Consider the following 57431-nt stretch of genomic DNA (forward strand, 5'->3'; position numbering starts at 1 on the left):
TCGGGAAGTAGCTCAGCTTGGTAGAGCACCTGGTTTGGGACCAGGGGGTCGCAGGTTCGAATCCTGTCTTCCCGATTAGATACTTTTATGTATCTTAAATCGCGGTGTAGCTCAGCTGGCTAGAGCGTCCGGTTCATACCCGGGAGGTCGGGGGTTCGATCCCCTCTGCCGCGATTAGGTCTTGGACCTTTAGCTCAGTTGGTTAGAGCAGACGGCTCATAACCGTCCGGTCGTAGGTTCGAGTCCTACAAGGTCCATCCGAACGCTGTTTGGTGGGCGTTGAGGTTTATTGACTTATATGTTACAATTACTTTGTTGTTTTTGGAGGATTACCCAAGTCTGGCTGAAGGGAACGGTCTTGAAAACCGTCAGGCGAGTCAAATCGCGCGAGAGTTCGAATCTCTCATCCTCCTTTATATTATCGCGGGATAGAGCAGTCTGGTAGCTCGTCGGGCTCATAACCCGGAGGTCGTTGGTTCAAATCCAGCTCCCGCAATTTTGGTTCGTTGGTCTAGTTGGTTCAGGACGCCTGCCTGTCACGCAGGAGATCACGAGTTCGAGTCTCGTACGAACCGCTTAAATGGCTCGGTAGCTCAGTTGGTAGAGCAACGGATTGAAGCTCCGTGTGTCGGCAGTTCGATTCTGTCCCGCGCCACTTAATTTAATATTTTTTATGCGGGTGTAGTTTAGTGGTAAAACCGTAGCCTTCCAAGCTACTGTCGCGAGTCCGATTCTCGTCACCCGCTTTTATTTGTTTTATTTGGGTCTATAGCTCAGTCGGTTTAGAGCGCACGCCTGATAAGCGTGAGGTCGATGGTTCGAGTCCACCTAGACCCATTGGAGAAGTACTCAAGTGGCTGAAGAGGCGCCCCTGCTAAGGGTGTAGGTCGCGCAAGCGGCGCGAGAGTTCGAATCTCTCCTTCTCCGTTTATTATGACCCGTTGGTCAAGTGGTTTAAGACACTGCCCTTTCACGGCAGTAACATGGGTTCGAATCCCGTACGGGTCATCATTATTTTTACTATATAATTATCGCGGGATAGAGCAGTCTGGTAGCTCGTCGGGCTCATAACCCGGAGGTCGTTGGTTCAAATCCAGCTCCCGCAATTTTGGTTCGTTGGTCTAGTTGGTTCAGGACGCCTGCCTGTCACGCAGGAGATCACGAGTTCGAGTCTCGTACGAACCGTATCATTATCATATAAAAAAAGAGATGAATTGATTCATCTCTTTTTTTATATCTATTAATTGTTTGTCGGTGCAACCCGTTGATAACTGGCTGAGCGGTAATCAATGTTAGGATCGTTTTTAAATTTAGAAACAATACTTTCAGGACGATTAGCCCAATCATTGTATGCGTATGCTCCACGCCATAAAGTGAGAATAATACGCTTAGTATGATCCTTTGAATCTGACATATAATACCCCGAAAACATTCCGCTTGGTAATTCAGGACTGCTCATGAAGGTGTTCATGTTTGCATCTAAAACTTTACGTTGGTCATCTGATGGTGAAAGTTCTACATAATTAATGAAATAACTCCAGTTGTCTTCGCCAACGTGTGAAAGGACGTCATAAGTGATGGGACTTTTGAAAATTGATTCCTTTCCACTGTAATCCAGGAGCTGGAGGCCTGAATCATTATTGTTGGTAGAGAATAGTGCTAAATCCCTTTCAGGATTACTTTTCATTATGTGCACTAATACATTCTTCGTGCCAAATGTTACAGAAATTTGTCTTATCATATTATTAACTTCCTTTTGATGTAAATTGCTTCATAATTAGTTTAGAATAAATCCTAATGAGTTAAAAGGAAAATGTCCTAATTTTTGGAAATGGGGGATAAAAATGAAACTTACGGTTTTAGGTGATTATGGTGGTTATCCTTATGATGGAATTGGTACTAGTGGATATTTAGTTACTAGCGGTAACTTTAATTTGTTAGTTGACTGTGGGAGCGGAATAATGCTCTCATTAGAGAAGGTCTTAGAACCACTAAAATTAAATGCAGTTATCTTGTCACATTATCATGCAGATCACATCGCAGATGTTGGGGTGTTACAGTACTATTGGCAGTTACATGATAAACGTTATGACACCGATGTTTTGCCAATTTACGGAAACACAGCTGATCAGATTCATTACAACCAGTTAGATTGGCCCAATTCGACTGAAAAAGAACCCTTTAGTGTCGATAGTGAACTTGAAGTAGGACCATTTACAGTCACATTTTTAAAGACAATCCATCCCGTGCCAGCCTTTGCAATGAAGATTGTTGAGCGATCATCTGGAAAAGTATTGAGTTACACAGCTGATACACGTTATTTTGATGGTCTGATTAATTTTGTTCAGAACTCTGATATGTTAATATCAGATACGAATTTCTTTGAGGATGTGGATGGTGAATTGTGGCATATGACTTCTAAACAGTCGGGTCACTTAGCTCGATTGTCAGATAGTAAGAACCTGTTAATAAGTCATCTCCCTCAAAGTGGTAGTCACGTAAAATTGTTACAGCAAGCACAACAAGCCGCTGGTAAAAAGGTTAATGTTGAATTGCCTAAAATAAGAAAGGCAATTAGGATTTAGGAGGCGATTCATTTTATGAAATTCCATCGTGTTAACAAAGATACAATCCGTGTACTGATTAACAAAGAAGACTTAAAAAAGCATGGAATTGGGATGCTTGATCTTTTAGGAAATCGAGAAAAATGTGAACAATTTTTCTATAGCATTCTTGATGAAGCTGACGTTGAAAAAGACTTTACGGATACAGATACGGTTTTGTTTCAAATTCTTCCTAGCCAAGATGGATTAGAGTTATTTATTAGTAAAGATAAGAATATTTCAAATCAAATTGGTGATAATGGTGGGATGTTACCTCCATTAAATGAAAATAGGAAGCAACGAACCAGAAAAAACGTTAATGATATTCGCAAGATGTATGATATCTTTGATAAAAAGACTGGTAAACGACTAATTCCAATCAAATTCAATTCATTTGATGATTTAATTGGTCTTGCCAATAAATGGAAAGAAGTTACTCCCCGCCATTCAGTAGAATTAAAAACTGATTTGTATCAATATCAAAATTCGTATATTATTATGTTTAGATACTATTTGAATGGTCAATACGATAGTGAGGGTAATTCTAATCTTGATGACCTTAATCATATGATTAATGATGAAATGGGAATTGTTTATGAGTATGGGAAAATTGCACCACTGACTGAAGATAAATTAAAGAAGTATGGTAAGCAAATTACGGTTGGTGATGCACTTGAAACAATTGCATATTATTTTAAGTAAAAAGATTCGCATTTAGCGAATCTTTTTTCGTATATTGCGAAGGGTCTTTTTTATGTTAATGGCTTTAGAAAATGGAAAGCTAATTATGGCACGAGATGCCAAAAGGAATCATAAATATTATTGCTGTGATTGTGGTGAATTGGTGGTTTTGAAAAAAGGTATTAATAAAATTCCACATTTTGCTCATCAAGCAAATTCGAAGTGTAAAACGGGAGCCGGTGAATCTTATGCGCATACACTTGGCAAAGACATCATATTAAACTCGTTACCATGTGATGCTGATGTAGAGGTATATTTACCAGCTTTAAAACAACGAGCGGATATTCTTTTGAGTAATATGGCAATTGAGTATCAATGCAGTCCTATTAGCTTTCAACAGTTGAGTAAGCGGGTAGCTGGTTACCATTCAATTGGTCTGGAATCTTCTTGGATCTTGGGAATGAAATATTATAAAAAGAAGGTTTCGAGTCCTTCGGTACTTCAATTCATTAGATATCATAAAAACACGGGGTACTATCTTGTTTATATGAATTCTTTTAGATCACGATATTTTATCCGCTACCAAATTCATCAAGTTGATGGGGTCTATCGTTACCGAGAGAAGTCATTTAAATGCTGGTATTCAATGTTTGAATTTTTTAACAAAAAGCAATCTGATAAATTAAAGCAGCCCAATTTAATCAAAGTATGTAAACAAATTGAGAAGAAAGTTCGCTATCGTGATCAGGGGATGATGGCATTACAGGAATACTGTTACCTAAATGGAAAGACGGTGACTGGATGTCCACTTATTTGTCATCATTATCGGATGTTGCCTCCAGTTTTTGGTCACCAGTGGTTGACTTGGGAAATAATTTTCATCTGTGAACTAAAAAAGTGGGTTGGTAAAAGTATTTTTCAATTTATGGATAAAGTATATCAAGAAAGCCATTTTGCTGATCCAAATGATCAATTTGTTTTTCTAACCAGTGTTGAAAATGTAAGGAAGGCTTATATCCAAAGATTTGTGGCTTGTTTGATTCATAATAAGCTGTTGGTGATTGATGATGGAAAGATTGAACGAGTTGAAGAATTTACATGGTATAGAGATGTTTATGCTAAGATAAGCATGATTAAGAAACGTTCATGAAATGGAGATTGTAAAATGTCAAAGATAAATGATTTGCCAAATCGAAACGAGGTTCCAAAAGAATTAACTTGGGATTTGACTACTGTGTATAAGGATCATGCGGAGTTTGAACGAGCATATAGTGAAGTTAATGATTTAGTTGGAAGAGTTAGTCAATTAAAAGGGCAACTTGGCTTAAATAGTGAATCGCTTTTAAGTGTAATTAGGCAAGTATTGGACTTGAATCGAAAATATGAAAAATTATATGTTTATGCTCAGTCAGCTAGTGATGTTGATACTACTAATAATAACCTTCAAAGTGACATGGACCGGGTTAATAAATTAGGAAGCAAAGTTGGTCAGGCACAGTCTTGGTTTGAACCCGAAATCATTTCCTTAGGGTCTGAAAGCATCGAACAGTTTATTAGGGAAAATCCAAAGTTGGAAGAATATCGAAGATTTTTTGATAAGATTTTAGTTAATCAGGATCATGTTTTACCTGAGGACCAAGAAAAGTTGATGGCTAGGGCTTCAACAATTTTTGAGGCACCCGAAAAGACATTTGGAATCTTAGATAGTTCTGACCTTAAATTTCCTCAGGTGGATGATGGGTCGGGTAAAAAAGTACGACTTTCTAACGGTATTTATAGTTTACTTCTAGAGTCGCAAAAGCCAGAAGTGAGAAAAAATGCTTTTAGGGCTTTTTATTCCACCTTTGATCAATTTCAGAACACGCTTGCTTCAACTTTGTCAGCAGAGGTATCTGTTCATAACTTTGAAGCACAGACGAGAAAATATGATTCAGCAAGACAAATGGCAATGAGTGAAAATGAGATTCCTGAAACTGTCTATACAACCTTAGTAAAAAGTGTTCATGAACACCTACCGTTATTTCATCGGTACGTTGCGCTTAGAAAAAAAGCTTTAAATGTTTCTGAATTACACATGTATGATATGTACGTGCCATTAAGTGGAAAACCAAGTCTTAAGTATTCCTTTGGTCGAGCCAAGGATGAAGCTTTAAAAGCACTAAGTGTTTACGGTCCTGACTACGTTAAACATGTTAAAGAAGAATTTAATAACCGCTGGATTGATGTAGTTGAAAATAAAGGGAAACGTACAGGAGCATACTCATCTGGGATGTATGATACGAATCCATTTGTTTTGCTTAATTGGCAAGATAATCTTGATAATTTATACACTTTGGTGCACGAGACAGGACATAGTATGCACAGTTACTATACTTCTCATAACCAACCATACCAGTACGGCGATTATTCAATCTTCGTGGCCGAAATTGCGTCAACTACTAACGAAAATATCTTGACTGATTACTTACTTAAAAATAATTCTGATCCAGAAGTCCGCAAATACGTCCTTAATTCTTATTTAGATGGGGTAAAGGGAACGATTTTTCGGCAAACTCAGTTTGCTGAATTTGAAGGGTTTATCCATCAATCAGAACAAGAAGGAAAGTCGTTAACTGCGGACTTTATGAACAAATATTACTTTAATTTGAACCAAGAATATTATGGAAAAGACGTTGTTTCTGATCCTGAGATTCGACTTGAATGGTCCAGAATTCCTCATTTTTACTATGATTTCTACGTTTATCAATACGCAACTGGTTTTGCGGCTGCTTCCGCATTAGCGGATCGAGTTATGAGTGGAGATCCTAAAAAGATTGATTCGTATCTGAACTATTTAAAATCAGGAAGTAGTAAGGATCCTATTACTATTATGAAAGCAGCTGGAGTTGATATGACTAAACCGGATTATTTAAATCAAGCCTTTGATAAGTTTGAAAGACGCTTAGATGAACTGGAAAAAATGCTTTAAAACTACTGTGAGCACAATGTTTGAAATATTATGTGAGAGGAATATGCTGTACTTGTAATTAATTGAGGAGGGGTGTTTGCATGACAGCTAGAGATGAAACATTTACTTTAAATAATGGGATTAAGATTCCCAAGATTTTTTTTGGAACCTATGAAATTCCAGCTAGAGAGACGGAAAAGAGTGTCGATCAAGCATTAAAGGATGGTTATCCTGGGATCGATACTGCGCGTGATTACGGCAACGAACGTGAAGTTGGAAATGCAATCAAGAACAGTGATGTTAACCGTGATGATATTTTTCTAACCACTAAGATTGAAAGCCCAGAATCTTACGATGAAGCAACTAAAATGATTGATGAAGCATTAGAAAAATTACAAACTGACTACATTGATTTAATGTTGTATCATTGGCCTGCAGGTGATTTAGCGGAAACTTACAGAGCAATGGAAGATGCCGTTAAGGCTGGTAAACTAAAGAGCATCGGTTTGTCCAACTTTTATGGTGATGATCTCAGTACCATTTTGAAGAGTGCAACCATTAAACCAGTTGTCGATCAAGTTGAGACTAACGTATTTCGTCAACAAAAAGACTTTTTGCCAGTTGCTAAAAAAGATGATTTGCGACTGGAAGCTTGGTCACCATTTGCACGAGGTCGTAATGGATTCTTTACCAATGAAACGTTGGGAAAGATTGCTCAAGCTCACGATAAGACCATTGGTCAGGTGGGCCTTCGCTTCTTAATTCAAAATGGAATTATTGTTTTACCACGATCCACTAAACCAGATCGGATTAAGAGTAATTTGGATATTTTCAATTTTGAGTTAACACCCGATGAAATGAAAGAAATTAATAAGCTAGATACTGAAAAGAGCCAGTTTGGTTGGCTTTAGTAATAAAAAAGTGGTCTCGCACTATTAGGTGCGAGACCACTTTTTTTATTCTAGAGAACCCTTAGATTATTTGTTTGTTTAATTTTACCATCAAGTTCTCGTGATTCCTTTTGAATTATGTGATTACAAATATCAAATAACTCTTGGTAGTCAACTTTATCAATTAGTAAACCGTTGTCTGAAGAATCACAGTCGAATATTACTAGATTACCATGATTTGAGATATTCATTTCTGAAATCATTTGTTGATCAGATTGAAAGGTGCTCTCAGTTAATTTTGAACGACGGTCTTCTTTAAACATTTCCAAGTCTAGATTAGCTTTTTGGGCAATGTCGTAAACTAAGCTATCGCAGTAAGTCATGTTTCTTTTTAGAATGTCGTGCTGTAGTGCAAATAAAAAGGTTCGACCCTTTTTTGCTCCTTGAAATAGTGCTGCTTTATAATCAAGGATTAGTTTATATGGAAGAAGTTGTGAGTGAGCTTCCTTATTACCAGATATAACGCTAAGGTTCATGATCGGAATGATTCGAAATGATGTCTTACAGGGTAATTGCTTTGATAAACGATCAATAGTTTGTTCAGATTCAGCACAATCACTGCAAGTTGGGTCTACAAATAAATATAGTTCAATCATAACTTTTTCCTTTCCTAGTTTGTTATCTTTCTCTTCTATAACGACGCACTTACTAGATTATCATTTTTTTATAAAAATTCAATAAATTTGTTTTAGTACTCTTATTATACTGGGATGATAATTAAGTGTGGTATTATGTTTCTGGAACAATATGACAGACTGGAGATTGTTGTTTTATGGTGAAGAATTGGGATGACTTTTTATTTCCATATCAAGAAGCTTCAAATGAATTAAAATTAAAATTACGTGGGATTCGCTCAGAGTACTTAGAACGTGGTGAACGCTCACCAATTGAGTTTGTTACTAGTAGAATTAAGCCAATCGATAGTATCAAGGAAAAGATGCAGCGACGTCACATTGAAGAATCACGTTTGTCTGAAGACATGGAAGATATTTGTGGGTTGCGCATTATGTGTGAATTTCTTGATGATATTTACACGGTAGTAGACATTCTTAGAAAACGAAATGACATTAATATTTTAGAAGAACGGGATTACGTTAATAATGAGAAAGCCAGTGGCTACCGTTCATACCACATTGTATTTAGTTATCCCTTGCAGTTAGTCGATGGGCAAAGGGATATTCTGGCTGAAATTCAAATTAGAACTTTAGCAATGAACTTTTGGGCTACCATTGAACATTCTTTAAATTATAAGCATCCTGATGTTTTTCCTCCTGAAGTTCATAAGAGGTTACAGGGGGCATCGGAAACCGCTTATAAGTTGGATGAAGAAATGTTAGAGATTAAACAAGAGTTAGATCGAGATCTTAAGGATCAAAACGATAAACACGAATCGAGGGACCAAAAATGAAAATTGCAATTTATAGTAACGATGGTGAGACCTCGAGTCGAATTGCGTCGGAATTATCAAAAGAGATTGAAAATGCAAAAGATTTAGAAATTGATGAACTTAATCCTGAAATTGTAATTTCCGTTGGTGGAGACGGTACGTTACTTTCTGCTTTTCATCATTACGATGATTTGACTGACAAAATTAGGTTCGTTGGAATTCACACGGGTCATTTGGGATTTTATACTGACTGGCGTGATACTGAAGTGACCCAGTTGGTTGAAAGTTTGAAGCATGATAATGGTCAAAGTGTTAGCTATCCCTTATTAGATATCGAAGTAGATTATGCTGATGGGGGACAGCCAGATTATATGATTGCCCTTAATGAAGCGACGTTTAAAAAATTGTTTGGAACGATGGTGGCCAAAGTCTTCATCAAGGGAGAACTTTTTGAAAACTTTCGTGGCGATGGATTATGTATTTCAACTCCCACTGGATCCACCGCATACAATAAATCAGTAGGGGGAGCAATTATTTCGCCTAAGTTCAATTCAATTCAAGTGGCTGAGATGGCTTCAATTAATAACCGGGTTTTTCGAACGATTGGTTCACCGATCATTATTCCACCAACTGAATCCATTACGATTGTGCCGGAAGTATCGCTCCATAACGTTCTAACATACGACCAGTTATTAATTAAAGATCGTCCAATTAAGTCCATTAAATTCAAAATTTCCAAACGAAGAATTTATTTTGCCAAATATCGTCACACTCATTTTTGGCAGCGGGTAAGTAATTCATTCATTGGGGAAACCCTTGACGATGATTAGCTTTGATTGGATTTATGATGAATATAAACCCATGAAAGTCAGAACGTTTGTGATGAAAAATGGGGTTACCAGATCGCTACTTAAAAGTATTCGTTATCATGGTGGTCACTTGATGGTGAATAGTAGGGATGTTTATACTAGTTTTGAATTATCACGTGGTGATCGAGTTAAGGTTATTTTGCCACCTGAAGAACAAAATGATTTTTTGCAGGTTTCAAATTTACCGATTAAGATTTTATTTGAAAATGATAATTTTTTGGTAATTGATAAGCCGGTCGGAGTTGCTTCAGTTCCTTCACATATTTATCCTAATGACACAATTTTAAATCGTGTTTTAGGTTATTATGTTCGTAATGATTATCCAAGTAAGAAGGTTCACATCGTTAATCGTCTTGATCGTGATACGAGTGGTCCGGTTATTTTTGCTAAGAATCATTTAGCTCATTCGGTACTTGATAAGCAACTGAAAGACCGACAGGTAAAAAAATATTATGTTGCCGTTGTGTTAGGTGAACTTAACATCAAGCACGGGCAGATTGTGCTCCCAATTGGTAGAAAACCAGGATCATTTATCGAACGAGAAGTCAGAAATGACGGCAAATATTGTCGAACTGAATTTTGGACATTAAAGGTTAATAATGGAATGTCATTGGTCAAAATTAGGTTGCATACGGGGCGAACACATCAAATCCGGGTTCATTTTGCAAGAATTGGCTATCCGCTTGTGGGAGACTGGCTATATAATCCTCACGAACACAGCAATAAACGGCAAAAATTACATTGTTATCAAACAATTTTTTTTGATCCGTTTGAAAAAAAAGACATCAAAGTCGAATCCCAAATTCCCAGTGATTTTAAAGAGTTATTGAATTAAGATTTATTGGTTTTTATAATATTTGGTTAGCTAAAACGTATAATTCTAGGACACTGGTGTCCTAGAATTATATTTTTTCATGAGTTAAAGATGAGCCAAAATAAATAATTAAGTAAATTGGGGTAGACATTTTTAAGATTTCACTTTAGAATAATTACTATTAATATTGTTTATATTTTTATTAATTTTTGATCGTTAGATGTTATACTTAATTATGATATTACAGTTTTTAAAAGGAGAGATAATTGATGAAGAAGCTCATTAAGAAGCACAACCAAGTGGCTCTTAGTACTGGAGAAACTAAACGCCGTAACAAATTGGTGAAAACCAAAAAGGGCTGGATGAAAGTAGCTATGGGTACGGTCTTTGCCAGTGCGGCATTGTTCACGTTTAACTTAAATAGTTCAGTAAATGCTGATAAGGTAAGTACTGTCCCAGTTTCTGAAAGTGAACCGGCTTCAAATGTTCAACCAAAGAAGGAAATTGTTCAAGAACAACCAACAGTTGCAAACACTAATCAAACCCAAAACGATAGTGGTTCAACCCAAGTGGAAAACACTAATAAGACTGCCACACAGTTACAACAAGCAGGATCAGTAAATGGTGAGACAAATACAGAAGTTAAGAATTCTTCTGAAACAAATGTACATACACCAACATTACAATCAAGTGATTCTAAACAATCTCAGAACGAAAATGAAGTTACTACTGATAATCAACAACCAACTAAGACTGATCAGTCAGCTCAAACTAACTCATTAAATGATAGTAATGCTGTTTCAAAATCGACTGAGACTAATAGTGTCAAGGATCAGAATGACTCTAATGAACAGCAACAATCACCAAAAGTTTCAGAGACTAGTGATCAACAGCAAGTAACAAAAGCTGATGCCAGTCAACAATCAGCACAGAATTCTGAAGTTGCTCTCAAGGCAGCTGATAATGCTGAAAACGAGAACAAAGTTTCTGAAAATAATAATGAGCATCAACAGAATGCAGATCAAAATCAAAACGTTAACTTAAAGGCTGACGTTGCCACTCCAGATAAGCAGATTGGTCCTGGTTATTATGATTCAAGCGTTGAAAACAACGTAAATCAAAACGTGCAACGCCCATCACAATATACTAATTTTAATGTTTCAAATAACACTAATTTTGCCAGTTATACTCAGGACTTTATCAATAAGGTGACTCCTGGTGCAATTGCTGGATGGAAGAAATATGGTGTTTTACCATCAATTTCAATCGCTCAGGCCATCATTGAAAGTGGTTGGGGGAGATCTGGATTAGCCGTTAAGGGTAACAATTTATTTGGAATCAAAGGTTCTTATAACGGTCAATCAATCTACTTTCCAACTCAAGAATACATCAATGGACACTGGGTTACTGTTCAAGCAGCCTTTAGATTATACCCAAGCTGGGCTGCAAGCATTGAAGACCATGGTGCTTTCTTAAGAGACAACCCACGTTACAGCAACTTACTTGGCGTAAGAGATTACGTGAGTGTAGCCTATGCTTTACAAAATGATGGATATGCGACTGATCCTAGTTATGCTCAGACACTTATTAACTGTGTCCGTAACTATAATTTAACTAGCATCGATCAAATCGCCTTTCAAGATGAAGGTAATCCACTACCAGCTCCTGATGTTAAGCCAGCTTCTGGTACTTATACCTTCAGTCAAACCACCAATATTAGAACCTCACCAAGCCTAAGTGCTCCAGTTGTAGGACAATATAAGGCTGGAGAGAGTGTCATTTACAATGGTACTGTTGATGCTGATGGATATACATGGTTAAGATACAAATCATATTCTGGTGATGATTTGTATGTTGCTAAGGTAAGCGACGTACCAGCCTCAAAGCCAGAGTCAAATGTCACACCAGCTTCTGGAACCTATACTTTTGGTCAAACTACTAACATTAGAACTGCTCCAAGTACTAGTTCTCAGATTGTAGGTCAATATGATGCTGGTGAACGAGTTGTTTATGACGGGACTGTCCAAGCTGATGGATACACGTGGTTAAGATATCGTGGTGGATCAGGTGCTTACCGTTACGTTGCTAAACTAAGCAATACTTCTACTCCCGCACCTAACCCAGATGCAAACGTTAAGCAAGAATCAGGGATGTATACCTTTAATCAAACTACCAACATTAGAACTGCTCCAAGTACTAGTTCACAAGTTGTGGGACAGTACGATGCCGGTGAGCGAGTTGTTTATGATGGTACTGTTAATGCCGGTGGATACACATGGTTAAGATATAAGGCAGCTTCAGGTGCCTACCGTTACGTTGCTAAACTAGATAACAATACTTCAACTCCAAATAACCAACCAAATGTCACTGAAACTTCAGGTACTTATACATTTGGTCAAACTACTAATATTAGAACTTCACCAAGTACTAATTCACAGGTTGTAGGCCAATATAATGCCGGTGAACGAGTAGTGTACGATGGCAAAGTAATTGCTAATGGATACACATGGTTAAGATATCGTGGTGGATCAGGTGCCTACCGTTATGTTGCTGAATTAGGAAATGGTTCTGTTTCTGGTAACAACCAATCAGACGTTACTCCCACTTCTGGCCGATTTACCTTCAGACATGCTACTAACATTAGAACTTCACCAAATACCAGTTCACAAATTGTGGGACAATATGATGCTGGAGAAAGCGTTGTTTATGATGGCAAAGTAATTGCTAATGGATACACTTGGTTAAGATACCGAGCAGCTTCAGGTGCATATCGTTACGTTGCCGACTTGAACTAAAATTAATTAGGTGAAAATAATTTTTAGGAACACCCTTAAACATTTTCAAATAAATGAAATGGAGTATGGATTATGAACTTAAAGAAAGTAACCTCACTAATTTTAATTAGTTTTGCAGTGGTCACCATGGGAGTGTTTGTGCCTAATGTGGGACATGTTAATGCGCAAACTACTCAATTTGCACAGGGTAATAGTGGTCAAGGGGAGATTGTAGTTCACTACGTTGATCAAAATGGTCAAGTAATTCGTCCTGCAACCACCGCCATGGGAGCAACTGGTAGTACCTATATTGCGTCGATTCCTAACATTCCTGGATACAAGTATTCTAGTATTCAAAATGGACAAAATAATAGTAATGGCCCCCAAATGACATTTGGTGGTAGTGATAGTTCAACAGATATTATGGAAATGACGATTATTTATTCATCAACTGGTAACAGTACGGCAAATAATAAACAACCTAACCGTGCTAATGCTGGTGTGAGTTCCAATGGTAATAATGGTAGTCAGACTAATGGTAAGAATAAAAATAATAACGGGACTAGTGATAGTTCAGCTACTGGCACCCAGAAGAATGCTACTAATAATAATCAGACAAATGAAAAAGCCAAGGATCAATCAAAGGCCAAAGATAATTCCCAAAAACCCAATGCTGATAAGAATGCCAAGGATAAAAAGAATCAATCTGATAAGAAGAATCAGAAAAATAAAAAGGCAAAAAAAGATCATGACAAAAATGATGCTAAGCACGAGAAAAAAGATGGGAGCATTACTCCCTGGGTAGTTGGAGGAATTATTGTGGTGGTAGTTGCTGGAGTTGGGGCTTTTCTATGGCACAAGTTCAGAGGACCACGTCATTTTGAGCATTAAAAAAGTTCATTGATTGGAGAAAAACAAATAATCCCGTAACGCTAGTTTTTAGCGGTACGGGATTATTTTTATAGCTGAAGCTATTTTTTGTTAATTATAATATTGGGATCAGCAATCTTTTGGACCTTATCCAATTCATCTTTGGACTCTACGAGTGGAACTAACTGAAGATTCTGATAATTTTTTATTTTTGCAGATAAACTTTCTATTCTGGTTGATGCAACTACTCCAGCAAAGTTATTGTTATCAATCCAGTTCAGAGTATCAGTCCAATTTTTTTCAATTATTTGATCAAATGCAGGTGAAAAATACAGTTGCATGCCGCCTGCTGCCGCCATCAAAATTTCCATGGCCTCTAAGTCGACTTTATTTTGGTCATTTAAAGCACCAATAATGACACCATCAACACCTAACTCTTGGCATTGGAAAAGATCATCTTCCATGATTTTTATCTCAGAATCATTAAAGGTACTAGTATTATTATTTGATGAAATTAAGACGTCGATGCTTCGCTTTTTTTCGTGAGCATATTTACATGCTTCTGCGATAAATCCACGACTGGGGGTCATCATTTCCTGATTAATTGCAATTTTTAATTGAGAACTTTCAAGTTCAGCAGATACCTCTCTAAATTTTGATACAAGTGGTTCAACGATTGTCATATAAAACTACCTCCTGCAACAATTATAACTATTATAGATCTGAATTGACATCGATTTTGCGCTTAAATGGAATTAGACGCGTGATATAATTGAAAAAGAAAGTTATTGAACGAATTATTGGAGGATGTAAATGACTAATCATATTGCATTATTTGAACCATTAATGCCAGCTAATACTGGCAATATTGCAAGAACATGTGCGGGAACTGATACCGTTCTTGATTTAATTAAACCGTTGGGTTTTTCGGTTGATGATAAACACTTAAAGAGAGCTGGATTAGATTACTGGGATAAGGTTAAGATCAATTATCACGAAAATCTTCCTGAATTTTTAAAAACCATTCCAGACAAGCAAAGGTTGTTTTTGGTTTCAAAGTTTGGGAAAAAGGTGTATACAAATCCTAATTATAGTGATGATAACGTGGATTATTATTTTTTGTTTGGAAAAGAAACGACGGGATTGCCCGAAAACTTTGAACGTCAGTATTCCAAACAAGCTATTAGAATTCCTCAAGATGATTCTCATATTCGAGCATTGAATTTATCGAACACTTGTGCGATTGTAATATATGAGGCTTTAAGGCAACAGAAATTTGCTGGACTTGAAGTGACTCATACTTATGAGCACGATAAATTAAAATAATGCGAAGGGGTGCCTTAGTTGGCTCAACGAAAAACAAAACGTAAAACTACAAAGCGTAACATAACGAGAAAACGTCGTCCAAGAAAAAAAAGAAATTCTGTGTGGACCAAATTAAAAAACTTTTGCGGTGAAAAGAAATTAAATATTATTGGTTTGATTTTTCTATTGATAGCCGTTTTAGGATTTTTCAGCTTAGGAATGGCGGGGACCCTGTTTGCTAATGTATTTCGGTTAGTGGTTGGGAACGCCTACCAGGTTTTGGCAATTTTTTTAGGTGTTTTTGGCAGCTTGTTGCTTCTAGGAATTAAGATTCCTCGAATCGATTACCATTATATTTTGGGTTTTTTGATAGCATTTATTGGTTGGATTTTAAACTTATCCATTACCTTTTCGAATTCTTTAAATTCCCATGTTAACTTTGTGTCCACGACCTTCAATGCGTTACTTTCTGATATTACTAACGGTGTCTCTACTAGTAACGTTGGGGGTGGGATGATTGGCGCCTCATTATTATCTTTTTTCGATACCCTTATCTCGTTAGTTGGGACTTTGATCCTTGCTTACAGTTTAATGGTCGTTGGAGCGATCATCTTCTTTAAACTACCAGTTATTAAGTGGATCAAAGGCTTTTTGACTTGGTCATCTAAGTGGTTTACTGCGATTATTGCGTCATTTAATCGGGCGCACCTGAATAATCAAAAGCGACGAAATAATCGAAAATTACAAAAGCAGCAATCAGCAAAGACAAATCAGTTTCAAGATTATCTAGGACATCAAAAAGAAAATGAGAAGAACAGTTCGAAGTCTCAAGCATCCGTTAATTCACCAACTGCTCCAGTCAATAAGCCAACGGAACGTGTTGGTGTTAAACAAGATGAGAATACTCCTCACATAACGGTTGCAAGCAAGAAGCCTAAACGGAATCATTTTGATAATGAAACCAAAACGAGTTTACCAACTTTTGAAAATAATTCTTCTGGTAACCACTATCAACTTCCTTCAACTAATCTCCTTACTAAAGTGCCAGAGCAAGATCAGACTGCTGAATATAATGCGATCGATAAAAATACGAAAATTCTACAAAAGACTCTAAAGAGTTTCGGAGTTGATGCTGAGGTAAAAAATGTAAGCTTAGGACCATCGGTTACCGAATATGAGTTGCATCCAGCAATTGGTGTAAAAGTTTCTAAAATTGTCAATTTGAGTGATGATATTGCACTTGCATTAGCAGCAAAAGACATCAGGATTGAAGCACCAATTCCAGGTAAATCTTTAATTGGGATCGAAGTCCCTAATAAAGCAATTTCGACCGTTTCATTTCGGGATGTATTTGAAAATCAGACTGGTAACAACCATGGCATTCTAAATGTTCCTTTGGGTAAAAACGTTAACGGTGACGTTGTTTCTTGCGATATTACCAAGATGCCTCATTTGTTAATTGCGGGATCAACCGGAAGTGGTAAGTCGGTTGCAATTAATTCAATTCTCACTAGTATTCTTTTAAAAGCTACTCCCGACCAGGTTAAATTTATGTTAATTGACCCTAAGAAAGTTGAGTTGGGTGTTTATAATGGGATTCCTCATCTTTTAAGCCCAGTGGTTTCAGATCCTAAGAAAGCCGCTCGCGCTCTTCATAAAGTGGTTGATGAAATGGAACATCGTTATGAGATGTTTGCCCAGACAGGTCAACGTAAAATTAGTGGATATAATAAGTATATTCAAGAAAAGAATCGGATTGAAGGTACAGCTCTTCCAACTCTCCCATACATTGTAGTGGTTGTTGATGAACTAGCTGATTTAATGATGACGGTCTCAAATGAAGTGGAGAGTGCCATCATTAGACTAGCTCAGATGGGAAGAGCAGCTGGGGTTCATATGATTTTGGCAACTCAACGTCCGTCAGTTGATGTTATTACCGGATTGATTAAGGCTAATGTCCCATCAAGAATCGCTTTTGCGGTATCAAGTGGAGTTGATTCAAGAACAATTTTAGATACGAATGGAGCTGAAAAACTGCTTGGGAGGGGTGATATGTTGTATCTCCCGATCGATCAAAACATTCCAGCGCGTGTCCAAGGTTCCTTTATTTCTGATAGTGATGTTGAAAACGTGATTGATTTTGTCAAGAAACAAGCTGAGCCAGAATATGATGACTCAATGATGGTTACTGATGATGAAATTAAAGAAGAAGAAAAAGACGATGATGAGGATGATCTATTTGATGATGCTCTGAAATTTGTTGTAAAAGAACAAAAAGCCAGTACGTCGATGATTCAACGTCAGTTTCGAATTGGTTATAATCGGGCAGCTCGGATTGTTGATGATATGGAACAACGTGGGTATATTGGACCACAGCATGGAAGTAAACCTAGAGACGTCTATAAGAAGCCTTCTTCTGATGATGAAAAATAAAAAGACACTCTGAATTTGCTTCAGAATGCCCTAAAACGATATTATTAATTTACATGCCACCAAAGAAAGCAGCTGCTGATCCAGCAACCACTGATAAAATGGTTGCAATAATCATTAACCAAACAAAGATCATTAAGATCTTTTGAAACGTTGTTTTATCTTTCCATTTATTCAAAGTATCCACCACTTTCAATATTCATACTGTCACAATTCTAACTTTGAACTAAAAATATTGCAAATCACTTATTATACCTAATTTACGAGGTTAAAAATGGTCAATTATATATCTAATCTCCATTTATTAGTGGAGTCATTAATTAAGCCTTTATTACTTTTTATTATTATTGGTTTTATTATTATTTTTTTTAAGCGCATTACTAAAAATCGGATGTTTCAACGGCTGAGTGTTCTTGATTCATTTCCAATCATTGGAATTTGGTTAGTTCACGTCATTACTATGACGAGTCATGGATTTTCGTTTTTGCCATTATTCATTTTGGCTTGGATGATAATTGGGATTATCTTTTTGTTTTACCGAGTGATCGATGAAGGACAGTTGTTGCCAAAACAATTTTTAGTTAATTTTTGGCGAATAAGTGACATTTATTGGATAACTATTTTTATATTTTCTTTGATTGTAAAAATTATTATAATACACTGATATAAAAGCATTCTTGGGATTTATTTTCCGGAGTGCTTTTATTTTTTGTGGATTTTTATGGAGGCAAAGTGGTAGGAAGTGGTTTATTGTGGTAAACTAAATTTATATTTAGGGGAGAAAGGAATGATGAATTATGTTCATGGGCGAATATCGACATAACATCGATGCCAAGGGACGTCTCATCATTCCCGCTAAATTTAGAGACTTATTAGGAGATAAATTTGTCATTACTCGTGGTTTAGATGGCTGTCTTTTTGGGTATACCGAGAGTGAGTGGCAAAAAGTTCAAGATAAGATTAATGAACTACCCTTTAACAAAAAAGATGCGCGAATGTTTTCACGTTTTTTCTTTTCTGCGGCCACTGAATGTGATATTGATAAGCAAGGCCGAGTCAATATCCCGACTGCGCTTTGTAAGTATGCCAACCTGACTAAAAACTGTGTTTTGGCTGGAGTATCGACTAGGTTTGAAATTTGGGATGCTTCTAAGTGGGATAATTATACGGATGAGGCTGCAAGTGAGTTCAGCGATATTGCTGAAAATTTACTTGATGTCTAACTTGAGGTGAATATTAATGTCTACGTTTAAACATCAAACGGTTTTATTAAATGAGGCTATTCGTGGTCTGGATGTTAAGCCCAATGGAATCTATGTTGATTGTACTCTTGGAGGTGGAGGCCATAGTTCTAAGATCTTGTCGGAACTAAAAAAGGGTCATTTATACGCTTTTGATCAAGATCAAGTTGCTATTGATTATAATCAAACCCATTTAGAAAAGTTCTTAAAAGATAATGAAATCACTTTTATTCATGATAATTTTAGAAATTTTAAACGTGACTTGAAACGTTATGATGTCGTTGGAATTGATGGGGTTGTCTATGATTTAGGAGTTTCTTCACCACAATTGGATGATGCCAAGCGGGGCTTTAGTTATCAAAAGGATGCTCGTCTTGATATGCGGATGGATCAAAGAAATGATCTAGATGCTTGGGAAGTTATTAATCACTGGTCGTATGAAAAGTTAGTGAAAATTTTTTATCGTTATGGTGAGGAAAAATTTTCTAAGCAAATTGCTCGTAGTATTGAAAAAAATAGAGCTGATCATCCAATTGATACTACAAGTCAGTTAGCTGAAATCATTAAGGATGCCATTCCAGCTCCAGCACGAAGACATGGTGGTAACCCAGCTAAGCGCGTTTTTCAAGCCGTACGAATTGCCGTTAATGATGAGTTAGGCGCTTTAGAAGATTCACTTGAGCAGGCGTTGGACATGTTAAATGTTCATGGTCGGATTAGTGTAATCACGTTTCAATCGCTTGAAGATCGTTTGGTAAAGGGGATTTTTAAAGAAAAAACCACCATTCAAGATTTACCCCATGATTTACCGGTCATACCGGATTCAATTCAACCAAAGTTTAAAATGGTCCAAAGAAAACCAATTTTACCCAGTGCTGATGAACTTAGTCAAAATCATCGATCGCACAGTGCCAAACTCAGAATCATTGAGAAAATTAAATAGGAGGTGGGAACTTTGGCACAAAATGGTCTAGCAAAAAAAGAATATTCAAATGGAAACGCGTATGAAACATATCGAAGAAATCAGATCAATTCAAAGCGTGTTACTACTCCCCAAAGAGAACATAAGTTCAGTCCTAAGCTGGAAATTACAATTTTAGTAGTTGGATGTGCGATGATATTCTTAATGTCGGTCGCATTGGTTTGGACAAGAATTTCACTTTCAGGGGCCGAGCAAACGTTGCAAGATACTGAGAGTCGATCAACAAGAATACATAATACCAATATCGGACTTAAGCAACAGATTGATGAACTTCAAAGTAGTTCACGTTTAGATAAGGTTGCTAAAGGATCGGGATTAAAACTTTCAAATGATCAAATAAGGAACGTCACAAAATGAATAAAAAACAAGAGCAGATAAAAAATCGGAAAAATGCGATTGCTAATCGAAAAAAATTTGGGATGTATTTTCGGATTTTAGTAATTGTAGTTTTCCTGTTGATTTTCGGCTTTTTTTTTAAAAAAGCAATTTTCAAAAGTGCGAATCACGTTAATTTGGCGCAGCAAACAAAGAGTTTGTATGCCCAAACTAACGTGATTAAGTCTAAACGTGGAACCATCTATGATAACAATAACCAAGCGTTGGCTGAGGATACCAGTACTTACTCGATTTATGCTATTTTAAACAAGTCGCAAAAGACTAAAGATGATAAACCAGATTACGTGACTAATCCTGAAAAAACCGCTCGGATCCTTTCTGAAAACTTGCCGATTAGTTACAAAGAGGCCCTTAAGACCCTTAAACCAAAGAAACAAGCCTTTCAGGTTGAATTTGGAAATCCGGGAAAAAACATTTCTTTAGTTGATAAACAAAAAATTGTTTCTCATCATTTGCCCGGCATCAAATTTGTTCAACAACAGAGTCGATTATATCCAAATGGGGTCTTTGCATCTCACATTGTTGGGTTGGCTTCTCCAGTTACCAATAACAAGACTAAGGAAACAAACTTAGTGGGACAAATGGGCCTTGAAAAGTCATTTAATAAAGTTCTGAGTGGGAAAAATGGGTATGAAGAAGTAAGACATGATAATTATGGTTACGAAGTACCTGATGATAATAAAAAAGAACGACCAGTGGTTAACGGGAATAGTGTTCATACCACAATTGATTCTCGATTAGAATTTCTACTTGAAAACCAGATGAGTGAGGTACAATCACAGGTTCATCCAAAGAGTATGAATGCCATGCTGATTGATGCTAAGACTGGGAAAGTTTTAGCCGCTGCTCAACGACCAACTTTCAATGCTACAACTGGCAAGGGATTAGGTGGAATTTGGCGGAATACATTAACCCAAGATGCTTTTGAGCCAGGTTCAACCATGAAGATTTTTACGCTAGCCGCTTCAATTGATAGTGGTAATTTCCATGGAAATGAGCGCTATCTATCAGGTAAATATGATATTGATGGTAAGATTGTGCCAGATTGGCTACCAACAGGATGGGGAATGATCACTTATAATAAGGGATTTGCCTTGTCTAGTAACGTTGCCATGGCACATTTGGAACAACAGATGGGGCCAAATACTTGGAAAGATTACATTAATCGATTCCAGTTTCTGAAGAATACTAATTCAGTTTTTGGTGATGATGATTCGGGGAATATGCAATTTAAGTTACCAATTGAACAGGCTAATACTGCCTTTGGTCAAGGTATTCAAGTAACTGCCTTGCAGATGGTACAAGCTATGACTTCAGTTGCTAATAACGGCAAAATGATCAAGCCAAGGTTTGTTGATGATATAACCAATGATCACAATAAGGTGGTTAAGAATTATAAGGAAGAAACGTTGGGACATCCCATTAAACCCTCAACTGCTAAAGCTGTTCGAAAGCATATGGAAGATGTTGTTTATAAGCCATATGGGATCGGTCAAGATTACAAGATTCCTGGATATCGAGTAGCTGCAAAGACTGGTACTGCTCAGGTAAGTAATGGATCTGGCGGTTATGAGAATGGTGACGATAGTTACTTGTATTCGGTTGCTGGAATGGTACCTTCTTCAAACCCAAGATACATTATGTACGTAAGTATGAAACAACCCACTTTAAATGGTGGAAAGACCGCTACCCAATTGATGGCGCAAATCTTCAATCCAGTTATGCAGCGGGCATTAACCCAAAATACAGCTGATGATGCGCAAGTTCCAGATGTCGTTAGTCAAAAGACTGATGTGGCTAAAGAGCAACTTAGTAAAAGTCATCTGGAGCCAATCGTGATTGGTGATGGTGACACGGTTACTAAGCAAAGTCCAACGGCGATCGGTGCTGGTTCAGGAGATAATCACGTTATTTTGATAACTAGTGGAGTATTAAAGATGCCTAGTCTTAAAGGTTGGAGCGAAAAAGACGTTCAAACGCTTAGTGATCAATTGGGTATCAAATTAAATACCAGCGGTAAAGGAAAAGTAGAAAGTCAGGGTATCAATGTAGGTCAAAGAATTACCCCCAAAACTACGTTGACAGTTAAATTAAAATAAATTTTGAGAGGATGAAAAGTGATGGATTGGTTAATTCCACTAATTGGAGGATTTATTATTACACTGGGACTAACGCCAGTATTAATAAGTTATTTTAGATCAAAGCATGAAGGTCAGATGATCAGGGAGGAAGGTCCCAGCTGGCATGAAAGTAAGAGTGGAACGCCCACAATGGGAGGATTAGGTTTCATAATTGCAATCGTCATTACGTGCTTGATCTATGGATTAGTAGTTAGCCAATTGAAGTCAACGCTGCTCATTTTAATCTTTGTTCTTGTGTTTTATGGACTAATTGGGATGTGGGATGACTCAATTAAACTGTTTAAGCGTCAAAATGAAGGATTTAAAGCTTGGCAAAAGTTCTTGCTTCAAGTCATTGGAGCGCTGGTGTTTGCTTGGGTTTACTATGCTGATGGATTTCCAATGTCAATTCGCTTTTTTAACCTCGGCGAGATCCCATTAGGCTATTTCTATGTTTTGTTTATCATTTTTTGGCTAGCAGGCTTTTCTAACGCCGTTAACCTCACGGATGGGTTGGATGGATTGGTAAGTGGACTATCAATTATAGCCTTTGGAGCGTATGCCGTTGTCGCTCATTTTCAACACCAGTTTGAAGTTGAAATGTTTTGCATGGCAGTTGCGGGTGCGCTTATCGCGTTTCTGCTTTTTAATCACAAGCCTGCTAAAATCTTTATGGGTGACATGGGTTCTTTAGCACTAGGTGGCGCTTTAGCTGCCGTTTCAATTTTGCTTCATCATGAACTTTCGTTATTATGGGTTGGATTGGTATTCGTTGTTGAAACTGCCAGTGTCATCTTACAAGTTACATCATTTAAACTAACTGGAAAAAGAATCTTTAAGATGACCCCCATTCACCATACTTTTGAGATGATGGGATGGAGTGAATGGAAGATTGATATTATCTTTTGGCTAGTAGGTTTGTTTACTGCAATCACTGGCGTTATTACAATGATTTAATTTTTAGGGAGCTTAATTTTAATTATGAAAAACGTGGACAATTATAAAGATAAAAATATTTTAGTTTTTGGGGCTGGAATGAGTGGAACCAATGCTGCTAAACTATTGGTTAAGTTGGGAGCAAATGTCACTTTAACCGATGCAAAGCCAGCTGATCAAATTAAAGAATACGATGAATTAAAAGCGGATGGTGTAAGAGTAGTAGCAGGTGAGTCACCTCTTTCCCTATTAGATGGAATTGATCTGATGGTCAAGAATCCTGGCATTCCATACGATAATGATTTGGTTAAGGCTGCTCAAGATAAAAACATTCCGATCATTGTGGAATTGGAACTTGCAGCAGAAATCTCAGATGCTCCAATTGTGGGAGTCACTGGTAGTAATGGGAAAACTACCACTACCACTATGATCACTAAAATGTTGCAAGCGGGTAAAAAAGACGGAACGGCCCTAGATGGGGGAAATATTGGAATTCCCGCCACTAAAGTGGCTCAAGAAGTTAATAAGAACGATGTCTTAGTATTAGAAATTTCGAGTTTTATGTTACTGGGGACTCCAAAAATTCACCCGCATATTGCTGTCATCACTAATATTTTTTCCAACCATTTGGATTACCACAAAACACGTGAAAATTATGTAAATGCTAAGATGCAGATTACTAAAAATCAAACCAAAGATGATTTTCTTATCATGAATTTTGATAGTGCTGAATGGCGAGAATTAAGCAAACGTAGTCAAGCTCAAATCGTTCCGTTTTCACTCACTGATAAGTACAAAAATGGAGCTTACGTTTCTGAGGGCAATATTTACTTTAAAGATGAATTTATCATACATGAAAAGGACATTCGGGTTCCGGGTGAACAAAACGTTCAAAATGCCTTAGCCGCAATTGCGGTAGCTAAACTGTATAAGATCTCTACTGAAGCGATTGTTTCAGTATTAAAGAATTTTGGTGGAGTTAGACATCGTGTTCAATATGTTTTAACTGCTGACGATCGTGAGTTTTATAATGATTCTAAGGCAACCGACATTGAGGCCACCCAAATGGCTTTAAGAGGGTTTGATGAACCGATCATTTTGTTAGCAGGTGGATTAGATCGTGGCTATACCTTTGATAAACTGGTTCCTGATTTTAAATCTAATTTAGCTGGAATTGTTTTGTTTGGCGAGACCGCCGACTTGTTAGAAGATGCTGCCAAAAAAGCTGGTGTTCCACAAATTAAAAAAGTTAGAGACCTTGATGAAGCCGTACCGGAAGCGATTAAAATGAGTAGACCAGGAGATATCATATTGTTGTCACCGGCTAATGCAAGTTGGGACCAATTTGCCACTTATCGTGATCGTGGTGATGAATTCATCAAAGACGTTGAGAAGCTAACTGGGAAAAAGGAGACTAAATAATGAGAATGATTGTATCCGGGGGAGGAACTGGTGGACATATTTATCCGGCGCTTGCCCTAATTGACGCGTTAAAAGCTCAAAAGCCTCATTCAGAGGTTTTGTACGTTGGGTCCGATCGCGGATTGGAAGGTAAAATTGTTCCAGAAAAGGGAATTAAATTTGATGCCTTAAAAATTCAAGGATTCAAACGGAAGTTGTTTAGTCTGTATAACTTTAAAACGATCTGGTTGTTTTTAAAAAGTGTCCAAGAATCAAAAAAAATCATTAAAAAGTTTAAACCAGATGTTGTGGTCGGAACCGGCGGGTATGTTTGTGGAGCCGTGGTATATGCTGCAGCTAAGTTAGGAATTCCTACCGTTATTCATGAGCAAAATAGTGTTGTTGGTCTCACTAATCGTTTTTTGAGTCGTTATGTAGATGAAATTGCCATTGCTTTTGACGATGCCCGAAAACAGTTTCCCGAAAATAAAGTTGTTTTCACTGGCAATCCACGGGCACAGCAGGTTGCTAATATGAAAAGCGACTTTAAGTGGAGTGAGTTTGGTTTAAAAGATGATGTTCCGACGGTTTTGATATTTGGTGGAAGTCAGGGTGCACTAAAGATTAATTCATCAGCGGTAGAAGCGATCCCTGAATTTGACCGACGAAAATACCAAGTTGTTTTTGTTACCGGCCAGAAGCGATATCAAGGGGTTAAAAATGATTTAAAAAACGTTAAAATTAACGATAATATTGCCGTTTTACCTTATATTTCAAATATGCCAGCGGTTCTGCCTAAAGTTGATTTAATTGTTGGACGTGCTGGTGCCACTAGTATTGCAGAAATAACTGCCATTGGAATTCCGGCCATTTTAATTCCAAGTCCCTATGTTACGGCGGATCATCAAACTAAGAACGCAATGAGTCTCGTAAAAAATAATGCCGCTATGATTTTGACTGAAAAAGATTTGAATGGGCAATCTTTAGTGACAAAAGTCGATTCTTTAATGCATAACACCGAATTAAGAAAGCAAATGGCTACTAACTCATATGACATGGGAGTTCGTGATGCTGCTGATAAACTTTTAGGCGTTTGTGATCAGGCAATTGAGAAGCATCATAAAAAAGCTTAACGGGTGATCTTAATGAAAACTAGCGATAATGATTCCAATTCATCAGGTCGGTTGGAAAGGTATCAGGAGAGAAAACAAAGGAAGAATAGTCGATATCGAGTCGGACACAAAATTCCTGGGATTAGAAAGCAACAGCGCAAGCAATTAATTAGAGGTTTTTTGCCGATCCTATTATTGTTTATAGTAGTAGCTTTAGTTTCGCTTTATTTGGTACTGCCATACAGTCGGGTTTCATCGATTAACATTCAAACTAATCATCAACTCAAGGGCGAAAACATTAAAGATCAGATTCCATTTCAAGTCGGGGATTCGCTGATAATGGTAAAGAGAAACGAAGCTAAAGCCCAAAGTTATGTGTTAACTCATAATGCGCAGGTTAAACACGTTGATTTTTCTTTTAAAAAGCATAATCAATTAATGGTGAAGGTAGATGGATATTCGAATCCGGAGTACATTTTTAAAGCCGGAAAGTATTATCCCGTCTACCCATCAGGTCATATCTCCGATGAAGCAGTGAAAATTAATGATCCTAGCGCTGTCTGCATTGTTTCTGGATTTAAACAGGGCAATGAAATTAGGAATGTGTTAAGACAATATAAAAAAATTAGTCCATCAATTAGGAATCAGATTAAAGAGTTAAAAAATGCTAATACTAAAAGTAATCCGGAGCGAGTTCAGATTTTGATGAAAGATGGAAATGAGATTTACGTCAAAATCAGTACCATGGCAAATAAAATGGCTTACTATCCTGCAATTGCTAAGGACCTAAAACAAAAGAGCGTGGTTAACATGGAGGTGGGGGCATACTCCTATCCTTTGGGGAAATGAGGGCTCTTTATTAACGTTCGTCATGTGTGTTAAAATTAAGTGAGATTATGGTATATTGGATCATCTTTTTCAATAGACCCTATATGGAGGTTCCAGATAATGAACGATTCAAATATGTACATTGGTTTAGATATTGGAACTACTTCGATTAAAGTGATTGTAGCTGAGAAGGCTAACGGTCAAATGAATGTAATCGGAGTTGGTAATGAAAAATCAACTGGTGTTAGTCGTGGAGTTATTGTTGATATTGATAAGGCGTCAAATGCTATTGAACGAGCTGTTAGTCAGGCTGAGGAAAAGGCAAGTGTCAAAATTAGCAATGTAATTGTGGGCATCCCGGCTGATCAGATTAAAATTGATAAATGTTCTGGGATGATTGAGCTCCCCGACCAGTCTGAGGAAATCACAAACGATGATGTTGTGGATGTGTCTGAGTCTGCTATTGATACTAACCTTCCACCCGAACGTGAAGTGATCGATTTAACTCCAGATGAATTCATGGTAGACGGTTTTGACGGTATTCAAGATCCAAGAGGGATGGTTGGAAATCGTTTGAAAATGAATGGTCGAATGATTAGTGGTCCTAAGACTATTATTCATAATATTAAAAAGGCCGTTACTAATGCTGGTTTGAATATTGAAGCATTGGTTGTCGATCCCCAGGCTGAAGGAAAATATATTTTAAGTGAATCAGAGCAAGAGTTTGGAACAATATTGATTGACCTAGGTGGAGGACAATCAACGGTTGCGGTTATTCATGACTTTGAACTCAAATACGCCAATGTTGATCTTGAGGGTGGACAATACATAACTAAAGATATTTCTTCAGTATTAAACACTTCTGCCGCTAACGCTGAAAAGTTGAAACGGGGATATGGATATGCTGATGTTGATCAAGCTAGTGAAGATAATGAGTTTCCAGTCGAAGTTGTTGGCCAAGGACAACCAGTTAATGTAAGTGAAAAATTATTAGCTGAAATTATCGAAGCACGAATCGATCAAATCTTTGGCAGACTCAAAGATGATCTTGATGGAATTGATGCACTAAGTCTCCCTGGTGGGATTGTGCTAACTGGCGGGGTATCCTCTATGCCAGGAATTGCTGAATTAGCCGCTAATACCTTTGGCGTTAATGTCAGAGTTTATATTCCTGATCAAATTGGTTTAAGACACCCCTCACTATCGTTAGCATTATCATTAGTTAATTATGGTGGTAATTTAAGTCAAATTGAACGTTTAGTACGTTCAGCATTTGACCATGGTGAGTTCGCCTATGATGACAACGGAAATGCCAGAGAAATTGAACCTCGATCTGAACCAAGCATATCTGGATCCATTCCCTTTAAGCAAAAACGTCAGAATAAAACGGCAAAAAAGAAACGTGAAAAGAAACCAAAGAGTGATAAGAATTTAGGCGAAAAATTAAGTGGCATTGTACACCACTTTTTCGAGTAACGCGGGGGTATTTATAAAATATGGACTATTCAATGGATGCAAATAAAAATAATGGTGCAACAATTAAGGTTATTGGAGTTGGTGGCGGTGGTGGAAATGCCGTTAATCGAATGATCGAAGAAGGCGTTAAAGGGGTCGAATTTATTGCCGCTAACACCGACCTACAGGCTTTAGGAAGTTCTAAAGCAGAAACTAAGATTAATCTTGGACCCAAGCTCACCAAGGGACTAGGAGCCGGTTCAAATCCAGAAGTTGGATCAAAAGCAGCTGAAGAAAGTGAAGAAGCCATTACTGATGCCTTACACGATGCTGACATGGTGTTTGTTACATCAGGAATGGGTGGTGGAACTGGAACTGGGGCAGCTCCGATTGTTGCCAAGATCGCTAAAGATGCTGGTGCATTGACAGTTGGGGTTGTGACTCGTCCCTTCGTTTTTGAGGGACCAAAACGTGATCATAACGCTACTGAAGGAATTGAAGCCCTTAAGCAAAACGTTGATACTTTAGTGGTGGTTTCAAATAACCGCTTGTTAGATATGGTTGATAAAAAAACTCCAATGATGGAAGCCTTTAAGGATGCTGATGACGTTTTACGTCAGGGCGTTCAGGGAATCACTGATTTGATTACTAGTCCTGGGGTTGTTAATTTGGATTTTGCTGATGTAACAAGTGTAATGCAGAATCAAGGATCCGCTCTTATGGGAGTGGGTGCAGCAACCGGCGAAAACCGAACGGAAGAAGCAACTAAGAAAGCCATTAATTCGCCATTATTGGAAGTTTCAATCGACGGAGCCCAACAAGTCTTGCTGAATGTAACTGCCGGACCAGAGTTATCACTTGCTGAGGCACAAGATGCCGCCAATATCGTATCTGATGCAACGTCAAATGATGTTAATATCTTCTTTGGAACCTCAATTGATGAAAATATGGGTGATGAAGTTAAAGTTTCGGTAGTTGCAACTGGGATTCAGACTGGAGATCCAGACCGTTCTGCTAGCCCAGCACTAACTAGGAAGAATCGTTCGAGTACCTTTGCTAGTCCCAAGACTGATAATGCTACTAAAGATAATTCAGCTGATTCTAGTAATGATGATCCGCTTCACAACTGGGACATTAGTGATAACCAAAACGAAGTTAGAAATGCTGATTCATCAGATAATGACAAGTTTTCGAACGTGGAAAAGCAAGACTTTGAACCATTTGAAGCTGGAAATAATTCTGATTCAAATAATAATGATAGTGGAAACGACAATGATGATGTCCCTCCATTCTTCAGATATCGGAACCGAAATAATAAGCAATAGTATTCGGAGAGGAGCTAGTAATGTCATATAATTTTAAGCGTTTTTTTGGTCTCGATGATAATAACGAGACTTATGAAGACGACGACCCAAACCAAAATAATGTTGATAGCGTTCGATCTGTAAAAAATAATCCGCGTAAGGTCGTATCAATGAGTAAAAGTGATATTTCTAATAGTAAAATTGCTGTTATGGAACCCCGAATTTATGCTGACGCAAAAAGTATTGCCAGTAAATTAATTGGTGGGAATGCTGTAATTGTTAAAATGGACGGGGTTAGTAATGAGTCCGTCAAAAGAATCGTTGATTTTTTAAATGGGACTATTTACGCTATTGATGGAAAAATAAGACGAATTGATGAGAAAATTTTTCTCTGTGCTCCTAACAATTTTGATATTGATGGCGCAATGGACGAAAAGTTCAATAGTAGGTTAGGATGATTTAATTGGTAATGGTAATTACTTGGATTGCACAGATTATTAATTATGCAATTCAGATTTATATGTTGGCAATCGTAATCGATGCTTTACTGACATGGTTTCCAGGTGCCTCACAATCTCGATTTGGCCAGTTTTTGGGTCGGATCGTGAATCCCTTTTTAGATTACTTTAATTTTGCTCACATTGGGATGTTAGGATTTGGGCCAATATTGGCCTTAGTTGTACTTCAACTTTTACAGTTTGGGGTAACCTACATTGGAAATATTATCATAAGTTTGGTCGCATAAAATGGGTGTTGAAAAAAATATTGAACAACATTTTAGAAAATCCGAATTACCGTTCCTTCAAACTGCAAGTGATTGGATTGATAGTGCGAATTCTGAGTATCGTCCAGTTCTTACTAGTTTTCTCAACTCAAGGGAGTGCTATTTACTTCAGACTTTGGTAAATCGTTATCCTAGTTTGAAGCTGTTGACGTTTGGTGGATATCAAAATGCTGAGATGAAACGAGGTCTGATTTATCCAGACTATTTTGTGCCGAAGTTTGATGATTATGAATTATCATTAATTGAGATTCAATATCCTGAAAAATTTGCGTCTATCCATCACAATCAAGTTCTTGGAAGTTTGATGGGAAGTGGAATTGAACGCAAAGTTCTCGGCGATATTTTGACCGACGGAGAACGTTGGCAATTTATTTGTGAGAATGAAATGGCTAAGTATTTGATAAGATCAGTTGATCGTATTGGTAAAGTAAAGGTTGATTTAAGCCAAATTAATTTTAGTCAAATTGTTCAGCAAAAAGATGACTGGATAGTAGATTTTGTTACTTTACCATCATTTCGTTTGGACGTTGTTATTTCGATTGGTTTTCATATCTCTAGAAGTATGGCTAAAGGTTTAATTGAACACGAAAAGGTTCGTTTAAATTGGTTTGAGTTTACTAAACCAAATTATGAAATTAAAGTTTCTGATATGATTTCTGTCAGAGGATACGGTAGAATAAAGGTAGTGGGATACAATGGCCACTCGAAAAAGGGAAAATTAAAAGCTGAGTTAAACGTAATAAAAAATAAATGAGGAGGGATATTATGACGCTAACGGCTCAAGATATTCATGATAAAAAGTTTTCACTAAAAATGAGAGGATACAGCATTGATGAAGTCAATGACTTTTTAGATCAACTCACTAAAGATTACCAAATTCTGCAAGATGAGAATGAGGAGCTTAAAAGATCATTAAAGAAAACCAAAAAAGACCTCACTTACTATGATGACCTAAAGAATTCTTTGAACCAATCGATTTTAGTTGCCCAAGAAGCAGCTGATAAGGTTAAAAAGGATGCAGAAAGTGATGCAAATGAAATCAAACAAAAGGCTCAAGAGCAAGCCGATTCTATTTTAACTGAAGCTACTGCTCAATCAAATGAAATCATGGGTAACACTTCGAAACAGGCTCAAAGTCTTTCGATTGCGACTGATGATTTTAGAAATAGTGTGAAGGATTTCCGTCAAAAGATGATTGGAATGCTTAAAAGTCAGTTAGACTTTGCCCAGAGTGAAGATTGGAATAAATTACTCGATTCAAGTAATTTTAGCAATTATGATGAGATTCAAGATGCTGTGAAGAATCTTGACAAGCAGGCTATTGGCAGTGTAAACTCATCTAGTAATGATTCTTCAAAGGGTGATCAATTTGTTGTGGAGTCGGTTTCAGGACCATACACGGATCCGACAGTTGAAATTTATCCCAATGATAAGCTACATAAATAATGATAGATTGAAGATAGAAAGTTGCTAATGGTCTTTTCAGCGAATTAGGGTTGGTGTGAGCCTAAAAAAGTAATTATTAGCAAAAGATCACTTCGTTAATAGTCTATGATGCAATGAGAAAATTAACGGTTGTTAATTTTGAATTTGGGTGGTACCACGAAGACTTCGTCCCTATTAGGGCGAAGTCTTTTTATTTTGAGGAGGATACTATGAGAATTAAGGATACGCTAAACTTGGGTAAAACTAAGTTTAAAATGAGAGGAAATCTTCCCGTTAAAGAGGTTGAACGGGAAAAAGTATGGGAAGATAATCAACTTTATCAACAACGGCAAAAACTGAATGAAGGCAAACCATCGTTTGTATTACACGATGGACCTCCGTATGCTAACGGTGATATCCATATGGGACACGCCATGAATAAAATCACCAAAGACATTATTGTTCGATTTAAATCCATGAATGGATACCGTGCTCCTTATGTTCCGGGATGGGATACTCATGGACTACCAATTGAACAGCAACTTAAAAAGAAGGGCTATAATCGCAAAGAGATGTCTACGAATGATTTTCGTAAACTTTGTCACGATTATGCCTTAAAACAAGTTGACCGCCAACGTGATGAATTCAAACGTTTAGGTGTTTCAGCGGACTGGGATAATCCATACCTTACTTTAATGCCCGAATATGAAGCGGCTGAAGTACGTGTTTTTGGTAAAATGGCTGATCGGGGCTTGATTTATAAGGGACTTAAGCCGGTAATTTGGTCTTGGTCATCGGAATCCGCACTAGCGGAAGCAGAAGTTGAGTATCATGATGTGACTTCTCCGTCGGCATTTTTTGCTGAAAAAGTGATTGATGGAAATGGAATTTTAGATGATGATACTTATATGGTTGTCTGGACTACGACGCCCTGGACGATTCCTGGTTCTGAGGGAATTACCGTTGAACCCGACTTTAACTATTCGATTATTCAACACGATGATGACCCGAAAAAATATGTTATCGGAACCGATTTACTTGATAAAGACGCAGAAATGTTCGGATGGGAAGACATCAAAACCTTAAAGACGGTCAAAGGGAAGGATTTAAACAACATTAAAGCCCAACATCCGTTTGATAAAGACCGTCAACTGGTTGTAATGAACGGCAATTTTGTTACTAATGACTCCGGAACTGGGTTAGTTCACACTGCTCCTGGATTTGGTGAGGACGACTATAACATTGGGATGGAATACGGTTTAGATGTATTTGCTCCTGTGGATGCTAAAGGATACCTTACTAAAGAAGCTGGTCCTGATTTTGAAGGTGTCTTTTATGAGGATGCTAACCAAATTGCTTTGGATAAGTTAAAAAAACAGGGACAGTTAATTCATTACATGCCTTATAAACATAGTTACCCCTTTGACTGGCGAACCAAAAAGCCGGTCATTTATCGTGCTACCCCACAGTGGTTTGCCTCAGTTGATAAGATTAGAAAAGAAATCTTGGATGCCATCGATACGGTTGGATTTAACCCTGATTGGGGACAAAAGCGACTCTATAACATGATTCGTGATCGTGGTGACTGGGTCATTTCTAGACAGCGAGTTTGGGGAGTTCCACTACCAATTTTCTATGGTGAAGATGGAGGACCAATCATTACTGATGAGACGATTGAACACGTTGCTAGTTTGTTTGGTAAATATGGCTCCGATATTTGGTTTGAAAGGGAAGCCAATGATCTTTTACCAGACGGATTTACTAGTGAGCATTCACCAAATGGTAAGTTTACCAAAGAAAATGACATTATGGATGTTTGGTTCGATTCGGGTACTTCTCATCAGGGCGTTTTGGCTGAACGCCCTGAATTGACGTATCCATCTGATCTCGTTGTTGAAGGATCCGATCAGTATCGTGGTTGGTTTAACTCTAGTCTGATTACAAGTGTTGCCTATGCCGACATTGCACCTTACAAACATGTTTTATCACAAGGATTTACCCTGGATAAAAAAGGTCACAAAATGAGTAAATCACTTGGAAATACGATCGCCCCAAGTGATGTTATCAAGCAAATGGGAGCTGACATTGTTCGTTTGTGGGTTACCACTGTTGATACTTCAGCTGACGTGCGGGTATCAATGGGTAACTTTAAGGTCGTTTCTGATAGTTATAAAAAGATCAGGAATACAATTCGGTATATGTTAGCTAATACAAGTGATTTTGATTCTGAATCAGATTCGGTTAAGTATGAAGACATGAACCCTGCTGATCAGTACATGATGCTTCGCTTGAATCAATTAATTCAAAACGTTAAAGATGCCTACAACAAGTACGACTTCATGAGTATTAATAAGGAATTACTGTCATTTATTACTAGTGACTTGTCGGCTTTCTACTTGGATTTTGCAAAAGATATTTTGTACATTGATCCTAAGAATGGTCACAGACGTCGTTCGATGCAAACAGTTTTGTACGAGGTCTTAGTTGCTTTAACGAAATTAATGACTCCAATCATCCCCCACACGACCGAAGAAATTTGGAATTTCTTAAATGAACCAGAAGAGTTTGTTCAATTGGCTGAAATGCCAGAAGTTAAGCACTTTGACAATGAAGATGAAATCAGGCATCAGTGGGATCAATTTATGAAGTTGAGAAAGAACGTGTTGAAAGCCATGGAACTGGCTCGAGATAGTAAAGTCATTGGTAAACCGTCTGAAGCTAAATTGACTTTGTATGTTGATGATGCAACTAGGAAGCTGTTTAACGATTTAGGTGTTGATATTGCCCAAATCTTGATGGTTTCTCAATTAGAAGTTAAATCAATTGATGAAGTTGACCCAGATGCAGATCGATTTGATGATAATTTAGCAATTAAAGTAGAGCATGCCAAAGGTGAGACCTGTGTTCGTTGTCGTCTCATTAAGCAGGATGTTGGTTCTGACTCAGATTACCCAGAGTTCTGTGGTCGTTGTGCTAAGATTGTTAAAGAAGAGTTTCCAGAAACAGCAACAGACGGATTTGAAGAAAAGTAATGGAATCGGGATTTGATCCCGATTTTTTATTAACAAAGGGGTAAAACGAAATGAAAGGTACGATTAAAAGTTACGAAAGGGATAAGGGATTTGGGTACATTCAGGTTCCTAATTCTGATGATGTTTTCATGCATATTACTGGAATTATTTCTGGAAATCCAAAGCAAATTAAGCCTGGTGACCAAGTTGATTTTGTGAAAGCCATGGGACAACATGGCTTTCAGGCTGCTAAGGTGGTTTTACATCAAGATTAAAGCAATTGCATTGGGGTTATATTATGGTTAAACTATTTTTGGAAGGTGATTATTATGGATTTTGAAGAAAAAGTAATTAGTAGTAAACCGGTTTATAATGGACCAATTGCTCAAGTAGAAGAACAGCAAGTTAAGCTTCCAAATGGACAGTTAGCCTCTAGAGAGATTATTCACCACTGTAAATCAGTAGCAATGCTTGCAATCACCTCAGACAATAAAATGATTTTAGAGAAACAATGGCGCGCCCCAGCAAAACAAGTGATGATTGAAATCCCTGCAGGTAAATTGGATGATCGCGACAATGATTCACCGATTCATGCCGTTAAAAGGGAATTAAATGAAGAAGTTCGATATAACGCTAAGGAAATTAAAGAGCTTTATTCATTTTATCCATCAGTTGGAATTTCTGATGAGTATATGTATTTGTACTTAGTGGAGGGATTAACCCCAGTGAAGACAAAGTTACCTAGAGATCCTGGTGAATTTTTAGAAATTAATGAGTATACGCTAGATGAAGCCAAACAAATGATGAAAAGTGGCAAAATCATTGATGCTAAGACAATTATGGCAATCCAATACTGGGAACTGATGCAGAAATAGGCGGTCAATATATGGTAGTTAATGATAGGGAAAAAGATCGGTCTGAAATGACTAGATCTGAGTATCAGCGCATGTATGGTGATAGCGGGAGAAGAGATCCCCGTACTCGTTATGATAATGAATCAGAAAATCAAGAGACTCGGCATGCCCGTTTGAAAAAGCGAAGCTGGTTTGACCGATTGTTTCATCGTGCTAATAAGGGTCAATCCGATGAATCTTCGGGGAATTATTATACCGATCAACTGGACCCATATGAAAGAGAAAGACAAGATGCTTCGGAGTACAAACGTAAACGACTCGGAAGAAGATTGAATATCGTTATATTATTATTATTGTTATCAATTGTGCTCGTGCTAGCAATTATGAGATTCGTCGGATAATTTAGGAGAATTTAGGAAAATGAAAACATTTGGAATTATTTGTGCAATGGATGAAGAAATTAAATCTTTAAAATCAGCATTAAAAAATGAGAGAGAAAAAGATATTAATGGCATCAAGTTTTATGAAGGGACCATCGATGGTCAAAAAGTTGTCTTAGTAAAATCTGGGATTGGCAAAGTTGAAGCAGGAATTACAGCGGCTCTTTTACTTGAGAATTTTGATGTTGATGTAATCATTCATTCTGGATCAGCAGCTGGCATTGGAGAAGGACTGAGCGTTGGGGACTTAGTAATCTCTACTCAAACTGCTTATCATGACGTTGATGCTACTGCTGCAGGATATGAATACGGTCAATTACCCGGTCAGCCAGCTCGATTTGACGCTTCTAACACTTGGATTAATAAAATTACCGATGCTTCAAAAGATACCGGAATTAACCCTAAAAAGGGTTTGATTGTTACCGGAGATCAATTCATTGCTGGACAAAAAATGATCGATGAAATTCTGAAAAACTTTCCAGATGCCTTATCGGCCGAGATGGAAGGCGCTGCAGTAGGACAAGTTGCCCACCAGTTTAATATTCCGTACGTCGTTATTAGAGCGATGTCAGATGTTGGTGATGAAAACGCTAATCAGAGTTTTGACGAGTTTGTTGTTGACGCCGGGAAACGTTCAGCACAGATGCTATTAAATTTATTTAAGAATACTAAAGAAGCTTAGAGGGATGATTTAATTGGGTGAGATCTATTTAGATAACGCCGCAACCACACCAGTCTCCAGCGAAGTGCTGGATGATATGTATGATAAGTTTAAAAACAACTTTGGAAATGCTTCAACTCTATATCAGCTTGGGAGACAATCCAAAGAAATTTTGGAAAATAGTCGACATGTGATTGCTAAAAGTATTAATGCGGACGATAACGAAATCGTATTTACAAGTGGTGGAACCGAAAGTGATAACACGGCAGTAATTAGAACCGCTGAGGCTCGAAAGAGTCTTGGTAATCACATTATTACAACTTCGATTGAACACGAAGCAATTTTAAAACCAATGAAATATTTAGAAGATCATGGATTTAGAGTTACTTATTTGCCGGTTGACAAGCAAGGTAATATTTCTTTAACTGATCTGAAGAATGCGCTTAATGATGACACGATTTTGGTTTCAATCATGATGGGAAATAATGAAGTGGGGAGTAAGAATCCGATTCACGAAATTGGGGAACTACTTAAAGATCATCAGGCTTGGTTTCATACGGATGCTGTGCAAGCCTATGGTCTACTTGATATTGATGTCAAAAGGGATCATATTGATTTACTATCTACATCGGCTCATAAGTTAAATGGTCCAAAAATGATTGGTTTTTTGTATCGACGAAATGGAATTAATTTTACCAGTTATATTATGGGAGGCGATCAAGAAGACAAACGACGTGCCGGAACCGAAAATATTCCCCAAATATCAGGATTTGCGACGGCCGTTAGAAACCTTCCTAGTGAAAAGAAAAAGCAACGAAGAGAAGATTTTAGACGATTTAAGCGCGAAGTGGTTGATGGATTAACTAATAACGGAATTGACATTGATGTAAACGGATCGATGAGTGATAATACCCTGCCACACGTCTTAAACATTTGGATCAAGGGAATTTCTACCTATGTTATGCAGACTAATTTAGATTTAGCTGGGATTGCCGTGTCGGGTGGATCAGCATGTACCGCTGGTAGTTTAGAACCTTCTCATGTCTTAACTGCAATGTTTGGAAAAGATAGTCCTAGACTTTCAGAATCCATTCGAGTTAGTTTTGGGGCATATACCACTGATGAAGACATTCAAAAATTAGTTACTGAGATTACGGCGATTGTTCATCGCTTGAAGAAGGGAAACAAGAAGTAATGGCATTTTCAAAGGTAGTCCAGTTAAAGGGTGGAACTGACAAATATGAGTTGAACCCAGAAATCAAACAATACACTTTACTTGACCTTGGTTTTAACACCACTAAAAGTGGCAATTTTTCCTATAAGAAATCCATGGACCCAGAGTCCCCATTCAATAAAAGGGCGATCAAGCTTAAGATTACAATCAATTCTGATATGAGTGAATTTAAGATGGCAGTCGTTGATGGTAATGAAATGAATGATGTGGATATCTTTTCTAATGATAATCATCAAGAAGAACGTGATCAGTTTAATTTCATTATGCAGAATATGATTTTAAGAAAAGTATTTCAAAAAGTGTAGAAGAGTGAAGAGTTGCAAGAATGTTAGTTAGTAGAGTATGATAGTAAATACTGGAATTGCGACCTTCAAATCGTAGATTTTCAGAATCTAAAGAATGATGGTGATGTTATGCAAGATAACAGTAAAACACGTGTTGTTGTTGGTATGAGTGGTGGAGTTGACTCTTCAGTTGCCGCCTACCTCTTAAAACAACAGGGATACGATGTGGTTGGAGTCTTCATGAAGAACTGGGATGACACCGATGCTGATGGTGTTTGTACCGCTACTGAAGACTACAAGGATGTTGCTCATGTTGCTAACGAAATCGGCATCCCATATTATTCTGTTAACTTTGAACATGAGTATTGGGACCGGGTCTTCAAGTATTTCTTAGCGGAATACAAACGCGGACGTACTCCTAATCCTGATGTAATTTGTAATACTGAGATTAAGTACAAAGCTTTTCTCGAGTATGCAATGGATCTTGGTGCCGATTATATTGCAATGGGGCATTATGCTCAGTTGAAACGTGATAAAGAAGGACACAACCACTTATTACGTTCTACAGATCTTAATAAAGATCAAACTTACTTTTTAAGTCAACTTTCAGCGGATCAATTGGATCGAGTAATGTTTCCAGTTGGTGGAATGACTAAACCTGAGGTTAGAAAAATTGCTAAAGAAGCTAACCTTTGGGTAGCCGACAAAAAGGATTCAATGGGAGTTTGTTTCATTGGTCCAAACAACTTTAATAATTTTCTTAGCAAATACCTTCCTGCTAAACCAGGTAAAATGATGACCTTTGATGGTGAAGTTAAGGGTCATCATAATGGGCTGATGTATTATACAATTGGTCAGAGGAAAGGTCTCGGTATTGGTGGAGATGGTTATGATAATCGACCTTGGTTTGTTGTTGGTAAGGATCTTTCTAAGAATATTCTGTACGTTGGAAAGGGTTATGACAATGAACATTTATATGCTGATTATTTAACTGCTTCTGGTCTTTCTTGGATTGATTCCAATACGCGAGGAAATGATTTTCACTGCACAGCTAAGTTTAGGTATCGTCAAAAGGATACTGGGGTTACCGTTCATATTGATGACGATAATAATCATGTTAAGGTAACTTTTGATGAACCAGTTCGGTCAATTACTCCCGGACAGGCAGTGGTTTTTTATGACGGTCAAGAATGTTTAGGAACCGCTACGATTGATGCCGCGTTTAAAAATGATCATGAACTACAATATGTATAATATTTAAACAAAGTTCGACTCGTTTTGAGTCGGACTTTTTTGATAATTTAATTCTAAACTGGCATAATAAAGCTATATCAATGTGTGTGAGGGATTTAAATGAGACTTTATTTTGTGAGACATGGGAAGACCGAATGGAATCTTGAAAGTAGGTATCAAGGTGCCGGAGGTGATTCACCGCTTCTTGACGAAAGTTACCATGAAATGGATCAAGCGGGTAAATTTCTTTCTGGTGTTCAATTTGCACATATTTATGCAAGCCCCATCAAAAGAGCACGAATTACTGCTTTCCATATTCAAAAATGGTTAAAATCTCCAGTTTCCATTTCACTGGACAGTCGCTTGGAAGAGTTTCATCTCGGTAAGATGGAAGGGATGAAATTTACTGATGTGCAAAAGAAATTCCCAGAAGAATTTGATGCCTTTCGTAACCATCCGGATCAATATCGTCCTGAAGCAATTGGTGGGGAGGATTTCCCTGCATTAATTAAACGAATGCAAAGTAAAATTGGTGAAATTACGCAAAATTACAATAGTAACGATAATATTTTAATTGTTAGTCATGGAGCAGCTCTAAATGCTTTGATTAATTCATTATTAGGAATCCCTCTGAGAGATTTACGGAAACGTGGTGGATTGGCTAATACAAGTACTACCGTTATTGAAACTAGTAATCATGGCAAAACGTATCGATTGGTGGATTGGAATGACACCAGTTATTTAGATAGGGAAATTGAAAAATCAGATTTAGTGTAATAGGAGTAAGGCTATGACAGATAATGGACGAGAAAATAAACCAACGGAAGATCCCCGTCAAAAGCAAGCGGAGGAAACACTTCATAAGTTAGTAAAAGATATTGATGATCACCCAAAGGACTACCGAACTTACTATGATTTAAGTGTGTTTTTAGTTGAGCTTAAAAGTTATACCCAGGCTGAAGAGTTATTAATGAAGGCTTTGGGTTTATTTGGCGATTCAAATAAAAAAGCAAAAAGCACGCTGTTATATGGTTTAGGTAACGTATATTATTCTGCTGGTGAATATGAAAAAGCCATTCAACAATTTCAGCAGGTGAATGATCCTGAGTTAAAAAAAGACGCTTACGTGATGTTGGCTCAAAGTTATATGGGGAAAAAGGACTATAAGAGAGCTTTAGTGTTTTTATTAACGGCTCAAGAATTAGCAAAGCAAGATTCTGAAATTAATCGAATGATGGGGGAGTGCCTAATGGCACTTGGTGATTTCGATCAAGCAGCCGATTTTTACGATCGAGTTCTAAAAAGTAATCCAAATGATGGGAAAGCTAATTTCGATCGGGGATTAATTGCGATGGTGATTGGTGAACCATTTGATGATTATTTCAAGAAAGCCGAAAAGTACGATAAGAAAAATTTTGATTCCAAACAAAGTCAGATAAAAGACATTGAAAAAGTCGTTCAATTAAATAAACAAAAAAATGAGCACCCTGATGACTCGAAACCAAATGATTCCAAAAAATAGGAGAAAATAATTGTCTGAATCCATGGATTTATTTCAAACGAACGAAAAATTGAATAATTCATCTCAAAACGAGCAACCATTTGTGAAGGGACAAGTTCAGACAACTTTTTTTGAAAGTTCAGATAGTTTCTACAAAGTTTTGCTGGTAAAGGTTAATGAAACCAATGTAGATTGGCATGAAGATGAAATTGTTATCACTGGTAACTTTGCGGATATTAGTGATGATGTCACTTATCGTTTTATTGGGAAGTTGGTTGACCATCCTAAGTATGGAAAGCAATTTCAAGCTGAAAATTACGAGCGGGTTGGTCAAACTTCCAAGAAGGGTTTGGTTAATTATTTATCAGGTGATGAATTTACTGGTATCGGGCCGAAGACTGCCGAAAAAGTTGTTAGCAAATTGGGAACGAATTTAATTGAGAAGGTTTTAAAAAACCCGGCGGTTTTAAATTCAGTTGGATTAACCAAGAAGCAAAAGGATGTAATTACAAAAGCAATTCACGAAAATAATGGGGTTGAACAAACCATCGTTGGGCTGAATAGTTATGGCTTCGGCAGTAGCTTAGCTTCTGCCATCTTTAAAAAGTATAAAGAGCAGGCTTTAGAAGTCATTAAGAATAATCCTTACCAACTCGTTGAGGATATTTCTGGAATTAGCTTTAAGCGTGCTGATCGAATTGCGAATAAGGTTGGAGTAGATTACAACGATAAAGGACGGTTGCGTGCCGGATTACTGACAGCTCTTGACTCTTTATCCATTAAAAGTGGTAATACGTATTCTGACACTAGAGAATTGATGCAAGAAAGCACTCGAATTCTTGAAACCGATCGAACGCAGAGTATTGACGATAAGAAGTTAGGTGAAGAATTGTATGATTTAGCTAAAGACCAAAAAATTGTCGTTGATGAAGATAAAATTTATTTAAAAAATCTATACGATGACGAGATACGCATTGCTGAAAACATCAAGCGAATTGAGCAGGGTGGCAAAAAGGCGGAGGATCAACCTAATGATTTTTCTAAGATAATTGGCAAAGTTGAGAGTGAGGTCGGAATTGAGTATGACGACTCTCAGAAAAAAGCCATTAATGAAGCAATGATAAACCCTGCATTTTTGCTTACTGGTGGTCCTGGAACTGGGAAAACGACTATTATCAACGGAATTGTTAGAACGTTTGCCAAAGCTAATGATTTATCTTTAGATATTAATGACTATAAAGAACAAGCATATCCAGTATTATTAGCAGCTCCTACTGGGCGAGCTGCCAAGAAAATGAGTGAGTCAACTAAAATTCCTGCCAGTACCATTCATCGCTTGCTAGGTCTTACTGGTCATGGCGATGAAGAAGCTGCCAATGATTTGGAGGGTGGTTTGTTAATCGTTGATGAAATGTCGATGGTGGATACAGACTTATTTAAAATTTTATGCCAGGCGGTTCCAAACGGTATGAAGGTGATCTTTGTTGGTGATAAAGATCAGTTACCGTCGGTTGGTCCCGGTCAGGTTTTTTATGATTTACTCCGTTCTCACACAATTCCTAGCGTGGAATTAAACCAAATTCACCGTCAAAATGACGGATCAACCATTGTAGAATTAGCCCATGATATCAAGAATGGTGAGATGCCCAAAACACTTTTAAAAAACCAAAGGGATCGTAGCTTTATTAATTGTAATACCCAACAAGTTGATTCGGTAATTAAGCAGATTGTTAATAAGGCCAAAACGAAAGGATTTAGTTCTACGGATGTACAAGTACTGGCTCCAATGTATCGTGGAACTGCAGGGATTGATCGTTTAAACGTTGAGATTCAAAACATTATGAATCCTAAAACGGCTGACTCTCAGAAAGAAGTTGACTTTAGGGGAACCACTTATCGAATTGGCGATAAGGTTCTTCAACTTGTAAATGTCCCTGAGAATAACATTTTTAACGGTGATATTGGTAAAGTCGTTGGAATTGAAGTTAATAGCGATAATAAGCATTATCTAGATAAACTGGTCATTGCGTTTGATCAAAATGAGGTTACCTATACTCGAAATGACTGGAATCAGTTAACACTTGCCTACTGTACCTCGATTCATAAAGCTCAGGGTAGTGAGTTCGAAATGGTTATCTTACCGATTGTTTCTCAGTATAAGAGGATGCTTAAAAGGAATTTATTGTATACTGCAGTTACTAGAGCTTCGAAAATGTTGATTATGATTGGAGATCCAAATTCATTTGAAGAATGTATTGAAAATGAATCGGTTAATCGGAAAACGACTTTGAAGCAACGGTTACAATACGTGATTGACGAAGAGTTTACTCCAAAGGTAATTGGAAGTTCAAAAAAGGGTAGACCGACTTTTAAAAAGAAAACTCCCTCAGATTTTATTTTATCGGAGGATCAGATTATTGAAAATACAATTGATCCCATGATTGGGATGCAGGGAATTACCCCTCAAAATTTTAATAATGATAAATGAATTAAATTCGATTATAATGTAGGTAGTAATTAGTTGGTTATGAGGGGAAACTTGATGGTGAAAACAAAAAAAGAAAAAAAGTCGGCAAAGATATTTGCGTTGAATTCGAATCGTCCGTTAGCAGAAAAGATTTCTGAATATAGTGGAATGGACCTTGGTAAAGCAACCATCAATCATTTTAGTGATGGTGAAATTCAAATTTCAATTGATGAAAGTATTCGTGGAGATGATGTATACATCGTTCAATCGCTTTCTGATCCTGTTAATGATAATTTGATGGAACTGATGATTATGATTGATGCGGTTCGAAGAACTAGTCCCCATACTATTAACGTGGTAATCCCGTACTATGGATATTCAAGATCTGACCGAAAAGCGCGTTCAAGAGAACCAATTACTGCAAAATTAATTGCTACTTTTCTTGAATCTAGTGCGGTAGATCGAGTCATTACTCTTGATTTGCATGCGGCACAAATTCAGGGATTTTTTGATATCCCAGTGGATCACTTGCGGTCACTTGAGTTAATGGGTAATTACCTAAAAGAACATGATATTAGTAATGACGCCGTTGTGGTTTCACCCGATTATAATAGTGTCGCCAAGGCACGAGGAATGGCTGGCTACTTGAACCTTCCGATTGCAATTGTTGATAATCGAAATCCTGAGGATCTAAGTCAGGTTCCTAGTACGATTATTGGTGATGTAAAGGGTAAAAAGGCAATTGTTGTTGATGATATGATTGTGACGGGTGAGAAGATGAAAATCACTGCTCAAGCGATTATGAATGCGGGAGCAAAAGCGGTTTATGTAGTTGCTACTCATCCTGTTCTTACTGAAGAAGCGAGACAAAATCTTTCCGATCCAGCCATTAAACAGGTGATCGTTTCCGATTCCATTGTCGTTCCACAGAATAAGAGAGTTGACAAAATGGTGATCGTTTCAGTTGGCAAGCTGATTGGCGATGCCTTAAAATTAATTGAGAACGAACAATCAACAAGTAAATTGTTTAAGTAATATAAATTTGGAGGGATTCTAATGGTATTTAGAGCAAAAGATGATCGTTACGATAATATGAAAGTAAGACGTGCAGGAACAACGGGACTGCAGTTACCCGCATTATCATTTGGAATGTGGCACAGCTTCGGTGACGATGCTAATTTTAAAGATAGTGAAAAGGTAATGCTCCATGCTTTCAACAAGGGAATCTTTAGCTTTGATTTAGCTAATAACTATGGGCCCGGTTCAGGTGCTGCTGAAAGAATGTTTGGCCAAGTTTATCGACGCGATTTAAAGCCTTACCGTGATGAATTAATTATCACCACTAAAGCTGGATTTCATATGTGGCCAGGTGTTTATGGTAACTATTCTTCAAAGAAGACCCTCGTTACTGCGCTAGATCAAAGTCTTCAAAGAATGGGACTTGATTATGTGGATATTTATTATACCCATCGATTTGATCCTAATACTCGATTAGAAGAGACTGCTGAAGCCCTTGATGGATTAGTTCGTGCAGGTAAAGCACTTTACATTGGAATTTCTAATTATGATGGCCATCAGACTGCTGAAATGATTAAATTATTTAAGGAACTGAAGACTCCGTTTGTAGTTAACCAGAGTTCATATAATATGCTTAATCGAGAGCCGGAAGATGATGGGACCCTTAAGACCTTAGCAGATAATCATGATGGCTTTATTGCTTACGGTCCTTTGGCAGAGGGCCTTTTGACTAGTAAGTATCTAAAGGGGATTCCAAGTAACATTAAATTGCATAAGACTAACAAGTTTATTTTGGCTAATGGTGATGAAAGTGCTGTTAATAAACTAAATAAATTAAACGATATTGCACAGAATCGTGACCAGACACTTGCCCAAATGTCATTAGCATGGCTATTACACGATCCAACGATTGCCAGTGTGGTCACTGGTGCGTCAAAAGTCGATCATTTAGATGATAACCTGAAGGCATTAGATAATCTTGACTTTACTCAAGATGAATTAGATGAAATTGACAAAATCGTTAAGTATAAATAATTAAAAAAGGTATGCTTACTAAGCGTACCTTTTTGTTATTAAGACTAATAATGAGACTAAAATAAGGGCTGAATCCAAACAATTGGATTCAGCCCTTATTGTTAATTGTTCATGATTAGCATTGGTAAGATTAGGGGACTTCTTTGTGTTTTTTCATATAAGAAGTTTGATAAATCATTGACAATTGCTTTACTAATTGATTTTTCGTCTGCATTTTTATTCTTCATGGCACGACGGATGGTTCTAAAGACTAACTTTCGTCCTTCATCAAGTAATTCACCTGATTCGCGCATATAAACGAATCCACGTGAGAGAAGGTCAGGACCAGATTGGATTTCCTGGTTCTTTAAGTTGATGGTAGCAACAACCACTACTAAACCTTCTTCAGAAAGAAGCTGACGATCCCTTAGGACTTTATCACCAATATTTCCAACCCCATTGCCATCAATGTAAACATCACCAGCGTTGAAGTATCCAGCAACACGAGCACTATCTTTTGTTAAAGCGAGTACCTCACCATTTTTTAAAATAAAACAGTGATCGGCCGGGACTCCACATTCTTGTGCAAGTTTAGTGTGGATTTTTAACATTCGGTACTCACCATGGATCGGGACAAAGAACTTTGGCTTCATTAAACGAAGCATTAGTTTTTCTTCTTCTTGGCCACCGTGTCCAGAAGTGTGAATGTTATTAATCTTACCGTGGATGACTTTAGCGCCGTCTTCTTCAAGCTCATTAATGACCCGGTTAACACTTAATGTGTTACCAGGGATTGGGTTACTTGAAAAGACAACGGTATCACCAGGTTGGATCGAAATTTGTCGGTGAGTTCCGTTAGCAATTCGAGCCAAAGCAGCCATTGGTTCACCTTGAGAGCCGGTACACAGGATCATAACCTTATCTGCTGGTAAGTGCTTTAACTCTTGAGCATCGACGAAGGCGCTGTCAGGAACGTCTAGGTAACCAAGCTTTCTACCATTGACAATGGCTGCTTCCATACTTCTACCAAATACAGCAATTTTACGATCATGAGCTAGTGCTGTATCAATAGCAGTTTTAATTCTTGAGAGGTTGGAAGCAAAGGTGGCAAAGATAATACGACCCTTGACTTCGTCAAAAATATGACGAACGGATTTTCCAACCCATTTTTCTGACTTAGTCCAGACCGGCTTTTCGGCATTGGTACTGTCAGCCATCAAACAGAGTACACCTTCCTCACCCAGTTTGGCCATGGCTTGTAAATCAGGCGGCTGATTAGTGACAGGCGTGAGATCGAACTTATAATCTCCCGTTTCCACGATGACACCGTCGGGCGTATGAACAGCGACTCCCATTGTATCTGGTATCGAATGAGTGGTTCTAAAAAAAGAAACACTCGTCTTTTTGAATTTCAAAACTGACTTATCGTTAATCTCGTGAAGTTCAGCTTGTTTTAACAAGCCGTGTTCTTCCAATTTGTTTTTGATTAATGCTAATGCTAGCGGGCCAGCGTAAATTGGAACGTTGAGAACCTTTAAAAGAAAGGGCACACCACCGATATGATCTTCATGACCGTGGGTGATTACAAGTGCCTTAATTTTGTCCTTATTATCAATTAAGTACTGATAATCTGGGATGACATAGTCAATTCCCAATTGATCATCTTCTGGGAACTTGATTCCAGCATCAATTAAGATGATTTCATCCTGGAATTGTACACCATAAGTATTCTTACCAATTTCTCCGAGTCCACCAACACCATAAATAGCAGTTTCGTTATTTTTGATGTTTAATTTCTTCATAACTAGTTAAACTCCGTAATTTTAAAACCGGGATCATTTTTTTCAAATTCAAGGTGCTTCCCTTCGAGCGGTTCAATGAATTCAATGTTGTACTTTGTGTGTTGTTCAAGTTTAGTTCTAACGTCAGCAACGGTTTTAGCTTCTAAGTAAATCGTTTTAGTTGCTTCACGTTTAGGGTTAGAATTATTTTCATCTTGATATAAAACCTTGTAAATCAATATAATTACTCCTTTTTTGTTGATTTAATGTTATTTTTCGTACATTAGGTTGCAGGAACGCAACAATTAATCATATTTTAGCATATTATGGTAAATAAGTATAGAATCATGTGAATCGACAAACATGTTTCATGTTAGAATTGATCTATAAATTTACCTAATAATCAATAATGGGAGAAGAACAGTGAAAATATTTTTAGAATTGGTCGTTGCAATTGTTGTTGCTTTTTTAATTTATAACTGTTTGCACTATTTTTTTGTCACTTTACCGACCAAAAGGTATCAGTTAAAAATGAAGCATAGCGTTGATGGCGAAATCTATAAAGTGGTCAAATACTTTGAGGTTGAAGACAAACGTGAAATTGTGCAAAGTTACGTTGGGTCACAAGTACTGTCTGATTTCTGGGGTAGGGGAGTGATGGTTTTTGAATATCGTTGCGTTGTAAAAGAGGGTTATGATGATGCGGATCTCTTACGGGACCTTTTTAATCAAAAACTATCTGAATATGCCATTTCAGATGGTTTTATTGATTCCAATCATAAAAAAACGTTGATTGTGACTGACTGTTGGTTGAACAAAAGCGTAATGGTTTTTGATGTAGCCAATGTTATTAATCCTGCAACTCATGAATATTTAAGTGATTTGGATAAGTTAAATGAAAAAGAAAGGGAGACGTAGTAACGTCTCCCACAAAAAAACAATATTAATCAAAAAATACTTCATCTTCGGTTTTGGAAAATGGATCATCTTTGTCGATATGGTCGTAAAACAGAGTTCCGTGAAGATGATCAATTTCATGTTGAGCAATGATGGCTGGGTAGTGTTTTAACCTGACTTGATGAACTTTACCGCTCAAATCTTGATATTTAATCGTAACACGGTCTGCCCTCGGAACAAAACCAGGGACATCACGATCGACCGATAAGCATCCTTCACCTTCAGTTAATGCACCACGTTGAACGGAATTTGAGATAATAACTGGATTTATCATAATTGCCTTGAAGGGCGATTTTTGGTCTTCGCCTTCTGGTGGGGTTAAAACAGCAGCCATTGATTTGGATTGTCCAACTTGTGGAGCTGCCAAACCAACTCCTGCTCGCAAATGGTACTTTTTACATTGTTCAGGATCCTGACTAACTTCCAAGTAATTCATCATTTTTTCGCCTAATTTACGATCTTCATCGCTAAGTGGAAATTTAACGGGTTGACTTTGTTCCCGTAACACAGGATTTCCCTCTCGAGTTATGTCTTTCATTAAGTACATAACGTTTTACCTCCTAATTCATGTCAACTTCTACCAGTTATTTTATCATAAATCGCAAAACCAGTTAATTTCATGGTATTTCAGTATTTTAATTTACTCTTATGTGCAAAAAGAAATTTGAAATGGTATTTTATTAACAAGCAAAAAATTAATAAATTCTTTAAAAACAAAGAATGGAGGAATTGGAATGCAACCAAAAATATTAATTAAAGGAAGCATAACCAGGATCTTATCACTTTTGAACGCTTTAATTGTTTTAGACTTTCCCGTTACTATCCAAGTAGACGACAGTGAACAAGTTCGATCAACTGTCTTTTCTAGTAAGATGTGTCATAACTTGTCAATCCAGATTGCAAGTAAGCCAGAATTAAATAATTTCGATGCATTATTGTATTTGCCAAACATTGATTTCTATAATCCCAAGTTGACGGATGCTACTCAAATTGCAGAAGACTTGAGACCGGAAATTGATAAACTAAGGAATTTAATCAATGACTGTGTCTCAAATGGATTTCGCGGTAAAATAGTGATTGATGCCCCACATGATGAAGTTTTTACGTATTTTGCAGCAAGTTTTTCTGGACTTGATAATCAAAATATCATTGGCGTTGGAACTCTTCCCCAAGAAATGCTACTAAAGAATGAGCTCCAGAGGAATTTTGACGTTAGTGCTGATGATATTAATGTCAATGTCTTAGGATTAAATACTAATAATTTAGTCGCGTGGAGTAGGGTTTACATTGGTCCTGCAACCTTGCTTTCATACCTGGCTGATGATAGTAACAACTATAGTAGTGACATCATTACTCAAGTTCAGGAAGTGATTGATGATCAGGGGGTTGTTATTAATGAAATGATTCAAAGTAAAGCTATTGTCCGACTACTTTTTTCGATGTATGAGGGTCAATCGTTAATTTGTTCAGTTGTAAATGTTGATAAAGAAAAAGATGAGCTAAGGCTGGATGTTAGCCCCAAACTAATTAATCGAAATGGAGCAGCTCAATCGATTCGACTTCAGCTTTCAGAGGACGAACAAAAAAAGTTAAACTCAGACGTTGAATGGGCCAATAATATTATTGCAGCCGTGATTAATGGAGGAAAAAATGCCTCGAAAAACTAATGATAGTTATTCTTATCCCATTGTTGATGATTGGAGTCGAAAAGAATTAATTGATGTTTGTCATTTCTTTGAAAATATTGAAATGGCTTATAATAATAAGGGAGTTAATCGAAAGAAACTAATGGATAGTTATCGACGCTTCTGTGAGATTAATCCGGCAAGAGTCGAACAAAATAATTTACAAAGAGATTTTGAAAAGCAGTCTGGTTTAGATGTGTACCATGTTATTAAATTAGCAAAAGAAAACTCGGATTTAAAGACCATTAAGCGAAAGGAATGATTTCCATCACAACAGTAGATGATTTAAATAAAATTGATCAAGATGTTTGCCAAATCTTAAAAACCGCACGTGCGTTTGTCATGGAAAGATTAAATGGTCATTTAGACGTAGATGAAAAAACTGGAAGGAAAGATTTAGTTACAAACATTGATAAAGACAACGAAAAGTTTTTTGTAAAACAGCTAAAAGCACTTAAACCTGACAGTAAAGTTCTCGGTGAAGAGGGCTTAGGTGACAAAATTGACAATTTAAACGGACGGGTTTGGATTGTAGATCCAATCGATGGAACGATGAATTTTGTAAAGCAACGTAATCACTTCGCAATGATGATTGCCTATTATGTCGATGGCGTACCAACCCTCGGGTTCATTTATGATGTTATAAATAACAAGTTGTATCATGGTGGCCCTGATATTGGTATCTATGTTAATTCTGAGACAATGAATCCTCCAGTTAACGGTTCTCTTGAAGATGGGTTGATTGGAATGAGTGGTCCGCTTGTTATTAGGGATGTTTATCATATGCAAGAAATTGCAGAGACTAGTTCTGGTTATCGAATTTATGGTAGTGCTGGGATCGAAATCGTTGCTGCTCTTTGCGGAGAGACAATCGGTTATATTTCGCATTTAAGGCCTTGGGATATTGCTGCTGGTCGTGTTCTTGCTGAAACGCTTGGGATGAGCGTTTCTACTATTGACGGCAAGCCCATAAATATGCTATCATCAAACACAGTTTTGTTAGCGACAAAAAAGGCGCAAAAAGATATTCTGAAAATTTCGACGAAGCGTTAATCAAAAGCTGTGATGGACTCACAGCTTTTTTATCGAAGTTGGGTTATTAACTTATCAAATTGCAAATTTTTGAATTGCTTTTTTGAGGAGGAAACATTTTTGAAAACAAGAGACGATATTAGAAACATTGCCATCATTGCCCATGTCGATCATGGTAAGACGACCTTGGTTAATGAATTATTAAAGCAATCTGACACATTGAATGATCACACTGAGATTCAAGATCGTGCGTTAGATTCTAACGCGATTGAACGTGAGCGTGGAATTACCATTCTGTCAAAAAATACTGCCGTTAAATATGGCGACAAACAAATTAACATTTTGGATACTCCAGGACATGCCGACTTTGGTGGAGAAGTTGAGCGTATCATGCGAATGGTTGATGGTGTCCTTTTGGTTGTTGATGCAGCCGAAGGAACAATGCCACAGACCCGTTTTGTTTTAAAGAAGGCTTTGGAACAACATTTGACTCCAATCGTTGTAATCAACAAAGTTGATAAGCCTGGTGCAAGACCTGAAGCAGTTGTTGATGAAGTTCTTGATTTATTCATTGAATTAGGTGCTGATGAAGAACAACTGGAATTCCCAGTGGTTTATGCCTCTGCTATGAACGGAACTTCAAGTTATGATCCTGACGTTTCAAAGCAGGAACACACTATGAAGCCGGTTTTTGATACCATTATCAAAAACATCCCTTCACCAATCGATAATTCAGACGATCCATTACAATTCCAAGTTGCAATGCTTGATTATAACGATTTCGTTGGTCGAATTGGTATTGGCCGTGTCTTCAGAGGTAAGATCAAGGTTGGGGATAATGTTGTTCTCATGAAACTTGATGGGAGCACTCAGAAGTTCCGTGTTACTAAATTGATGGGATTCATTGGTCTTCAAAAAGTTGAAATCAATGAGGCTAAGGCCGGAGATTTAATTGCTGTCTCTGGAATGGAAGACATTAACGTTGGTGAAACCGTTGTTAGCCCTGATAAGCAGGAACCACTTCCTGTTTTGAGAATTGACGAACCAACCCTTCGAATGACTTTTGGAACCAATACTTCACCATTTGTGGGTCAAGACGGGAAGTATCTGACTGCTCGGCAACTTGGCGATCGTCTGAAGAAAGAACTTCATACGGATGTTTCTCTTCGAGTTGAAGACACTGATGATCCAGGTGCTTGGGTTGTTTCTGGACGTGGGGAACTTCATCTTTCAATCTTGATTGAAACCTTGCGTCGTGAGGGTTACGAACTTCAAGTTTCTCGTCCTGAAGTTATTTATAAGGATGTTGACGGAGTTAAGTGTGAGCCATTTGAATCCGTTCAAATTGATACCCCAGAAGAATATTCTGGTTCAATCATTGATACCTTGTCACAACGTAAGGGTGAGATGAAAAATATGGAAAACGTTGGAAATGGTCAGGTTCGAATGACTTTCTTAGTTCCATCACGTGGGTTAATTGGATACAGCACCCAATTCTTGTCATTGACTCGTGGATACGGAATTATGAACCATTCATTCAGTCAATACCTTCCAGCTATCAAAAATTGGAATCCTGGTCGTCGTAATGGGACCTTGGTTTCAATTAATTCCGGTAAAGTGACTACTTATGCCATCATGGCTGTCCAAGATCGTGGTAAGATTTTCACTGATCCTGGTACCGATGTTTATGAAGGTATGATTGTTGGTGAAAACGCACGAGATAATGACATTTCGGTTAATATTACCCGTGGCCGTAATCAGACCAACGTTCGTGCGGCTGGATCCGAAGATATTGCTAAGGTTAAGGAACCAGTTCATATGACCCTTGAAGAATCACTTGAATTCTTAAATGAGGATGAACTTTGTGAGGTTACTCCGGATCATATCAGATTGAGAAAGAGAATTTTAAATACTAATGAACGTGAAAAGGCAGCTAAGAAGCGTCGTCACAATTAATTAAAATAATTAAGACTATTTAACCATTGCTAAATAGTCTTTTTTTATTTGGTGATACTAGTATAATGAGAGGTATTAATTTATGGATTTTACATATTCAGTTGGAGATTAATATGATTAAATACTTAAAACAGCTAGACTGGTACATTATGGTACCGTACCTATTACTGAGTTTGATTGGAATTGTCATGGTCTTTTCATCTAGTGAAGGGCTAAGCGCTCATACTAATATGGCGTTTCGTTATCTGATTCTGCAATCGATATTTGTGTTTGTTGGTTTTATTGTTCTGTTGTTTTTTTCAAGGCTAAGAAGTAAATTGCTTGAGGGTAACTTAAAGTTCTATGTGTTAGCAATGGTTTTTATGGCCGTTGTTTTAGTGTTTTTGAAGTTTTTTGGTACTAGTACGAATGGGGCAGCCGGATGGATCAGAATTGGACCAGTTAGTATTCAACCGGCTGAATTTTGTAAGCCGTTATTCATCTTGTATTACGCAAATGTTTTAGCACACGAAAGACCATTCTTTAAGAACGTTGGGTTATTTAAAGAGTTTAGAACTGTTGCTAAGCCAAGCCTACTTCCAATTATCATGCTCGTTTTAATTTTCTTCCAACCTGATACCGGTGGTTTTGCAATTAACTTATTCATTATTTTAATGATGATTCTGGCAGCCGGAAGTAACTTTAAGGCTTCAAGAATTTGGATTGTTGTAATTGGCATCTTTATTTTAGGTTTTAGGATTTGGATTAAACCCTTTGATGGAATTTTAGATCATCTTCATAGTTACCAGTTTCAACGATTAATTAGTTTTTCCGACCCCTTTAAGTACATTCAGACTACCGGGCATCAATTGGTGAATTCTTATTATGCAATTAGTAACGGTGGTTGGTTTGGTGTCGGGATTGGTAACGGTATTCAAAAGATGGGTTACTTGTCAGAGCCAAATACTGATTTTATAATTGCAGTTATTGGCGAAGAACTTGGGATCGTTGGTATTTTAGTCGTTTTGGGACTCTTGTTGTATCTCGTTTTAAGAATTATCGCAGTTGGCAGTCGAACTAACGATACTTTTTATAGTACGATTTGTTATGGAACTGCTGCCTACATTTTTATTCAGACTCTATTCAATGCTGGTGGTGCGGTTGGTATGATTCCTTTAACTGGAGTTGCACTTCCATTTATCAGTTACGGGGGTTCAAGTATAACGGCACTTTCCATTTGTCTTGGACTAGTCCTTTATATTAGTAGAGTAGAAAAAAGAGAACGTAGTAATAAAAAAGTGAAGTAAGGTGAAATCATGGCCAAATTAACTGACCGAACGGAATTGATTGTTTCAACATACTCGATTCGTCAAATTAAAAACCTAAAGAGATTTGGTGATATTCGATTTGTATCGAAAAAGATGCATTATGTTATTATTTTTGTTGATAGTTCTGATTTAGATACGACTATCCAAGAAATTAATAAACTTAGGTTTGTTAAAAAGGTTGGTGTCTCTAAAACCGTTGACTTGGCACTTACTTTTGGTGAGATTAATGCTGAAAATAACGTTGAAGAGTAGGAAACAAAAATGAGAATAATTTCAGGAAAATTTGGAGGACGTAAAATTAAACCAGTCCCTGGGAATCGGACGCGCCCAACAACCGACAAAGTGCGAGAAGCGTTATTTAACATGATCGGACCATACTTTGATGGCGGTAGTTTTCTGGATTTATATGCCGGATCAGGAGCCGTCTCCCTTGAGGCCATTTCTAGGGGAATGGATCATGCCGTTTTAGTTGATAAACAGTATGCTGCGTATAAAACTATTAAACAGAACGTTGCGATTGATCCGAATGCTGCTGATTTTTCTGTGTGGAAGATGAATGCCGAATCAGCACTGGTTAAATTGAAAGAAGAAGGTCATTTCTTTGACTATATTTTCTTGGATCCCCCATATAAAAAGCAACAGATGGTTAAACAACTAGAAGAAATTAGCAATAGTGGTTTGTTAAGTCATAATGGGATGGTAATCTGTGAGACTGACAATCAAACTGATATGTCTGATGATGTTAAAAACTATCGCCTCATTAAACAAAAAGATTATGGTTTAACGGTGATATCAATCTATCAAATTTTAATATAAAGGGAAAAATTATGAAAAAAGCCATTTATCCGGGTAGCTTTGACCCCATTACCAATGGACATTTGAATATTATTAAGCGAGCAACGCAACTATTTGACGAAGTTGTCGTTGCCATTGGCGACAATTCGAGTAAAGTGGGGTTGTTTACCCCTAAAGAACGGAAAGAAATGGTTGAAACGTGTGTGGCTGACTATTCAAACGTTACTGTTAAGGTCTATTCTAATTTGACGGTTGATTTTTTAAAAGCAGAACATGCCAATATCCTGATCCGAGGGATTCGGGATACTAAAGACTTTGAAAACGAACAGGAAATTGCTAGTTTAAACCAAATGTTGGATTCGCAAATTGAGACCGTGTTGTTGTTTGCCAACCATGATTATGAATTGATTTCGTCTTCAATGGTTAAAGAGATTAATCATTTTGGTGGAGATGTATCAAAATTTGTTCCTAACGTTGTGTGTGAGGCATTAAAGGAGAAGAGAAATCAGTGAAGACAATCTGGAAATGGATTAAACATAACCGATATTTTTTGATTTTCCTAGGGATCATTATTTTTATATTGTGGTTCCTTTTTTGGCCGCTTAATGCTTTGATTGAAGCGCCTGGTGAAGCCGTTAACATTCAACCAATGGTTAAAATTCAAGGAATTAAACCAAATAAGAAGAATAAGTTTATGATCACTGCAGTTTCAATGTCGCAGGCTAGACCAATCACTTACTTGTATTCAAAAGTGAATCCCCATGTTTCAATTGAGAAAACGTCAGATGTGATGGGAAATCAAAGTAATCAAGAGTATGATAACGTACAAGATATTTATATGAAGACGGCTATCAATAATGCAATTTATGTTGGCTACCACAAAGCTCATGGTAAAATTAAGCAAAGTTATCATGGTGTGTATGTATTAAACGTTTATCCGCAATCCAATTTCGCCAATAAATTGAAGCCTGGTGATTTGGTTGAATCAATAAATGGAAAAAAATTATATAAGGGTCCCGAATATGTAAAGTACATTCAAAGTTTACCCAAGCATGCGCAACTTAAAATTACTTTTAAACGGAATGGAAAAGATAAACAGGCGATCGGCACAAAGAAACAACTGGTCAAGGGGTTTTATGGGATTGGAATCGGAATGATTGATGATATGAGTGTTAAAACTGATCCTAAGGCCAATATTAACCCAGGAAAAATTGGTGGACCCTCTGGTGGTCTGATGTTTGCCCTGCAAGTATATAGTGAATTAAAACATACGAATTACGATTACAAACGAATTGCAGGAACTGGGACGATTGCCGCCAATGGTCAAGTGGGCGAAATTGGTGGAGTGGATAAGAAAATAATTGCTGCTAATAAGAGTGGCGCACAGGTTTTCTTTTGTCCATACGTTAAACCGACTGAGCCAATTTTGAGAATGGAGCAAGGTCATAAGACTAATTACCAAGTGGCTAAAGCAACTGCCAAAAGGTATGCCCCTAAAATGAAAATTGTTCCGGTCACATCTTTTGATGACGCTTTGAATTATTTAAATCAAAAACACAGCTAAAAGCTGTGTTTTTTTCGTATTTAAATGTGAAAGGAGAGAAAGATGGATAAGTTATATGAATTTATTGAGGAATACAAGTACAGAATTATTGGAGGATTGATAATTATTGTGGTAGGACTGCTGGGATATTGTGTTTTTGCATCTCAAAATAGTAGCGGGCAAGCACCACGTACTAATTTGCAAACAACAGCCAAAGCAAATCGCAGAAAAAACGTTACTAAATCAACCGCAGAGAATTCGGCAGGCAATGGGAATGATGATCACCAACAAGTGTATGTTGATGTAAAGGGAGCAGTTAATAAACCAGGAGTTTATCAGGTTGGTAAAAACATGCGTGTTTCTGATGCAGTTGAATTAGCAGGTGGTTTTAATCGTTCAGCGGATGCTAAACACATTAATTTGGCGCAAAAATTGTCTGATCAACAGGTTGTTTATGTCCCAATTCGTGGAGAAATTAATGGATTACCAAAGACCAATCAAGTTGCTAGTGATTCATCAGGCAATTCGGCTGGAAGTGATAAAGGTTCTGATAGCGGAAAGGTTAATATTAATGAAGCAGATAAAGCTAAACTTCAACAGCTAAATGGGATTGGTGATAAGAAGGCTGATAAAATAATTGCTTATCGGAAACAAAGTGGCCCATTTAAAAAGCCTGAGGACTTGAAAAACGTTCCTGGATTTGGTGATAAGACCGTTGCAAATTTGAAAAGTTCGATTACTGTTTGAAGCAACTGTGATAGATAAATATTGGTATACTAGATTTAACTATTCTAGTGAAGGTGATGACAGTTATGAAAAAGAAAAGGATTCCGTGGGACCAATATTTCATGTTGCAAGCGATGTTAGTTGCGTCCAGAAGTACATGCAATCGACGATCTGTCGGTGCGGTATTGGTGCGAAATAAGCGAGTAATTGCTTGTGGATATAACGGTTCAGTATCAGGAGATGTCCATTGTATTGACGAAGGGTGTTATTTAGTAGATGGTCATTGTCAAAGAACAATCCACGCCGAGATGAATGCCAT

Annotated in this window: 59 protein-coding genes and 13 tRNA genes (1 of these 72 running past the window's edge); 65 read left to right on the plus strand and 7 right to left on the minus strand. The window is 37.4% G+C overall.

Features of this window, described 5'->3' with window-relative positions; translation table 11 throughout:
* Position 1: 1 nt before the first annotated feature.
* The 13 genes from AC6UDB_RS01990 to AC6UDB_RS02050 all read left to right on the plus strand — a co-directional run bounded on the left by AC6UDB_RS01990 (position 2) and on the right by AC6UDB_RS02050 (position 1185).
* Positions 2–75, plus strand: a tRNA-Pro gene (locus AC6UDB_RS01990).
* Positions 76–100: 25 nt separating this feature from the next.
* Positions 101–174, plus strand: a tRNA-Met gene (locus AC6UDB_RS01995).
* A 9-nt stretch (positions 175–183) separates the two neighbouring features.
* Positions 184–257: transfer RNA gene (locus AC6UDB_RS02000), tRNA-Ile, on the plus strand.
* Positions 258–323: 66 nt separating this feature from the next.
* Positions 324–413 (plus strand) — tRNA-Ser (locus tag AC6UDB_RS02005).
* A 9-nt stretch (positions 414–422) separates the two neighbouring features.
* Positions 423–496, plus strand: a tRNA-Met gene (locus tag AC6UDB_RS02010).
* A 4-nt stretch (positions 497–500) separates the two neighbouring features.
* Positions 501–575 (plus strand) — tRNA-Asp (locus AC6UDB_RS02015).
* A gap of 7 nt (positions 576–582) precedes the next feature.
* Positions 583–655 (plus strand) — tRNA-Phe (locus AC6UDB_RS02020).
* A 20-nt stretch (positions 656–675) separates the two neighbouring features.
* A tRNA-Gly gene (locus tag AC6UDB_RS02025) sits at positions 676–746 on the plus strand.
* 16 nt (positions 747–762) lie between these two features.
* Positions 763–837 (plus strand) — tRNA-Ile (locus tag AC6UDB_RS02030).
* Between the two features lie 2 nt (positions 838–839).
* A tRNA-Ser gene (locus AC6UDB_RS02035) sits at positions 840–927 on the plus strand.
* 8 nt (positions 928–935) lie between these two features.
* A tRNA-Glu gene (locus tag AC6UDB_RS02040) sits at positions 936–1008 on the plus strand.
* 24 nt (positions 1009–1032) lie between these two features.
* Positions 1033–1106: transfer RNA gene (locus AC6UDB_RS02045), tRNA-Met, on the plus strand.
* Between the two features lie 4 nt (positions 1107–1110).
* A tRNA-Asp gene (locus tag AC6UDB_RS02050) sits at positions 1111–1185 on the plus strand.
* Between the two features lie 55 nt (positions 1186–1240).
* On the opposite strand, the gene AC6UDB_RS02055 is transcribed toward AC6UDB_RS02050, so the two are convergent.
* Positions 1241–1741 (minus strand): hypothetical protein, encoded by a 501-nt coding sequence (locus tag AC6UDB_RS02055; protein ID WP_500693954.1) that lies wholly within the window; start codon positions 1739–1741, stop codon positions 1241–1243.
* Between the two features lie 103 nt (positions 1742–1844).
* On the opposite strand from AC6UDB_RS02055, the gene AC6UDB_RS02060 reads away from it, so the two are divergent.
* The 5 genes from AC6UDB_RS02060 (at position 1845) to AC6UDB_RS02080 (ending at position 7142) form a co-directional block, all read left to right on the plus strand.
* Positions 1845–2585 (plus strand): MBL fold metallo-hydrolase, encoded by a 741-nt coding sequence (locus AC6UDB_RS02060; RefSeq protein ID WP_500709032.1) that lies wholly within the window; start codon positions 1845–1847, stop codon positions 2583–2585.
* Positions 2586–2600: 15 nt separating this feature from the next.
* Positions 2601–3305, plus strand: a complete 705-nt coding sequence (locus tag AC6UDB_RS02065; protein WP_500707029.1) for an adaptor protein MecA — start codon at positions 2601–2603, stop codon at positions 3303–3305.
* Positions 3306–3363: 58 nt separating this feature from the next.
* On the plus strand, positions 3364–4434 hold the full coding sequence (locus AC6UDB_RS02070; RefSeq protein ID WP_500709033.1) for a competence protein CoiA: 1071 nt from the start codon (positions 3364–3366) through the stop codon (positions 4432–4434).
* A 15-nt stretch (positions 4435–4449) separates the two neighbouring features.
* Complete coding sequence (pepF, locus tag AC6UDB_RS02075) at positions 4450–6252, plus strand: oligoendopeptidase F (RefSeq protein WP_500709034.1); 1803 nt, start codon at positions 4450–4452, stop codon at positions 6250–6252.
* Positions 6253–6332: 80 nt separating this feature from the next.
* Positions 6333–7142 carry an aldo/keto reductase gene (locus AC6UDB_RS02080; protein ID WP_500709035.1) on the plus strand — a complete coding sequence of 270 codons (810 nt, stop codon included), beginning with the start codon at positions 6333–6335 and terminating at the stop codon, positions 7140–7142.
* Between the two features lie 50 nt (positions 7143–7192).
* On the opposite strand, the gene AC6UDB_RS02085 is transcribed toward AC6UDB_RS02080, so the two are convergent.
* The gene (locus tag AC6UDB_RS02085) at positions 7193–7777 is read right to left on the minus strand and encodes a DsbA family protein (RefSeq protein ID WP_500693948.1); all 585 of its coding nucleotides are present in this window, start codon (positions 7775–7777) and stop codon (positions 7193–7195) included.
* A gap of 176 nt (positions 7778–7953) precedes the next feature.
* Here AC6UDB_RS02085 and AC6UDB_RS02090 point away from each other — a divergent pair, with 176 nt between their 5' ends.
* The 5 genes from AC6UDB_RS02090 to AC6UDB_RS02110 all read left to right on the plus strand — a co-directional run bounded on the left by AC6UDB_RS02090 (position 7954) and on the right by AC6UDB_RS02110 (position 13916).
* A complete protein-coding gene (locus tag AC6UDB_RS02090; protein WP_500693947.1) occupies positions 7954–8589 on the plus strand; it encodes a GTP pyrophosphokinase in 636 nt (211 codons plus the stop codon).
* On the plus strand, positions 8586–9398 hold the full coding sequence (locus AC6UDB_RS02095) for an NAD kinase (protein WP_500693946.1): 813 nt from the start codon (positions 8586–8588) through the stop codon (positions 9396–9398). The genes AC6UDB_RS02090 and AC6UDB_RS02095 overlap by 4 nt, the downstream gene beginning before the upstream one ends.
* Entirely contained in the window at positions 9391–10272 is an 882-nt protein-coding gene (locus AC6UDB_RS02100) for an RluA family pseudouridine synthase (protein WP_500709036.1), read from the plus strand. The genes AC6UDB_RS02095 and AC6UDB_RS02100 overlap by 8 nt, the downstream gene beginning before the upstream one ends.
* Before the next feature lie 248 nt (positions 10273–10520).
* Positions 10521–13046: an SH3 domain-containing protein gene (locus AC6UDB_RS02105; protein WP_500709037.1), complete on the plus strand. Its 2526-nt coding sequence runs from the start codon at positions 10521–10523 to the stop codon at positions 13044–13046.
* Between the two features lie 72 nt (positions 13047–13118).
* Complete coding sequence (locus AC6UDB_RS02110) at positions 13119–13916, plus strand: MucBP domain-containing protein (protein WP_500709038.1); 798 nt, start codon at positions 13119–13121, stop codon at positions 13914–13916.
* 80 nt (positions 13917–13996) lie between these two features.
* Here the strand turns inward: AC6UDB_RS02110 and AC6UDB_RS02115 are convergent, their stop codons facing one another.
* Positions 13997–14578: a copper homeostasis protein CutC gene (locus AC6UDB_RS02115; RefSeq protein ID WP_500709039.1), complete on the minus strand. Its 582-nt coding sequence runs from the start codon at positions 14576–14578 to the stop codon at positions 13997–13999.
* Between the two features lie 130 nt (positions 14579–14708).
* Here AC6UDB_RS02115 and AC6UDB_RS02120 point away from each other — a divergent pair, with 130 nt between their 5' ends.
* Positions 14709–15221 (plus strand): tRNA (cytidine(34)-2'-O)-methyltransferase, encoded by a 513-nt coding sequence (locus AC6UDB_RS02120; RefSeq protein WP_500709041.1) that lies wholly within the window; start codon positions 14709–14711, stop codon positions 15219–15221.
* 18 nt (positions 15222–15239) lie between these two features.
* Positions 15240–17633, plus strand: a complete 2394-nt coding sequence (locus AC6UDB_RS02125; protein WP_500709042.1) for an FtsK/SpoIIIE family DNA translocase — start codon at positions 15240–15242, stop codon at positions 17631–17633.
* A 49-nt stretch (positions 17634–17682) separates the two neighbouring features.
* On the opposite strand, the gene AC6UDB_RS02130 is transcribed toward AC6UDB_RS02125, so the two are convergent.
* A complete protein-coding gene (locus AC6UDB_RS02130; RefSeq protein WP_500693939.1) occupies positions 17683–17808 on the minus strand; it encodes a DUF4044 domain-containing protein in 126 nt (41 codons plus the stop codon).
* Between the two features lie 96 nt (positions 17809–17904).
* Between AC6UDB_RS02130 and AC6UDB_RS02135 the strand changes: the two genes are divergently transcribed.
* From AC6UDB_RS02135 to AC6UDB_RS02270, 28 genes are all read left to right on the plus strand, one after another.
* A complete protein-coding gene (locus AC6UDB_RS02135) occupies positions 17905–18294 on the plus strand; it encodes a DUF3397 family protein (RefSeq protein WP_500709043.1) in 390 nt (129 codons plus the stop codon).
* A 133-nt stretch (positions 18295–18427) separates the two neighbouring features.
* Positions 18428–18853 carry a division/cell wall cluster transcriptional repressor MraZ gene (gene mraZ / locus AC6UDB_RS02140; protein WP_500709044.1) on the plus strand — a complete coding sequence of 142 codons (426 nt, stop codon included), beginning with the start codon at positions 18428–18430 and terminating at the stop codon, positions 18851–18853.
* 16 nt (positions 18854–18869) lie between these two features.
* On the plus strand, positions 18870–19814 hold the full coding sequence (gene rsmH / locus AC6UDB_RS02145) for a 16S rRNA (cytosine(1402)-N(4))-methyltransferase RsmH (protein ID WP_500709045.1): 945 nt from the start codon (positions 18870–18872) through the stop codon (positions 19812–19814).
* A 12-nt stretch (positions 19815–19826) separates the two neighbouring features.
* Positions 19827–20210, plus strand: a complete 384-nt coding sequence (locus AC6UDB_RS02150; RefSeq protein WP_500709046.1) for a cell division protein FtsL — start codon at positions 19827–19829, stop codon at positions 20208–20210.
* On the plus strand, positions 20207–22348 hold the full coding sequence (locus tag AC6UDB_RS02155) for a penicillin-binding transpeptidase domain-containing protein (RefSeq protein WP_500709048.1): 2142 nt from the start codon (positions 20207–20209) through the stop codon (positions 22346–22348). Before AC6UDB_RS02150 ends, AC6UDB_RS02155 begins: the two co-directional genes overlap by 4 nt.
* Before the next feature lie 21 nt (positions 22349–22369).
* Entirely contained in the window at positions 22370–23326 is a 957-nt protein-coding gene (gene mraY / locus AC6UDB_RS02160; protein ID WP_500709049.1) for a phospho-N-acetylmuramoyl-pentapeptide-transferase, read from the plus strand.
* Positions 23327–23350: 24 nt separating this feature from the next.
* Entirely contained in the window at positions 23351–24727 is a 1377-nt protein-coding gene (murD, locus tag AC6UDB_RS02165; protein ID WP_500709050.1) for a UDP-N-acetylmuramoyl-L-alanine--D-glutamate ligase, read from the plus strand.
* Positions 24727–25839 (plus strand): undecaprenyldiphospho-muramoylpentapeptide beta-N-acetylglucosaminyltransferase, encoded by a 1113-nt coding sequence (gene murG / locus AC6UDB_RS02170; RefSeq protein WP_500693931.1) that lies wholly within the window; start codon positions 24727–24729, stop codon positions 25837–25839. The genes murD and murG overlap by 1 nt, the downstream gene beginning before the upstream one ends.
* 12 nt (positions 25840–25851) lie before the next feature.
* Positions 25852–26667: a cell division protein FtsQ/DivIB gene (locus tag AC6UDB_RS02175; protein ID WP_500709051.1), complete on the plus strand. Its 816-nt coding sequence runs from the start codon at positions 25852–25854 to the stop codon at positions 26665–26667.
* A gap of 99 nt (positions 26668–26766) precedes the next feature.
* Positions 26767–28122: a cell division protein FtsA gene (gene ftsA / locus AC6UDB_RS02180; protein WP_500693929.1), complete on the plus strand. Its 1356-nt coding sequence runs from the start codon at positions 26767–26769 to the stop codon at positions 28120–28122.
* Positions 28123–28142: 20 nt separating this feature from the next.
* Positions 28143–29426 carry a cell division protein FtsZ gene (gene ftsZ, locus AC6UDB_RS02185; RefSeq protein ID WP_500693928.1) on the plus strand — a complete coding sequence of 428 codons (1284 nt, stop codon included), beginning with the start codon at positions 28143–28145 and terminating at the stop codon, positions 29424–29426.
* A gap of 20 nt (positions 29427–29446) precedes the next feature.
* Complete coding sequence (locus AC6UDB_RS02190) at positions 29447–29863, plus strand: cell division protein SepF (protein ID WP_500709052.1); 417 nt, start codon at positions 29447–29449, stop codon at positions 29861–29863.
* A gap of 11 nt (positions 29864–29874) precedes the next feature.
* Positions 29875–30150 (plus strand): YggT family protein, encoded by a 276-nt coding sequence (locus tag AC6UDB_RS02195; RefSeq protein WP_500693965.1) that lies wholly within the window; start codon positions 29875–29877, stop codon positions 30148–30150.
* Position 30151: 1 nt separating this feature from the next.
* Positions 30152–30943, plus strand: coding sequence for a YlmH family RNA-binding protein (locus tag AC6UDB_RS02200; RefSeq protein ID WP_500699381.1), 792 nt, complete (start codon positions 30152–30154; stop codon positions 30941–30943).
* A gap of 11 nt (positions 30944–30954) precedes the next feature.
* Positions 30955–31635 carry a DivIVA domain-containing protein gene (locus AC6UDB_RS02205; protein WP_500693925.1) on the plus strand — a complete coding sequence of 227 codons (681 nt, stop codon included), beginning with the start codon at positions 30955–30957 and terminating at the stop codon, positions 31633–31635.
* 209 nt (positions 31636–31844) lie between these two features.
* Positions 31845–34646: an isoleucine--tRNA ligase gene (ileS, locus tag AC6UDB_RS02210; RefSeq protein ID WP_500709053.1), complete on the plus strand. Its 2802-nt coding sequence runs from the start codon at positions 31845–31847 to the stop codon at positions 34644–34646.
* Positions 34647–34696: 50 nt separating this feature from the next.
* Complete coding sequence (locus AC6UDB_RS02215; RefSeq protein ID WP_500696594.1) at positions 34697–34900, plus strand: cold-shock protein; 204 nt, start codon at positions 34697–34699, stop codon at positions 34898–34900.
* A gap of 54 nt (positions 34901–34954) precedes the next feature.
* A complete protein-coding gene (locus AC6UDB_RS02220; protein WP_500693922.1) occupies positions 34955–35500 on the plus strand; it encodes an NUDIX hydrolase in 546 nt (181 codons plus the stop codon).
* Positions 35501–35511: 11 nt separating this feature from the next.
* A complete protein-coding gene (locus AC6UDB_RS02225) occupies positions 35512–35880 on the plus strand; it encodes a hypothetical protein (protein WP_500709054.1) in 369 nt (122 codons plus the stop codon).
* A gap of 19 nt (positions 35881–35899) precedes the next feature.
* A complete protein-coding gene (locus tag AC6UDB_RS02230; RefSeq protein WP_500709055.1) occupies positions 35900–36601 on the plus strand; it encodes a 5'-methylthioadenosine/adenosylhomocysteine nucleosidase in 702 nt (233 codons plus the stop codon).
* Positions 36602–36614: 13 nt separating this feature from the next.
* Positions 36615–37775 carry a cysteine desulfurase family protein gene (locus tag AC6UDB_RS02235; protein WP_500709056.1) on the plus strand — a complete coding sequence of 387 codons (1161 nt, stop codon included), beginning with the start codon at positions 36615–36617 and terminating at the stop codon, positions 37773–37775.
* Entirely contained in the window at positions 37775–38119 is a 345-nt protein-coding gene (locus AC6UDB_RS02240) for a DUF1831 domain-containing protein (RefSeq protein ID WP_500709057.1), read from the plus strand. The genes AC6UDB_RS02235 and AC6UDB_RS02240 overlap by 1 nt, the downstream gene beginning before the upstream one ends.
* Before the next feature lie 108 nt (positions 38120–38227).
* The gene (gene mnmA / locus AC6UDB_RS02245) at positions 38228–39352 is read left to right on the plus strand and encodes a tRNA 2-thiouridine(34) synthase MnmA (RefSeq protein WP_500693917.1); all 1125 of its coding nucleotides are present in this window, start codon (positions 38228–38230) and stop codon (positions 39350–39352) included.
* A 99-nt stretch (positions 39353–39451) separates the two neighbouring features.
* On the plus strand, positions 39452–40108 hold the full coding sequence (locus AC6UDB_RS02250; protein ID WP_500709058.1) for a histidine phosphatase family protein: 657 nt from the start codon (positions 39452–39454) through the stop codon (positions 40106–40108).
* Positions 40109–40121: 13 nt separating this feature from the next.
* The gene (locus AC6UDB_RS02255) at positions 40122–40853 is read left to right on the plus strand and encodes a tetratricopeptide repeat protein (protein WP_500709059.1); all 732 of its coding nucleotides are present in this window, start codon (positions 40122–40124) and stop codon (positions 40851–40853) included.
* Positions 40854–40863: 10 nt separating this feature from the next.
* Positions 40864–43320: an SF1B family DNA helicase RecD2 gene (gene recD2 / locus AC6UDB_RS02260; protein ID WP_500709060.1), complete on the plus strand. Its 2457-nt coding sequence runs from the start codon at positions 40864–40866 to the stop codon at positions 43318–43320.
* A gap of 54 nt (positions 43321–43374) precedes the next feature.
* Positions 43375–44334, plus strand: a complete 960-nt coding sequence (locus AC6UDB_RS02265) for a ribose-phosphate diphosphokinase (RefSeq protein ID WP_500696602.1) — start codon at positions 43375–43377, stop codon at positions 44332–44334.
* A 21-nt stretch (positions 44335–44355) separates the two neighbouring features.
* Positions 44356–45351, plus strand: a complete 996-nt coding sequence (locus AC6UDB_RS02270; protein ID WP_500693912.1) for an aldo/keto reductase — start codon at positions 44356–44358, stop codon at positions 45349–45351.
* Positions 45352–45452: 101 nt separating this feature from the next.
* On the opposite strand, the gene rnjA is transcribed toward AC6UDB_RS02270, so the two are convergent.
* Positions 45453–47132, minus strand: coding sequence for a ribonuclease J1 (gene rnjA / locus AC6UDB_RS02275; protein WP_500693911.1), 1680 nt, complete (start codon positions 47130–47132; stop codon positions 45453–45455).
* A gap of 2 nt (positions 47133–47134) precedes the next feature.
* Positions 47135–47350 carry a DNA-directed RNA polymerase subunit epsilon gene (locus tag AC6UDB_RS02280; RefSeq protein ID WP_500693910.1) on the minus strand — a complete coding sequence of 72 codons (216 nt, stop codon included), beginning with the start codon at positions 47348–47350 and terminating at the stop codon, positions 47135–47137.
* A gap of 184 nt (positions 47351–47534) precedes the next feature.
* Between AC6UDB_RS02280 and AC6UDB_RS02285 the strand changes: the two genes are divergently transcribed.
* Positions 47535–48029: a hypothetical protein gene (locus AC6UDB_RS02285; RefSeq protein ID WP_500693909.1), complete on the plus strand. Its 495-nt coding sequence runs from the start codon at positions 47535–47537 to the stop codon at positions 48027–48029.
* A gap of 25 nt (positions 48030–48054) precedes the next feature.
* Here AC6UDB_RS02285 and def read toward each other — a convergent pair whose 3' ends face one another.
* Positions 48055–48615, minus strand: coding sequence for a peptide deformylase (gene def, locus AC6UDB_RS02290; RefSeq protein ID WP_500693908.1), 561 nt, complete (start codon positions 48613–48615; stop codon positions 48055–48057).
* Positions 48616–48802: 187 nt separating this feature from the next.
* Here def and AC6UDB_RS02295 point away from each other — a divergent pair, with 187 nt between their 5' ends.
* The 11 genes from AC6UDB_RS02295 to AC6UDB_RS02345 all read left to right on the plus strand — a co-directional run.
* Positions 48803–49735 (plus strand): Rossmann-fold NAD(P)-binding domain-containing protein, encoded by a 933-nt coding sequence (locus AC6UDB_RS02295; RefSeq protein ID WP_500693907.1) that lies wholly within the window; start codon positions 48803–48805, stop codon positions 49733–49735.
* A complete protein-coding gene (locus AC6UDB_RS02300; protein WP_500706378.1) occupies positions 49719–50015 on the plus strand; it encodes a UPF0223 family protein in 297 nt (98 codons plus the stop codon). The genes AC6UDB_RS02295 and AC6UDB_RS02300 overlap by 17 nt, the downstream gene beginning before the upstream one ends.
* A complete protein-coding gene (locus AC6UDB_RS02305; RefSeq protein ID WP_500709191.1) occupies positions 50015–50806 on the plus strand; it encodes an inositol monophosphatase family protein in 792 nt (263 codons plus the stop codon). Before AC6UDB_RS02300 ends, AC6UDB_RS02305 begins: the two co-directional genes overlap by 1 nt.
* Positions 50807–50905: 99 nt before the next feature.
* Positions 50906–52741 carry a translational GTPase TypA gene (gene typA, locus AC6UDB_RS02310; protein ID WP_500693905.1) on the plus strand — a complete coding sequence of 612 codons (1836 nt, stop codon included), beginning with the start codon at positions 50906–50908 and terminating at the stop codon, positions 52739–52741.
* Positions 52742–52854: 113 nt separating this feature from the next.
* Complete coding sequence (locus AC6UDB_RS02315; protein ID WP_500693904.1) at positions 52855–54027, plus strand: FtsW/RodA/SpoVE family cell cycle protein; 1173 nt, start codon at positions 52855–52857, stop codon at positions 54025–54027.
* A 9-nt stretch (positions 54028–54036) separates the two neighbouring features.
* Positions 54037–54300 carry a YlbG family protein gene (locus AC6UDB_RS02320; RefSeq protein ID WP_500709061.1) on the plus strand — a complete coding sequence of 88 codons (264 nt, stop codon included), beginning with the start codon at positions 54037–54039 and terminating at the stop codon, positions 54298–54300.
* A 9-nt stretch (positions 54301–54309) separates the two neighbouring features.
* The gene (rsmD, locus tag AC6UDB_RS02325; RefSeq protein ID WP_500693902.1) at positions 54310–54864 is read left to right on the plus strand and encodes a 16S rRNA (guanine(966)-N(2))-methyltransferase RsmD; all 555 of its coding nucleotides are present in this window, start codon (positions 54310–54312) and stop codon (positions 54862–54864) included.
* 11 nt (positions 54865–54875) lie between these two features.
* A complete protein-coding gene (gene coaD / locus AC6UDB_RS02330) occupies positions 54876–55355 on the plus strand; it encodes a pantetheine-phosphate adenylyltransferase (RefSeq protein ID WP_500709062.1) in 480 nt (159 codons plus the stop codon).
* Positions 55352–56407 carry a SepM family pheromone-processing serine protease gene (locus AC6UDB_RS02335; protein ID WP_500709063.1) on the plus strand — a complete coding sequence of 352 codons (1056 nt, stop codon included), beginning with the start codon at positions 55352–55354 and terminating at the stop codon, positions 56405–56407. Before coaD ends, AC6UDB_RS02335 begins: the two co-directional genes overlap by 4 nt.
* A gap of 42 nt (positions 56408–56449) precedes the next feature.
* Positions 56450–57133 (plus strand): helix-hairpin-helix domain-containing protein, encoded by a 684-nt coding sequence (locus AC6UDB_RS02340; protein ID WP_500693899.1) that lies wholly within the window; start codon positions 56450–56452, stop codon positions 57131–57133.
* Positions 57134–57198: 65 nt separating this feature from the next.
* Positions 57199–57431: the beginning of a ComE operon protein 2 gene (locus AC6UDB_RS02345; RefSeq protein WP_500695550.1), read on the plus strand. 253 nt of this gene lie beyond the right edge of the window; 233 of the gene's 486 nt are visible here — the first part of the coding sequence; its start codon is at positions 57199–57201; its stop codon lies beyond the right edge, outside the window.

This window comes from Fructilactobacillus sp. X3R2C1 (assembly GCF_059901235.1).

Excerpts from the sequence above, each read along its gene's own strand:
- AC6UDB_RS02055 (WP_500693954.1), bottom strand. The coding sequence starts at position 1,741 with ATGATAAGACAAATTTCTGTAACATTTGGCACGAAGAATGTATTAGTG.
- AC6UDB_RS02060 (WP_500709032.1), top strand. The coding sequence starts at position 1,845 with ATGAAACTTACGGTTTTAGGTGATTATGGTGGTTATCCTTATGATGGA.
- AC6UDB_RS02065 (WP_500707029.1), top strand. The coding sequence starts at position 2,601 with ATGAAATTCCATCGTGTTAACAAAGATACAATCCGTGTACTGATTAAC.
- AC6UDB_RS02070 (WP_500709033.1), top strand. The coding sequence starts at position 3,364 with ATGGCTTTAGAAAATGGAAAGCTAATTATGGCACGAGATGCCAAAAGG.
- pepF (WP_500709034.1), top strand. The coding sequence starts at position 4,450 with ATGTCAAAGATAAATGATTTGCCAAATCGAAACGAGGTTCCAAAAGAA.
- AC6UDB_RS02080 (WP_500709035.1), top strand. The coding sequence starts at position 6,333 with ATGACAGCTAGAGATGAAACATTTACTTTAAATAATGGGATTAAGATT.
- AC6UDB_RS02085 (WP_500693948.1), bottom strand. The coding sequence starts at position 7,777 with ATGATTGAACTATATTTATTTGTAGACCCAACTTGCAGTGATTGTGCT.
- AC6UDB_RS02090 (WP_500693947.1), top strand. The coding sequence starts at position 7,954 with ATGGTGAAGAATTGGGATGACTTTTTATTTCCATATCAAGAAGCTTCA.
- AC6UDB_RS02095 (WP_500693946.1), top strand. The coding sequence starts at position 8,586 with ATGAAAATTGCAATTTATAGTAACGATGGTGAGACCTCGAGTCGAATT.
- AC6UDB_RS02100 (WP_500709036.1), top strand. The coding sequence starts at position 9,391 with ATGATTAGCTTTGATTGGATTTATGATGAATATAAACCCATGAAAGTC.
- AC6UDB_RS02105 (WP_500709037.1), top strand. The coding sequence starts at position 10,521 with ATGAAGAAGCTCATTAAGAAGCACAACCAAGTGGCTCTTAGTACTGGA.
- AC6UDB_RS02110 (WP_500709038.1), top strand. The coding sequence starts at position 13,119 with ATGAACTTAAAGAAAGTAACCTCACTAATTTTAATTAGTTTTGCAGTG.
- AC6UDB_RS02115 (WP_500709039.1), bottom strand. The coding sequence starts at position 14,578 with ATGACAATCGTTGAACCACTTGTATCAAAATTTAGAGAGGTATCTGCT.
- AC6UDB_RS02120 (WP_500709041.1), top strand. The coding sequence starts at position 14,709 with ATGACTAATCATATTGCATTATTTGAACCATTAATGCCAGCTAATACT.
- AC6UDB_RS02135 (WP_500709043.1), top strand. The coding sequence starts at position 17,905 with ATGGTCAATTATATATCTAATCTCCATTTATTAGTGGAGTCATTAATT.
- mraZ (WP_500709044.1), top strand. The coding sequence starts at position 18,428 with ATGTTCATGGGCGAATATCGACATAACATCGATGCCAAGGGACGTCTC.
- rsmH (WP_500709045.1), top strand. The coding sequence starts at position 18,870 with ATGTCTACGTTTAAACATCAAACGGTTTTATTAAATGAGGCTATTCGT.
- AC6UDB_RS02155 (WP_500709048.1), top strand. The coding sequence starts at position 20,207 with ATGAATAAAAAACAAGAGCAGATAAAAAATCGGAAAAATGCGATTGCT.
- mraY (WP_500709049.1), top strand. The coding sequence starts at position 22,370 with ATGGATTGGTTAATTCCACTAATTGGAGGATTTATTATTACACTGGGA.
- murD (WP_500709050.1), top strand. The coding sequence starts at position 23,351 with ATGAAAAACGTGGACAATTATAAAGATAAAAATATTTTAGTTTTTGGG.
- murG (WP_500693931.1), top strand. The coding sequence starts at position 24,727 with ATGAGAATGATTGTATCCGGGGGAGGAACTGGTGGACATATTTATCCG.
- AC6UDB_RS02175 (WP_500709051.1), top strand. The coding sequence starts at position 25,852 with ATGAAAACTAGCGATAATGATTCCAATTCATCAGGTCGGTTGGAAAGG.
- ftsA (WP_500693929.1), top strand. The coding sequence starts at position 26,767 with ATGAACGATTCAAATATGTACATTGGTTTAGATATTGGAACTACTTCG.
- ftsZ (WP_500693928.1), top strand. The coding sequence starts at position 28,143 with ATGGACTATTCAATGGATGCAAATAAAAATAATGGTGCAACAATTAAG.
- AC6UDB_RS02190 (WP_500709052.1), top strand. The coding sequence starts at position 29,447 with ATGTCATATAATTTTAAGCGTTTTTTTGGTCTCGATGATAATAACGAG.
- AC6UDB_RS02195 (WP_500693965.1), top strand. The coding sequence starts at position 29,875 with ATGGTAATTACTTGGATTGCACAGATTATTAATTATGCAATTCAGATT.
- AC6UDB_RS02200 (WP_500699381.1), top strand. The coding sequence starts at position 30,152 with ATGGGTGTTGAAAAAAATATTGAACAACATTTTAGAAAATCCGAATTA.
- AC6UDB_RS02205 (WP_500693925.1), top strand. The coding sequence starts at position 30,955 with ATGACGCTAACGGCTCAAGATATTCATGATAAAAAGTTTTCACTAAAA.
- ileS (WP_500709053.1), top strand. The coding sequence starts at position 31,845 with ATGAGAATTAAGGATACGCTAAACTTGGGTAAAACTAAGTTTAAAATG.
- AC6UDB_RS02215 (WP_500696594.1), top strand. The coding sequence starts at position 34,697 with ATGAAAGGTACGATTAAAAGTTACGAAAGGGATAAGGGATTTGGGTAC.
- AC6UDB_RS02220 (WP_500693922.1), top strand. The coding sequence starts at position 34,955 with ATGGATTTTGAAGAAAAAGTAATTAGTAGTAAACCGGTTTATAATGGA.
- AC6UDB_RS02225 (WP_500709054.1), top strand. The coding sequence starts at position 35,512 with ATGGTAGTTAATGATAGGGAAAAAGATCGGTCTGAAATGACTAGATCT.
- AC6UDB_RS02230 (WP_500709055.1), top strand. The coding sequence starts at position 35,900 with ATGAAAACATTTGGAATTATTTGTGCAATGGATGAAGAAATTAAATCT.
- AC6UDB_RS02240 (WP_500709057.1), top strand. The coding sequence starts at position 37,775 with ATGGCATTTTCAAAGGTAGTCCAGTTAAAGGGTGGAACTGACAAATAT.
- mnmA (WP_500693917.1), top strand. The coding sequence starts at position 38,228 with ATGCAAGATAACAGTAAAACACGTGTTGTTGTTGGTATGAGTGGTGGA.
- AC6UDB_RS02250 (WP_500709058.1), top strand. The coding sequence starts at position 39,452 with ATGAGACTTTATTTTGTGAGACATGGGAAGACCGAATGGAATCTTGAA.
- AC6UDB_RS02255 (WP_500709059.1), top strand. The coding sequence starts at position 40,122 with ATGACAGATAATGGACGAGAAAATAAACCAACGGAAGATCCCCGTCAA.
- AC6UDB_RS02265 (WP_500696602.1), top strand. The coding sequence starts at position 43,375 with ATGGTGAAAACAAAAAAAGAAAAAAAGTCGGCAAAGATATTTGCGTTG.
- AC6UDB_RS02270 (WP_500693912.1), top strand. The coding sequence starts at position 44,356 with ATGGTATTTAGAGCAAAAGATGATCGTTACGATAATATGAAAGTAAGA.
- rnjA (WP_500693911.1), bottom strand. The coding sequence starts at position 47,132 with ATGAAGAAATTAAACATCAAAAATAACGAAACTGCTATTTATGGTGTT.
- def (WP_500693908.1), bottom strand. The coding sequence starts at position 48,615 with ATGTACTTAATGAAAGACATAACTCGAGAGGGAAATCCTGTGTTACGG.
- AC6UDB_RS02295 (WP_500693907.1), top strand. The coding sequence starts at position 48,803 with ATGCAACCAAAAATATTAATTAAAGGAAGCATAACCAGGATCTTATCA.
- AC6UDB_RS02300 (WP_500706378.1), top strand. The coding sequence starts at position 49,719 with ATGCCTCGAAAAACTAATGATAGTTATTCTTATCCCATTGTTGATGAT.
- AC6UDB_RS02315 (WP_500693904.1), top strand. The coding sequence starts at position 52,855 with ATGATTAAATACTTAAAACAGCTAGACTGGTACATTATGGTACCGTAC.
- AC6UDB_RS02320 (WP_500709061.1), top strand. The coding sequence starts at position 54,037 with ATGGCCAAATTAACTGACCGAACGGAATTGATTGTTTCAACATACTCG.
- rsmD (WP_500693902.1), top strand. The coding sequence starts at position 54,310 with ATGAGAATAATTTCAGGAAAATTTGGAGGACGTAAAATTAAACCAGTC.
- coaD (WP_500709062.1), top strand. The coding sequence starts at position 54,876 with ATGAAAAAAGCCATTTATCCGGGTAGCTTTGACCCCATTACCAATGGA.
- AC6UDB_RS02340 (WP_500693899.1), top strand. The coding sequence starts at position 56,450 with ATGGATAAGTTATATGAATTTATTGAGGAATACAAGTACAGAATTATT.